The organism is Aliivibrio kagoshimensis, from assembly GCF_050337105.1.
Classification (GTDB): domain Bacteria; phylum Pseudomonadota; class Gammaproteobacteria; order Enterobacterales; family Vibrionaceae; genus Aliivibrio_A; species Aliivibrio_A kagoshimensis.
In genome coordinates, this window is record NZ_JAKJSQ010000031.1 from 1 (window position 1) to 45,300 (window position 45,300).

Annotated in this window: 36 protein-coding genes and 1 pseudogene; 17 read left to right on the forward strand and 20 right to left on the reverse strand. The window is 43.0% G+C overall.

What is annotated here, in order from left to right; all coding sequences use genetic code 11:
* The 4 genes from L4C32_RS11535 to L4C32_RS11550 all read left to right on the forward strand — a co-directional run.
* Positions 1 to 749: hypothetical protein (locus tag L4C32_RS11535; protein ID WP_428197033.1), on the forward strand; the 749-nt coding region annotated here is incomplete at its 5' end.
* Positions 750 to 764: 15 nt separating this feature from the next.
* Positions 765 to 1,907, forward strand: a complete 1,143-nt coding sequence (locus L4C32_RS11540; RefSeq protein WP_428197034.1) for a sugar diacid recognition domain-containing protein — start codon at positions 765 to 767, stop codon at positions 1,905 to 1,907.
* 159 nt (positions 1,908 to 2,066) lie between these two features.
* A complete protein-coding gene (locus L4C32_RS11545; protein ID WP_428197035.1) occupies positions 2,067 to 3,419 on the forward strand; it encodes a GntP family permease in 1,353 nt (450 codons plus the stop codon).
* Positions 3,420 to 3,432: 13 nt separating this feature from the next.
* Positions 3,433 to 4,569: a glycerate kinase gene (locus L4C32_RS11550; protein WP_428197036.1), complete on the forward strand. Its 1,137-nt coding sequence runs from the start codon at positions 3,433 to 3,435 to the stop codon at positions 4,567 to 4,569.
* A 67-nt stretch (positions 4,570 to 4,636) separates the two neighbouring features.
* On the opposite strand, the gene L4C32_RS11555 is transcribed toward L4C32_RS11550, so the two are convergent.
* A complete protein-coding gene (locus tag L4C32_RS11555; RefSeq protein ID WP_428197037.1) occupies positions 4,637 to 4,870 on the reverse strand; it encodes a hypothetical protein in 234 nt (77 codons plus the stop codon).
* A gap of 353 nt (positions 4,871 to 5,223) precedes the next feature.
* On the opposite strand from L4C32_RS11555, the gene L4C32_RS11560 reads away from it, so the two are divergent.
* Positions 5,224 to 7,059: a putative bifunctional diguanylate cyclase/phosphodiesterase gene (locus tag L4C32_RS11560; RefSeq protein WP_428197038.1), complete on the forward strand. Its 1,836-nt coding sequence runs from the start codon at positions 5,224 to 5,226 to the stop codon at positions 7,057 to 7,059.
* 16 nt (positions 7,060 to 7,075) lie between these two features.
* Here L4C32_RS11560 and L4C32_RS11565 read toward each other — a convergent pair whose 3' ends face one another.
* The 3 genes from L4C32_RS11565 to L4C32_RS11575 are packed head-to-tail and all read right to left on the reverse strand — an operon-like array spanning position 7,076 to position 9,927.
* Positions 7,076 to 7,735, reverse strand: a complete 660-nt coding sequence (locus L4C32_RS11565) for a LutC/YkgG family protein (RefSeq protein WP_428197039.1) — start codon at positions 7,733 to 7,735, stop codon at positions 7,076 to 7,078.
* Entirely contained in the window at positions 7,722 to 9,161 is a 1,440-nt protein-coding gene (locus L4C32_RS11570) for a LutB/LldF family L-lactate oxidation iron-sulfur protein (protein WP_428197040.1), read from the reverse strand. The genes L4C32_RS11565 and L4C32_RS11570 overlap by 14 nt, the downstream gene beginning before the upstream one ends.
* A gap of 1 nt (position 9,162) precedes the next feature.
* Positions 9,163 to 9,927, reverse strand: a complete 765-nt coding sequence (locus L4C32_RS11575; RefSeq protein ID WP_428197041.1) for a (Fe-S)-binding protein — start codon at positions 9,925 to 9,927, stop codon at positions 9,163 to 9,165.
* 156 nt (positions 9,928 to 10,083) lie between these two features.
* On the opposite strand from L4C32_RS11575, the gene L4C32_RS11580 reads away from it, so the two are divergent.
* From L4C32_RS11580 to L4C32_RS11615, 8 genes are all read left to right on the forward strand, one after another.
* On the forward strand, positions 10,084 to 10,986 hold the full coding sequence (locus L4C32_RS11580; protein ID WP_428197042.1) for a LysR family transcriptional regulator: 903 nt from the start codon (positions 10,084 to 10,086) through the stop codon (positions 10,984 to 10,986).
* A 173-nt stretch (positions 10,987 to 11,159) separates the two neighbouring features.
* Complete coding sequence (locus L4C32_RS11585; protein ID WP_428197043.1) at positions 11,160 to 13,538, forward strand: Lon protease family protein; 2,379 nt, start codon at positions 11,160 to 11,162, stop codon at positions 13,536 to 13,538.
* 171 nt (positions 13,539 to 13,709) lie between these two features.
* Positions 13,710 to 14,993 (forward strand): MATE family efflux transporter, encoded by a 1,284-nt coding sequence (locus L4C32_RS11590; RefSeq protein WP_428197067.1) that lies wholly within the window; start codon positions 13,710 to 13,712, stop codon positions 14,991 to 14,993.
* A 160-nt stretch (positions 14,994 to 15,153) separates the two neighbouring features.
* Positions 15,154 to 15,741: a PEP-CTERM sorting domain-containing protein gene (locus tag L4C32_RS11595; protein WP_428197044.1), complete on the forward strand. Its 588-nt coding sequence runs from the start codon at positions 15,154 to 15,156 to the stop codon at positions 15,739 to 15,741.
* A gap of 200 nt (positions 15,742 to 15,941) precedes the next feature.
* On the forward strand, positions 15,942 to 16,937 hold the full coding sequence (locus tag L4C32_RS11600; protein ID WP_428197045.1) for a BMP family lipoprotein: 996 nt from the start codon (positions 15,942 to 15,944) through the stop codon (positions 16,935 to 16,937).
* Positions 16,938 to 17,054: 117 nt separating this feature from the next.
* The gene (locus L4C32_RS11605) at positions 17,055 to 18,629 is read left to right on the forward strand and encodes an ABC transporter ATP-binding protein (RefSeq protein ID WP_428197046.1); all 1,575 of its coding nucleotides are present in this window, start codon (positions 17,055 to 17,057) and stop codon (positions 18,627 to 18,629) included.
* Positions 18,626 to 19,729 (forward strand): ABC transporter permease, encoded by a 1,104-nt coding sequence (locus tag L4C32_RS11610; RefSeq protein WP_428197047.1) that lies wholly within the window; start codon positions 18,626 to 18,628, stop codon positions 19,727 to 19,729. The genes L4C32_RS11605 and L4C32_RS11610 overlap by 4 nt, the downstream gene beginning before the upstream one ends.
* A 2-nt stretch (positions 19,730 to 19,731) precedes the next feature.
* The gene (locus tag L4C32_RS11615; protein ID WP_428197048.1) at positions 19,732 to 20,706 is read left to right on the forward strand and encodes an ABC transporter permease; all 975 of its coding nucleotides are present in this window, start codon (positions 19,732 to 19,734) and stop codon (positions 20,704 to 20,706) included.
* Positions 20,707 to 20,769: 63 nt separating this feature from the next.
* On the opposite strand, the gene L4C32_RS11620 is transcribed toward L4C32_RS11615, so the two are convergent.
* The gene (locus L4C32_RS11620; RefSeq protein ID WP_428197049.1) at positions 20,770 to 21,978 is read right to left on the reverse strand and encodes a multidrug effflux MFS transporter; all 1,209 of its coding nucleotides are present in this window, start codon (positions 21,976 to 21,978) and stop codon (positions 20,770 to 20,772) included.
* A gap of 88 nt (positions 21,979 to 22,066) precedes the next feature.
* On the opposite strand from L4C32_RS11620, the gene L4C32_RS11625 reads away from it, so the two are divergent.
* Positions 22,067 to 22,954 carry a LysR family transcriptional regulator gene (locus L4C32_RS11625; RefSeq protein WP_428197050.1) on the forward strand — a complete coding sequence of 296 codons (888 nt, stop codon included), beginning with the start codon at positions 22,067 to 22,069 and terminating at the stop codon, positions 22,952 to 22,954.
* A 33-nt stretch (positions 22,955 to 22,987) separates the two neighbouring features.
* Here L4C32_RS11625 and L4C32_RS11630 read toward each other — a convergent pair whose 3' ends face one another.
* Positions 22,988 to 24,838, reverse strand: a complete 1,851-nt coding sequence (locus tag L4C32_RS11630) for a M3 family metallopeptidase (RefSeq protein ID WP_428197051.1) — start codon at positions 24,836 to 24,838, stop codon at positions 22,988 to 22,990.
* Positions 24,839 to 24,984: 146 nt separating this feature from the next.
* Between L4C32_RS11630 and L4C32_RS11635 the strand changes: the two genes are divergently transcribed.
* Positions 24,985 to 26,121 carry a DUF3541 domain-containing protein gene (locus L4C32_RS11635; RefSeq protein ID WP_428197052.1) on the forward strand — a complete coding sequence of 379 codons (1,137 nt, stop codon included), beginning with the start codon at positions 24,985 to 24,987 and terminating at the stop codon, positions 26,119 to 26,121.
* 62 nt (positions 26,122 to 26,183) lie between these two features.
* Here the strand turns inward: L4C32_RS11635 and ygjK are convergent, their stop codons facing one another.
* The 3 genes from ygjK to L4C32_RS11650 form a co-directional block, all read right to left on the reverse strand.
* Positions 26,184 to 28,562 (reverse strand): alpha-glucosidase, encoded by a 2,379-nt coding sequence (gene ygjK, locus L4C32_RS11640; RefSeq protein WP_428197068.1) that lies wholly within the window; start codon positions 28,560 to 28,562, stop codon positions 26,184 to 26,186.
* 186 nt (positions 28,563 to 28,748) lie between these two features.
* Positions 28,749 to 29,345, reverse strand: a complete 597-nt coding sequence (locus L4C32_RS11645) for a Yip1 family protein (RefSeq protein WP_428197053.1) — start codon at positions 29,343 to 29,345, stop codon at positions 28,749 to 28,751.
* A 121-nt stretch (positions 29,346 to 29,466) separates the two neighbouring features.
* Positions 29,467 to 30,264 (reverse strand): ABC transporter permease, encoded by a 798-nt coding sequence (locus L4C32_RS11650; protein WP_428197054.1) that lies wholly within the window; start codon positions 30,262 to 30,264, stop codon positions 29,467 to 29,469.
* Between the two features lie 174 nt (positions 30,265 to 30,438).
* Here L4C32_RS11650 and L4C32_RS11655 point away from each other — a divergent pair, with 174 nt between their 5' ends.
* Positions 30,439 to 31,050 carry a TetR/AcrR family transcriptional regulator gene (locus L4C32_RS11655; protein WP_428197055.1) on the forward strand — a complete coding sequence of 204 codons (612 nt, stop codon included), beginning with the start codon at positions 30,439 to 30,441 and terminating at the stop codon, positions 31,048 to 31,050.
* 105 nt (positions 31,051 to 31,155) lie between these two features.
* Complete coding sequence (locus tag L4C32_RS11660) at positions 31,156 to 32,505, forward strand: sensor domain-containing diguanylate cyclase (RefSeq protein WP_428197056.1); 1,350 nt, start codon at positions 31,156 to 31,158, stop codon at positions 32,503 to 32,505.
* Between the two features lie 116 nt (positions 32,506 to 32,621).
* Here L4C32_RS11660 and L4C32_RS11665 read toward each other — a convergent pair whose 3' ends face one another.
* The 11 genes and pseudogenes from L4C32_RS11665 to uraH all read right to left on the reverse strand — a co-directional run bounded on the left by L4C32_RS11665 (position 32,622) and on the right by uraH (position 45,223).
* A complete protein-coding gene (locus L4C32_RS11665; RefSeq protein WP_428197057.1) occupies positions 32,622 to 34,016 on the reverse strand; it encodes an esterase-like activity of phytase family protein in 1,395 nt (464 codons plus the stop codon).
* A 461-nt stretch (positions 34,017 to 34,477) separates the two neighbouring features.
* Positions 34,478 to 35,494 carry a M48 family metalloprotease gene (locus L4C32_RS11670; protein WP_428197058.1) on the reverse strand — a complete coding sequence of 339 codons (1,017 nt, stop codon included), beginning with the start codon at positions 35,492 to 35,494 and terminating at the stop codon, positions 34,478 to 34,480.
* Positions 35,484 to 35,858, reverse strand: a complete 375-nt coding sequence (locus L4C32_RS11675) for a hypothetical protein (protein ID WP_428197059.1) — start codon at positions 35,856 to 35,858, stop codon at positions 35,484 to 35,486. Before L4C32_RS11675 ends, L4C32_RS11670 begins: the two co-directional genes overlap by 11 nt.
* Entirely contained in the window at positions 35,855 to 37,261 is a 1,407-nt protein-coding gene (locus L4C32_RS11680; RefSeq protein ID WP_428197060.1) for a CHASE2 domain-containing protein, read from the reverse strand. The genes L4C32_RS11675 and L4C32_RS11680 overlap by 4 nt, the downstream gene beginning before the upstream one ends.
* Before the next feature lie 152 nt (positions 37,262 to 37,413).
* Positions 37,414 to 38,948 (reverse strand): annotated as a pseudogene (locus L4C32_RS11685) (IS3 family transposase).
* A 51-nt stretch (positions 38,949 to 38,999) separates the two neighbouring features.
* Complete coding sequence (locus tag L4C32_RS11690; RefSeq protein WP_428197061.1) at positions 39,000 to 39,506, reverse strand: hypothetical protein; 507 nt, start codon at positions 39,504 to 39,506, stop codon at positions 39,000 to 39,002.
* A 277-nt stretch (positions 39,507 to 39,783) separates the two neighbouring features.
* Positions 39,784 to 39,912 (reverse strand): hypothetical protein, encoded by a 129-nt coding sequence (locus L4C32_RS11695; protein ID WP_428197062.1) that lies wholly within the window; start codon positions 39,910 to 39,912, stop codon positions 39,784 to 39,786.
* Positions 39,913 to 40,342: 430 nt separating this feature from the next.
* Entirely contained in the window at positions 40,343 to 41,707 is a 1,365-nt protein-coding gene (locus tag L4C32_RS11700; RefSeq protein ID WP_428197063.1) for an 8-oxoguanine deaminase, read from the reverse strand.
* A gap of 72 nt (positions 41,708 to 41,779) precedes the next feature.
* Positions 41,780 to 43,141: a nucleobase:cation symporter-2 family protein gene (locus L4C32_RS11705; RefSeq protein WP_428197064.1), complete on the reverse strand. Its 1,362-nt coding sequence runs from the start codon at positions 43,139 to 43,141 to the stop codon at positions 41,780 to 41,782.
* 176 nt (positions 43,142 to 43,317) lie between these two features.
* Complete coding sequence (locus L4C32_RS11710; RefSeq protein WP_428197065.1) at positions 43,318 to 44,664, reverse strand: NCS2 family permease; 1,347 nt, start codon at positions 44,662 to 44,664, stop codon at positions 43,318 to 43,320.
* A 205-nt stretch (positions 44,665 to 44,869) separates the two neighbouring features.
* Positions 44,870 to 45,223, reverse strand: a complete 354-nt coding sequence (gene uraH / locus L4C32_RS11715) for a hydroxyisourate hydrolase (protein WP_428197066.1) — start codon at positions 45,221 to 45,223, stop codon at positions 44,870 to 44,872.
* Between the last annotated feature and the right edge of the window lie 77 nt (positions 45,224 to 45,300).

Genomic DNA, 45,300 nt, shown 5'->3' on the forward strand with positions numbered 1-45,300 from the left:
GTAATAACCCACTGTTTTCTATTAAGTATCAGGAACCATTAATGAACGATTTACCGCACATGCTGATGAGCTCTCTCAGTTATTTTAAACGCCATTTCTTTAGAATTAGCTCAATCATTCTTCCTGTACTTATTTTTATCGGGCTATATCAAGAGCTTATGATGTCTGTCTTACAAGACAATAACAGCTTACAATCTCTGTTTATGATGGCTCTACTTCCTAACTTGATGCTTGTTCCGCTCTATCAAGGGGCGATTATCTTCTATATCGCCTACTCAATGGATGATCGTTATCTAAAGAGCAGCCAATACTACTTTCTGGTATTGAAGATGTTACTGCCATGCATTTTACTTATGTTAATTTCAAGTATTGCGATTGGTTTTGGTTTCTTGCTGTTAATTCTTCCCGGGCTGTACATCACAGTTCGGCTTTCATACAGCCAAATATACTGCTTTATTTATCAACAGAGTGCGACTAAAGCTTTCGTTAGCAGTTGGGAGGCAACACAAGATGATCACTGGCTGATTTTTAAAGGGTTATTAATCACTTTTGTTTGTTCTTTTATACTGTTCTTTAGTGTTGGGTTTGTATTAGAGGGCGCTGGACTTAATCAGTCGGTTAGTTCTTTTATCACAGGTATCGCGGCCTCACTGTTCTCTATTTTCTATCATGTCTTTATTTTTAGAGTGTTTACTGCCAATACGGAGCGCTTAGATGAAGTGTATACACAGATTGAACAACGCGGTTAAGCTCGGTTAAGCCCAATGTTTTTAATTGAGCACCAACTTGCCCAGCAGATCGTGGACCGAACCATGGCAATCATTGGTAATAATATCAATGTGATGAACCATGCTGGGGTGATCATTGGCAGTGGGGACAGCAGTCGAATTGGGCAATTGCATGATGGCGCACTGCTGGCTTTGAAACGTAAAACGACGGTAGAGGTCACTCAAGCAAGTTGCCATACCTTGCAAGGGGCTAAACCCGGTATTAATTTGGTATTGCAAATCTCTGATCAAGTGATTGGAGTCGTTGGAATTACCGGTGAACCTGACGAGAGTCGTAAATACGCCAATTTAGTAAAAATGACGGCGGAAATGATCGTCGAGCAAGCAGCGCTCAATGAACAGTTACAGTGGGACCGAAGGCACAGAGAAGAGTTTATCACTACCTGGATTAATAACCGTCAGCCGATGTATGAACTCTCTGATTGGGCCAATCGATTAGGTATTGATATTTACTCTCCCCGAGTTGCGGTGATGATTCGATTTCGAGATAGCAGCAACCCATTAAGCTTAAAAGGGATTAGGAAAGTGGTCGAACTGCTTGAGTACCCTAAGCGAGATAACTTAGTGGCGGTGGTATCGATGAATGAGATCGTTGTATTGAAACCCGCTACGTTTAAGAATGAAAAGTGGGATTGTGAGAATGAGAGTCAGCGTATTGATTTACTGCTAGACCGATTAAATCAACACAGCATTCGAGATATTGATATTGCCTTAGGCCACTACTTCGAAGGGGCTGAAAACGTCTCGCTCTCTTTTCAAAGTGCAAAGGTTACTTTAGAAGCGGGTATGAAACGAGGGAGTGCCATTCATAAACATCTTTATGATGAGTTACGTCTGCCCGTTCTGCTGTCTCCACTGAAAGCGAGTTGGCAAGGTGAACAGATGGGTTCGGCGTTTCGTCGGTTAGAGAGCATGGACGATAATGGACAATTGGTAAAAACATTGATTGCGTTGTTCACCTATCATAATGCGTTGAATGAGTGCGCTAAAGTTCTGTTTATTCATCGCAACACTCTAAGGTATCGTATCAAAAAAATCCACGAAATCACTCAGTTGAACCCTGAAACAGTCGAAGGGTTAATGGAGCTCTATCTTGGCTATCTATTAAATAAGAGCTAATTTATCAAATTGTGCAAATGCACAATATTCGCCCTAAAATAGACAACATATTTGTAACAATGCCTAAAGTAATTGGTCGTGATATTTTTCATAATAATGCTCTCCCACTATCTAGCTGTTATTGGGAATAGAGGAATTAATCCAATAAACGGAGTTATTATGAGTCTTATACTAATACTGGTAGGGGTGATTGCATTTATTGTCTTCACCACAACCAAACTTAAGTTACATCCCTTCTTAGCGTTAATTATGTCGGCATTTATTGCGGCGTTTGCTTACGGCCTACCTTCTGCAACGATAGCGAAAACAATCGCCGGCGGTTTCGGTGGCATTTTAGGTTACATCGGTCTGGTCATCGTTCTCGGTACCATTATTGGTGTGATATTAGAGAAAAGTGGCGCGGCGATTACTATGGCCGACTCGGTGATTAGCGTACTGGGAAATCGATTTCCAACCTTAACCATGACCATTATTGGCTATATTGTGTCGGTCCCAGTTTTTTGTGACTCGGGTTTCGTTATCTTGAACTCATTGAAAGAATCACTGGCTAAACGTATGCAGACATCCAGCGTGGCAATGAGTGTGGCATTAGCGACGGGTCTTTATGCAACACACACCTTTGTACCACCAACCCCGGGTCCGATAGCGGCAGCAGGTAACTTAGGGTTGGAGTCCAACCTAGGATTGGTCATTGGCGTGGGTGTTTTCGTTGCGGCAGTAGCAGCACTTGCGGGAACATTATGGGCGAGTCGTTTTAAAGACGTTGAACCAGATGGAGACGTACATGATGAGTCTGCGCAGGTGTCATGGACTGAGCTCAAAGCGGCTTATGGGGTTCTACCTTCGGCAACACAGGCATTTGCTCCAATTTTTGTTCCAATTTTTCTAATATGCCTAGGTTCCATTGCTAAATTCCCAAGTCATCCTATTGGAACTGGTGGAGTTTATGATGTATTGGTGTTTCTAGGTCAGCCTCTTACGGCACTATTAATCGGTCTGTTCTTGGCGATTGGTTTGCTTAAATCGGACAATAAAATTGAAGAGTTTAGTGAGCGTATAAGCCAAGGTATTCTTGCTGCAGCACCAATCCTGTTAATTACAGGGGCAGGTGGCGCATTTGGTGCGGTGCTAAAAGCGACACCGTTGGGTGAGTATTTAGGAACAACGCTATCAGCTTTAGGCGTGGGTATTTTTATGCCATTCATTGTCGCAGCGGCTCTGAAATCAGCCCAAGGCTCTTCTACAGTAGCCTTGGTAACCACCTCTGCCTTGGTGGCCCCTATGTTAGCTCAACTTGGTTTAGACTCAGAGATGGGCCGCGTATTAACGGTGATGGCAATTGGTGCTGGCGCGATGACAGTGTCACACGCCAATGACAGCTTCTTCTGGGTTGTGTCACAGTTCAGTCGTATGTCAGTCGGTTTGGCGTACCGCGCACAAACGATGGCGACTTTAGTACAAGGGATCACGGCCATCACTTTAGTGTATATTTTAAGTCTTATCTTGCTTTAACGTTGGAGTGAACATGAAAGTAGTTATCGCCCCAGACTCTTACAAAGAGAGTTTAACAGCAAAAGAAGTGTGTAACGCTATCGAAGCTGGGTTTAAACGCGTTTTTCCTGATGCTGAATATGTCTCTGTCCCTGTTGCAGATGGGGGAGAAGGGACGGTGCAGTCGTTGGTAGATGCCACCAATGGTCAGTTAATCGATGTTGAATTAACCGGGCCTTTGGGAGAGCCAGTAGCTGCTTTTTTCGGAGTGCTGGGGGATGGCTCAAATACCGCGGTGATTGAGATGGCTGCGGCGAGTGGCCTACATCATGTCCCGCCACTACAACGTGATCCTAAAATCACCACTAGCTTTGGCACTGGAGAGTTGATCTTATCTGCGCTAGAAACCGGAGCAAAGCGTCTTATCATCGGCCTTGGTGGCAGTGCTACTAATGACGGAGGTATTGGTATGATGGCGGCGCTCGGTGTTCAGTTTTTAGATGTACACGCTCAGCCAGTGCCATTAAATGCTCAAGGATTGCATCAAATAGAGTCGATAGACATTAGTAAGCTCGATCCTCGATTGAGTGAGTGCGAGTTATTGATTGCTTGCGATGTGGATAATCCGCTTTGTGGCAGCAAAGGGGCTTCGGCTATTTTTGGCCCGCAAAAAGGCGCTACGTCAGTCGATATCGAGTTCCTTGATAGTGGATTGCTGCATTACAGCAATAAAATTGAACAGTACTTACAGGTGAGGGTTGCTCAGATAAGTGGTGCAGGAGCCGCCGGGGGAATGGGGGCTGCGTTTATGGCGTTCACTCGAGCGATCATGAAACCGGGTATTTCTGTGGTTTTGGAGGCGGTGGATCTGGAGTCTAAAATGGACAATACCGATCTGGTTATCACCGGCGAGGGTCGAATTGACGAACAGACGATCCACGGGAAAACCCCAATGGGAGTGGCACAAGTTGCAAAGCGGTTTTCAATCCCCGTCATCGGTGTTGCAGGGTGTTTAGGCAGCAATCATCAAGTGGCTTATGAGTGTGGGATTGATGCGGTGTTCGCAGCGACTCCTCGAGCACTCTCCCTTGCTGAAGCATTAGAGAATGCCAGTGAAAATGTGACTAATTTAGCTGAAAATGTGGCTAATTTGTGGCGATTGCAATATTAATTTTCCTTTGGCAGGCCGCGTAAAGTGCTGTAGTTTGCGCCGGTTCTGCTTTTTTTAACTCGATCGATTAGTCGTTAACTTGATCATTACTCAGCTGTTGCAGTGAGCGCTGCATCTCATGATTTACACTGTAAAGCTCACTCAATAATTGAACCATATCTTCCCCTTCAAAATCCATTTGCTCTTGATGGCACTGCCAGTCTTGATCATGAAAATCGAACACTTCTCTTTTTAATGCCCCCATTGGTTCGGCACATCCTTGATTGCTCACTTTTAATAACTGGTTCAGCTCTGTATTCATTATGATTGCCTCCGTCATTGACCTATGAATGACAGTAAACAGGCAATATGACCGTTGGGTGACAGGGGGGTGAAGCTTTTAATTCGGCATTATCCTTATGCAACCGATCCAACGTTGAGCCTTGATGGGATGGGAAGGAGATACAGATAAATAAAGGGCAATAAAAGAGAGGAAAATCTTACTATTAGACAATGAACCTCAGCCTGATGTTGGAAGTATTTAACGTATTTATAACGATGCTAAATTGACAAATTGGAGCGCTCTATTAGCCTTATTTGTGTGATGCTTATCATAAAAAATCACTATTCCGAACTGTTATTACATTCAATCTGAGATATCTAATAAGGCTTTACATGTCATTTCATCTAATGGAAAAACTGTTCAGCGAAGTCGTTCGCTTTGTTGAAAAACGGTGTAAAAAAAGAGAATACCTCAGTATGTCCGTCAGTGATAGGCTAAGTTTAGGATCAGAATTGATTGGAGAACATTCGATTTTTGAGCATATTTTAGAACCGATCGTGATCACCAATGAACGCAATGAGATACTGGTTGCCAACCGCGCTTTTGGTGTCGTGACGAAAACAAGAACAGCCAAACTTATTGGTTGTAACTTGATCAAAAGTTTCATGGGACCAGCACAAGAGAGTATGTTAGATGAGATTTCAATGCGTATTGAAAATGAAGGGAGCTGGGAAGGTGAAATTTATGCATTGAAATCAGATGGCGCCCCCTTTTTGATCAAATTGAGCATCTCAGTGCTGAGAAATCAACAGCGAAGGATTACTCACTATATCCATGCGTTTATTGACCTAACGGAACAACAACATACGGAACAAAAGCTGATTAGGCTGTCATGTTTTGATCAGTTAACTGACTTGCCTAATCGAGTCGTCATGAAAAACAGATTGGATAATGCGCTTATTCAGGCGGAAAAAAATGAAGAGAAAATGGCGGTTATCTATATCGATATTGACGACTTTAAACAGTTGAATGATTCATTAAGCCATGAGGTTGGTGATCAGGTTCTGGTGATTCTTGCTTCTCGTTTAAAACTGTTTGATCGATTAACCCATACGATTGCTCGTATGGGGGGGGATGAGTTTGCGGTCATTACGTATGGTATTCATTCGATAAACGATATCTCACAATTAGTGAACAAAGTATTAGAGGAACTTACTGAGCCTGTTTTCATCAATAATCAACCGATCCATTGTACGGCCAGTGCCGGAATCACCCTTTTCCCCGATGATGGAATTACGTCATCTGAATTAGGAAAGAATGCCGATATAGCTATGTATCGAGCCAAACATAATGGTGGAAATCGGTTGGAATTCTTTAATGCAAAAATGAGAGTGCAGGCTGAGTTATTTATGCATTTTAAACAGGAATTAAAAGCCGCGATTACAGAGAATCAATTCGAACTCTTCTACCAGCCGAAAATCGCTGTCAATCAATCTAGACCATTGAAAATGGAGGCTCTGGTTCGTTGGAATCACCCTACGAAAGGGTTACTGTCGCCTAATGGATTTATTAAGGAGATGGAATTCAATGGGTTAATTATTCCATTGAGTTGCTGGATTATAAATGAATCATGCCGGCAAGCTCGTGAGTGGATGGACAATGGTTACGATGTGCAAATTGCGATTAATCTATCTGCGGTTCAGTTTGAGGATGATAACTTAATCACTTTTATTGGCGAGACCCTGTTGGCACACAACGTTCAACCTCGCAATATTGAATTTGAAATAACCGAAAGTGCAATCATGAGTAATGTGAGTAATCATGAGTCCATTCTGAATAAAATTAGGCAGATGGGTTTTAGTGTTGCGTTGGATGATTTTGGTACGGGCTACTCGTCACTCTCGTATTTAAAACGGTTTCCTGTGTCAGTATTGAAAATTGATCGTAGTTTTATTTTTGAGTTGAAAAGGGACTCTAAAGATGCACAAATTGTCGCTATGATTGTCGCGCTGGCAAAAGTGTTAGGCCTTGAAGTCGTTGCCGAAGGGGTTGAAACAAAAGAGCAAGCCGAGATGTTGATAGAGATGAACTGCGACTATTTACAGGGGTACTATTTCAGTAAACCTATCTCTGCATCCCAATACTCCACGCTCTTAGAGCAAGTCGCGGAGTGTGACGAGGGGGAAATAGCGGCTCACAACATGGAATCATTTGTCTATACCATGTAGCGGTGTTGAGCATCCCTTACCTATTTTCAATTAATACGATGATCAATTTACTCGGTCCATGCGCACCATAGGCTAGCGTTTGTTGAATATCAGCCGTCTTAGAGGGCCCTGAAATAAGCAGTGAGTTGGTTGGCATGTTACGATGCCATTGCTGGGTCTGCATTAATTGAGTGAAATTGCTGACGATGGTGGATTGCTTAATAAGCGCAATATGAATTGGAGGGACCAGAGAGAGTGTTCGAGGCTCACTGACACTTGGCCATAGCACTAAGGTGCCGGTATCTGCAATTCCAGCCAAGCTGTGCGTTATCCCTGCATCAACCTCATTAAACAGTTCTGATTTTACATGCTCTATCTCAGTATCAAACAACTGAACTTCTCGCTGTTTACCTGCTTGAATAATGGATTGGTGAAACGCACCATTGGTGCCGACAGCAAGACGGTGAATGTTGTGTGATTGATAGATCTTCTCTAATGCGGCTTGAATAGTCTCACTCTTTACATTGATGACTTCAGCGTGGTTAGCGGTCAGTTTTAATTGAAAGCGTTCCACGCGTTCGTTCTCACAGTCACTGTGCCATTGTGAATAGCTCGCAGGGTGAGTAGGAAGAGCTTGAGCTCCTGCTTTTCTAAGGCGAGTGAGAATGCTCTGTTTGCTTGAATTATGCTTCTCCATGACCCGCTCCTTTACGCTCTTTGAGTAGTTGTGACACGCTCTTTTTAGCGAGTTGTGGTGAGGTGCGGCATTGAGTCCAAGCACCGAGTTTGTTTGGCATTAAGAAATGAAAGGTTTTGGCGAACCAAACACCAGAGCGATAAAACGCGGGGTGGGTCGCGGCGAATGAGAACGTTGAGATGAGAAAACGTTCAAGACGACTGGACGCCACGTTCTGCCCTTTTAAGGGGAGATGATAGGGTTGCTCTGGGTTTTTTGCCTCTGTACGAAGCCGTTGTAACATGTCAGAGATGGGGATATTTACCGGGCAGACTTCGGCACAAGCCCCACACATCGACGAGGCGGTAATCAGATCTTGAGTGTCGTCTAATCCCATTAAGTGTGGGGAGATAATTTTGCCGATGGGACCTGGATAAACGGTACCGTAGGCGTGACCACCAATGCGAGTGTAAACCGGACAGTGGTTCATACAAGCGCCGCAGCGAATGCACTGCAGTGTCTTGCGCAGCTCTTCGTCTTGATAAGCTTGACTGCGGCCATTATCGAGTAGAACCAAATGAACCTCTTCGGGGCCATCAAGTTCACCCGATTTTCGCGGTGAGGTGATCATATTAAAATAGGTGGTTATCTCTTGTCCGGTTGCCGAACGGGTTAACGCACTAAATAACGGGGGGATATCGGATAAAAACTCCACCACTTTTTCAATCCCCGTAATCGCAATATGAACCTTAGGTATGGTGGTGCACATACGCCCGTTGCCTTCGTTTTCGACCAAACAAAGTGTTCCGGTTTCAGCTACGGCAAAGTTCACACCAGAAAGCCCAATATCAGCATCATAAAATTTTTGGCGTAATTTTCTGCGACCCGTTTGAATCAACTCATCAACATCTAAAGTCGGTGTAAAGTCTTCTAAATTCTCTTCAAATGTATCGCTGACCTCTTGAATGTTTTTGTGAATTGCCGGCATGATGATATGAGATGGTTTGTCGCCATCTAACTGAACAATGTACTCGCCCATGTCACTCTCTAGACAATCAATACCTAGCTTTGCCATTTCATGATTGAGCTCAACCTCTTCACTGACCATCGATTTACCCTTGATGATGTTGGTTGCATGATGGCGATTAGCAATGTTTGCGATTAATTGATTGGCTTCTATGGCGTCTTGGGCCCAGTGGACCTTAATTCCGTTAGCAATACATTGCTCTTCTAGCTGTTCAAGCAGTTCGGGTAACTTACTTAAACAGCGTTGACGTATTGCTTCAGCAGCCGTTCTAACGCTTTTCTCTTCATCCGCATCAACAAAAGCACTTTTGCGTTTCTCTTTTAGGTAATCCATCGCGCCACGAAAATTGTCGCGAAGCTGCTGATCCGCTAGCGCATTTTTTGCCTGGTTGTGAAACTGCTTTGGGGAGGGAGCGCTCATGTTATTTACCCTCAGTATTTGGCGTTGTTCTTTCTAATAAAAAACTGGCAAGGTGACTTCCACGCATGGGTGTACCTTGATACTCCATCGATCCGTTTATATTTAACAAGCACCCCCAATCTGCGCTGAGCAACTTGGCGGCGTGGGTTTTAGAGAGGTGTTTCGTTTTGTCTTCTACCATCGCTTGGCTAATGTCTGGATGACGCACTGAAAAAGTACCCCCAAACCCACAACATTCAGTCTCATATTGCTGTTGACGGAGAATCACATTCTCAAGTTGGTTGAGTAGCTGTATTGACGTGGTATGAACGTTCATCTCTCGGCGAGCAGCGCAAGAGGTGTGGAGAACGACGCTGGTGGAACTCCCTTGGTCAATCAAGTTGACACGGCAAACATTCACTAAAAACTCAGTAAGCTCGAAGACTCGTTCACAAAAAACCTCAACGTTATCGAGCTGTGGCGCTTCTGCAAAAAGGCGAGGGTAGTGATGATGCATCATGCCGCCACACGACCCGGAAAGGACAACAATGGGCCAAGGTTCAGAGAATAGCGCCATTTGAGATATCGCAATGTCTTGCGCTTCTTTATCGTAACCAGAGGTATATGCAGGTTGACCACAACAGCTCTGTTTCTCTTGAAAGATGACCTCAATACCCTGCTGCTCAAGCAGCGTAATCGCATCGACCCCGGCTTTGGGATCAAACATATCGACCAGGCAGGTAGCGTACAGATAGACTTTTTGGGGTTTACTTGGATAGATACGCATGTCTGACCTCTCTTGAGTAACTAGGTGTTCTATTAATAATAGTCACTAACCAACTCTTTTTATGACATTTATAATTAACGATTCGTTAACATAACCCTTTCTTTTTCTGTGATAAATAAAGATAATGAAAAAGATTGTTTCCAAAAGTTGATGAATATGACGAAAACTGATGATCTGATCTTATTTGCACAGGTGGTGGAGTTTGGTTCGTTTAGCAAAGTGGCTGAACGAAATAACCTTTCAAACTCTGTGGTGAGTAAACGAATTGCCCGTTTAGAAGAGGATCTTGCGGTTCAGCTTTTGTATCGTACGACACGAAAGTTGACGCTTACCGAAGCAGGAAAAGTGCTTTATCAAGGTGCGAGAAATGTGAAGTCGGCGGCGACTGAAGCCGTTAACGCGGTCTCGGGATATGGCGTAAGTATTGCTGGGCATATAAAAATGTCTGTGCCGACTATTTCAGGAGATCTGTTATTGGCTGATGCGGTGTCTGAATTTTGCAGTTTACACCCTGGGATGAGTGTAGATATGTCTCTTGAAAATCGTTTTGTTGATCTGATTGCTGAAGGTTACGATCTGGTTATTCGAACTGGATATCTCGATGATTCTTCGCTTATTTCTCGACACTTTTTAGACTCTCATTGGGTGGTCTGTACCACCAAAACGGTAATGTCTCGTTTACCGTCAAACTTCTCTCCCAGTGATCTGCTGGAGCACAACTGTTTGCTCTATACCTATCAAACCAATGGCTCAAGAGACTGGGGCTTTTTAGACAATGGAAAAGAGTACACGGTGAAAGTGTCAGGTAACTTCGCAACGGATAATGCCAGTGCGTTGAGAAAAGCGGCGATGGCCGGGCGCGGGTTTATTTATGTCCCAAGGTGTTTGGTCTACTTGGATCTGCTCAATGGTGATCTGGTGGACGTCTTTCCAAATCAGGTCTCCAAAAAATTAGGGGTTTACGCTATTTACCCCTTTACCCGCCAGCAGCCGATGAAAATAAAGCTGCTTATTGAGCATATTCGACAGCGTTACTTGGACATGAAAGTTTACTTTTAATCGATTTTATCAAGGGTTTTTAAGTTCATTACGCAAACTGTGATAATAATGTTCGATTTATTTTTAATTATTTCATATAGTTAAATTGTAACTTTTGCAGTGAGCTATATGACAAAAATAGAATTAATGATAGCTAATACACTGATGTGTACTTTTCAATTAAGGGGTGCCTTATGTCTACTAAACCTCTAACAAGTAGCAGTCTATACCGATCTTCTCTACTCGATCATCCCGAGTGTAAATCCACAAAATACATTGAACCGATAGATGAAATCGTAGGACAAGAGCGCGCTCAACATGCGGTTGAATTTGCGATGTCCATTAAAGAGAAAGGCTATAACATCTACGCCATAGGTCAGAACGGCCTTGGTAAACGCACCATGATCTTAAGGTATCTAAATCGACATGAGCCCAATGGACACGGGGTGTATGACTGGTGTTATGTTGCTAACTTCGATGATAATCGTGTTCCAAAAGTATTAAAGCTTCCTGCTGGAATGGGAACAGGGCTGAAAAAAGACATTGAAAAAATGATGTCTAAATTAGTCAAAGCTTTCCCATTGGCGTTTGATAATGAGATCTATTTCTCACGTGCTGATAGCTTAAAAAATCAAATGGTAAAGAAACAAGAAAGCGGATTGGCTGCTTTGACCAAAGAGGCCAAAGAGAACGGTGTCAGCTTAGCGCTTACCACTGATGGCGATTATCAATTCATTGCGATGGCTGGAGAGGAACTGCATACCGAAGAGACCTTCGCAGAGCTGAGTAACAAAGAGAAAGAGCAGTTTGAAACCGCCATTGACGGGCTAGAAATAAAATTAAGAAAAATGGTGCGGGCCTTAACCACTCATGAAGAGAAATTTTCCGAAAAAATCAAAAAGCTGAATGATCAAACGGCGCTAGATGTGATCTCACACTTTATTGAAGCGCTAAAAGAGAAGTATTCGGAGCATGCAGATGTCAAACGTTACCTTGCTGATATGCAAGATGACATGATTGAAAATGTGGATATTTTTCTTCAAGAGGGTGAAGAGCAGCTTGAGTTATCGTACGCCTCTCTTGAGAAAAAAATGCCACGTCGATATCAAATCAATGTGTTGGTTAATCGCTGTCTGGAACAGGAACAACAGTTCCCAATTGTGGTGGAAGAGAGCCCTAACTATCACACCATTTTCGGTTATGTAGAAAATGCGACTTTTAAAGGCACGGTATTTACTGACTACTCTCTGATCCGTGCGGGCAGTTTGCACAAAGCCAATGGCGGCGTACTGCTCATGGATGCGGCTAAGGTACTGGAACGACCTCACGTGTGGGATGGTTTGAAGAAAGCATTGCGCTCTCAGAGTTTGAATATGAGCTCTCTAGAACGTGAATTGACCCTTTCTGGTGCGATCTCCCTTGAACCTGAAGCGATCCCACTGGATGTGAAGATCATTCTGTTTGGTGATTATCAAACGTATCAATTGCTACAACACTATGATGCTGAGTTTAGCGAGTTGTTCAGAGTGACTGCTGATTTTGAAGATGAAATGGAACGTACCCGTGACTCTGAGTATCAATATGCACGATTTATTTCCAGCATTGTTGAGTCAAATAAGATGCTGCATTGTGACCGAAAAGCGATCGCACGTATTATTGAGTACAGCTCACGTCAAGCGGGTGACCAAGCCAAGCTGTCGCTACATTCAGTCGATATTGCCAACTTATTGAGAGAGTCCAACTATGCGGCGCGTTCGGCTAAGTCGAATATGATTCGTGTGGGTCATGTTGAACACGCTTTATTACATAAAGAACTGCGAGTGAGTCGCTTAAAAGACAGCGTCATGCAGAGCTTTGTCAATGGCACCACCTTGATTCAAACGGAAGGGAAAGTGGTGGGACAAGTTAATGCGTTGTCGGTTATCTCTACCTCAGATTTTCAATTTGGAGCCCCGAATCGTATCTCAGCCACTACCGCTTACGGGGAAGGAGAAATTTTTGATATTGAGAGAAAAGTTGAGTTAGGAGGCAGTATTCACTCTAAAGGGGTGTTTATCTTGTCTGCTTATTTGGCGTCGGTGTTTGCTCAAACAGCAAAAATTCCGCTCTCTACGCACATCACGTTTGAGCAAAATTATGGAGGCGTTGATGGCGACAGCGCCACAATGGCAGAGCTGTGTGCGATTATTTCATCCTACTCAAAGATTCCCCTTAGACAGGATGTGTCGATTACTGGTTCAATGAATCAGTTTGGTGAGGCGCAACCTATTGGTGGGGTGAACGAGAAAATTGAGGGCTTCTTTGATGTCTGTATGATTAAAGGACGTCATTCGAATCAAGGCGTAATCATTCCTCAATCTAATGTACACAACCTGATGTTGCGTAAAGATATTGTTGAAGCAGTTAAAAAGGGTACTTTTACCATCTGGCCAATCAGTCATGTCACTGAAGCGATTGAGATATTGACGGGCGTGGACTCAGGTTTTAACGCCAGTGAAAGCGAGTACTCAACCGAATCAGTGTTTGGCCAAGTTACATTGAGGTTATCTCAATTGTCAGAGCCTAAGAAGTAGCCTTGGGTGAGCGCTGCTCTTTTAATAGAGCAGCGCATAAGGTTTCTCAGCTTCATTTTTGTATTAAAAAGCGTACACTACTGATCGTATCAAACCCTACACAACCTCAACTGGTGTCTCGTGGCTGCTCTCCCTACTGACTATAAAAAACTCCCTTCTCAACTTTTCAAAATGACATGGCCAATGATGTTTGGCATCTTATCTTTGATGAGTTTCCAGCTGGTCGATAGTGCTTTTATTGGCCAACTTGGTGTCCTACCTCTGGCAGCGCAAGGATTCACCATGCCAATTCAGATGGTGATCATCGGTTTGCAAGTTGGATTAGGCATTGCCACTACCTCAGTGATCTCTCGGGTGATCGGTGCCAATCAACTGACCCGTGCTAAACAGTTAGGTGGTTTAGTGATTGCTGTGGGGGCTACGGGGGTCATTCTGACCTGTTTGCTTATTTGGTTGAGTCGAGGGATGATTTTGACCTTGTTAGGCGCCCCTGAAAATGTTTTTCCCGTCATTGATGGGTATTGGCCTTCATGGCTGGTGAGTGCATGGACAGGGGCAATGCTCTATTTTGCCTACAGTTTATGTCGTTCAAACGGTAATACTATGTTGCCGGGAATCATGATGGTGGCAACGAGCATCATGAACATGGTGCTCGATCCTATTTTTATTTTTACTTTTGATCTTGGTTTACCTGGAGCTGCTTGGGCAACAGTGGTCTCTTTCTCTATCGGGTTATTCATTGTTTACCCTAAGGTGTATCAACGAGACTGGATGAGTTTTGATTGGCATGATCTTGATGTGAAGCGGTCTGTTAAAGAGCTGACAGGTGTCATGGCGCCTGCAATGATGAGCCAGCTATTGCCACCAGTCTCGTCGATGTTTGCGACGAAATTGATCGCATCATTTGGTGCAACGGCCATTGCTGGTTGGGCACTGGCGTCACGTATTGAGTTCTTTTCAATTGTGACGGTATTAGCCTTAACCATGTCAATGCCGCCAATGATAGGCCGTATGTTAGGAGCAAAAGAGTGTGACAAAATTCAAGCGTTAGTGAATATTGCCGTGAAATTTGTATTAGTTCTGCAACTCTCTATTGCCATTATCCTCTTTGTTAGTTCAGGCGTGATCTCTGATCTGATGAGCAGTGATGCACAAGTGAGTGAAGTGCTTGCCATGTATCTTGTATGGGGGCCAATCAGTTTAGGCTCATTAGGGGTGTGTATGTTAATGGTCTCTATTTGTAACGCCTTAGGAATGCCAATGCGCGCACTGTTTATCTCCTCTTTGAGACTGTTCGTTTGTTTTTTGCCTATGCTCTGGTTGGGCGCCACATTCGCTGGAATTGAAGGGTTATTTATCGGGGCGATGATCGGTAATTTAGCTGCTGGAATAATGGCTTGGGTGATGTATCGACAAGCGATAGAGAGAACGAATCGATCCCTAGCGTCACAATAAAAGACGGATAATAATGTCAGTTTTTTTTACACTTAATATTGAGACAAGTGATCCGTAATGTAAAAAAGTGTTCAAAAACAATACTATCAATAGTTGGTTTGCTTCTTGCTTATATAAATATCATTAAGGTGCTATTTACCTTATAAAAAGGGGATGCAAAATGAAAACGATTTTATTTTTACTATTGAGCTTAAGTGTTGGCGTGGCGAATGCGACAATAATAACAACAGGTAGCGTGACTAATACGGGCTCAACCTACACCATTTCAAATGGTAGTAGCGCAGTAAATGACAGCACTATTGAACTCTTTGGTAGTTTAGCTGCAGGAAGTCTCGACGGTATATCGACGGGAAATGCCACAGAAGGGGCTGCAATTACTGCCACTTTTGATCTGTTTGACAGTGATACGCTTAGTTTTGATTGGATTTGGAACAGTGCAGAAGGTAACAATCAAGGTACATTCAATGATTTTTCTTTCGTTAGTTTTTCGCTGTTAGGAAGTGAGAGTCCCGAGTTGTTAGCAGATACATTTACTGCTGATGGTACGCAGGATACGTATTCATGGTTAGTGGACACCTCAGGTACCTATGTACTAACGATTGGTGTATTGGATGTAAGTGATACCATTATGAACTCTACGTTAGGTGTGAGTAATATTGCGATTGATGTTCCTGAACCAGCGTCATTAGCGTTACTAGGATTTGGCTTGATTGGACTGGGTTTATCACGCCGAAGAAAAACACATTAATCGACCCGATTTTTGATAAAAAAGCCTCGAATTATTCGAGGCTTTTTTTATGTCTAGATCACTGTAACTGAGTGAAATTTTGTTAATAGCAAGAGCTGGATCAAGTTTAGAAATAACAGTGGTCAATAAGACATGTCCTACCTATCAAACAGTGCTATTTTTGTACATCAACGGACATTAAAATTATGAAGAGGGAACAAATGAAGCTATTCAATTCACTAGCGATTGGTGTTGCAATTGGAATGATGTCAACAGCTGCAGCTGCAGCTTACAAGCCGTCAGTTATATTTGATATGGGCGGCAAATTTGATAAATCTTTCAACCAAGCAGCGTATACCGGCGCGGAAGCATTTAAAGCGGAAACAGGAATAAAATACGCAGAGTTTGAGATCACCAATGAAGCACAAAGAGAACAAGCAATGCTTCGTATGGCTCAACGTGGATACAGCCCAATTATTGCGGTTGGTTTTCAGCAAGCACCTATTGTTGAAAAAATTGCAAAACAGTTCCCTAAAGTTAACTTTGTATTGATTGATGCCGTGGTTGATCTGCCTAACGTCAGCTCAGTGGTATTTAAAGAACACGAAGGCTCATTCTTAGTGGGTGCATTAGCAGCACTAAAGAGTGAAACTAAAACGGTTAGCTTTGTTGGTGGTATGGACATCCCTCTGATTCGTAAGTTTGCTTGTGGTTATGAGCAAGGTGCAAAATACATCAGTAAAGATACGACAGTAATTCAGAATATGACAGGTTCAACGCCATCGGCTTGGAATAACCCAACCAAAGGTGCTGAGCTGGCTAAATCACAGTTTGATAAAGGCGCAGACGTTGTATTCGCCGCCGCTGGTGGTACAGGCTCTGGGGTTTACCAAGCCGCAGTTGATAGCAAAAAATTTGCAATCGGTGTTGATTCAAACCAAAACTACATCCACCCAGGTGTTATGTTGACGTCTATGGTTAAGCGTGTTGATGTCGCGGTTAAAGAAGCTTTCATGGATGGTAAAGAGGGTAAATTCACCCCAGGTCTTCAAGCGCTAGGTCTTAAAGAGCAAGGTGTTGCTTGGGCGATGGATGAATATAACCGCGATCTTGTTTCTGCCGAGATGGAACAGAAAGTGGAAGCACTACGTAAAGATATTATTGATGGAAAAATTAAAGTACATGACTACTTCTCAACCAGTTCTTGTGTTTATTAATAAACACTTTAGTTAGAAAAGTAGTATCAATGTAGCACTTGCAACATTGTGTATAGAGAAACAGTGGCCTGATTATCAAACGATATTCAGGCCAATCTTTTCAAGAGTATTTTGATTATGACTAGTCCTGCCATCCAACTTCAAAAAGTTAACAAACGATTTGGCCCTGTGTGGGCAAATAAAGAGATCGATCTCTGTATAGAGTCGGGCACCATTCACGGCATTGTTGGTGAAAATGGCGCCGGGAAATCCACTTTAATGTCGATCTTATATGGTTTTTATCAAGCAGATTCTGGTGAGATCATTGTTGATGGAGAGGGGGTTAAAATTCAAAACTCTCAACACGCCATCGACTTAGGTATTGGCATGGTCCATCAGCACTTTATGCTGGTTGAAACCTTTACCGTTTTAGAGAATGTAATGCTGGGTGCAGAGGGTAATGCCCTTTTGAATCAGTCTATGCATAGCGCAGAGAAAGCACTAAAAGAGATAGAAGATAAATATGGCCTGCATGTAAATTCTCACACTTTGATATCAGACATGCCGGTTGGATTACAACAACGCGTTGAAATTTTAAAGGCGCTCTACCGTGGTGCTCGTATCTTAATCCTTGATGAGCCTACTGGTGTATTAACTCCGCAAGAGGCGGAACAGCTGTTCGATATTTTGAATACGTTAAAATCTCAAGGGGTAACTATCATTTTGATTACCCACAAATTAAAAGAGATCATGGCAATCACTGATAGCGTATCAGTGATGCGACAAGGTGAAATGGTCGCTGAGCGCAAAACATCTGAAACCAATCCGCAAGAACTGGCTGAGTTGATGGTTGGACGTAAGGTGTTATTGAATGTGGATAAAGGTCCCGCTCAACCCACAGACTCTCGTCTAAAAGTTGAAGATGTAAGCTATTTTGACTCTCGAGGTGTGAAGCGTCTAAAAAACATTAATTTCGAGTTGAAAGCGGGCGAGATATTAGGTGTGGCAGGTGTTTCTGGCAATGGCCAATCTGAACTGCTGCAAGTGTTAGCGGGGACCTTGATACCTCAAGAAGGGGAATTTGTTATTCATACCCCTGGGCATCAGCAAGCATTTAGTGCAAAAACCGCCAGAGATGCAGGTGTGATGCGTCATATTGGTATTGGACATATCCCAGAAGATCGAATTAAACAGGGTATTGTTAAGACTATGCCGGCGTCAGAGAACGCTATTTTAGGGTTTCACGATGATATAGCCTATGGCGAACGCCTGTTTGATTTAACGGCCGTTAATAATGCCACTCTCGATATGATGGAGCAATACGATGTTAGACCTGCCCATCCAGACATGAAAACCGCCAACTTCTCGGGAGGTAATCAACAAAAATTGATCGTGGCTCGAGAGATGCTTCGTCATCCCGATATTATGCTCGTTGGCCAACCGACACGTGGGGTCGATATTGGTGCCATTGAGTTTATTCATCGCAATATTATTGCCGCGAGAGATGCAGGGGCCGCCGTGCTACTCGTCTCGACAGAGCTGGATGAAATCATGTCATTGTCAGACCGCATCATCGTGTTGGTTGATGGGGAGATTTCAGGAGAAGTGAATGCGGGTGAAACGGATGAGAAAGGATTAGGTCTATTAATGGCTAACGCATCCGATACCGTTCCAACTCAACCAGTGATCTCTAAGGAAGGGGAAGAGATATGAAAGAAACGCCAAAATGGGTAAGTATTGCGCTGGTCCCTTTTTTACAATTGTTTACCGCATTAGCCATATCAAGCCTAGTGGTATTGTTGGTTGGTGAAAGCCCGGCAGAAGCCTTCTCCGTCATGATCAAAGGGGCAACTAACCTTGAATACGGTGGATTAAATAATACCTTCTACTTTGCCACTAACTTTATTTTCACTGGACTTGCCGTGTCAGTGGCTTTCCATGCCGGGCTGTTCAATATCGGTGGTGAAGGTCAAGCGTATATTGCAGGCTTAGGTGTTGGTATTCTGATGCTACTGCTTGATGATGTATTGTCAGTTTGGTTGATGGCACCATTAGCCATTATTGTGGCCGCCGCATTTGGTGCATTGTGGGGAGCCATTCCAGGTTATCTACAGGCAAAGCGTGGGTCGCATATTGTAGTAACAACCATCATGTTTAACTTTATCGCTTTCTCTGTGATGGGGTACGCTCTGGTTGAACATATTGCTAAGTATGGTGGTAACTCAACCGATTCTCGATACTTTAACCCTGAAGCGGTATTCCCGAAGTTGCACGAATTAGCTGCTAGCTTTGGTATAGAGATCCCATTCTCCCTCCTTAATCCTTCAATCCTAGTTGCTCTGGTTGTGGCCTGGTTGGTGTGGTTGCTGCTGTTTCGTACTCGTTTAGGTTATTCGATCCGAGTGGTAGGACAAAACGCGACGGCTGCTGAGTATGCCGGGATTAATGCCAAAAGAATTATTATCATTGCGATGACGATTTCAGGGGCGCTAGCAGGAATGATGGCGGTTAATGAAGTTTTTGGTGCCCATAACCGTTTGATCATTAACTTTACCGGTGGCTTTGGGTTTATTGGTATCGCAGTGGCATTAATGGGAAGAAATCACCCGGTTGGCATTATATTGTCAGCGCTACTATTTGGTGCTCTGTATCAAGGCGGTACTGAAATGCAGTTTGAGATGCCATCCCTTAACCCTGAATTGATCTTGATTATTCAAGGTTTAGTGATCTTCTTTACTGGGGCAATGGATAGATTGATCCGAAATCCCGTAGAGCGACTATTTACCCGTAACAATAAAGCTGTGGAGGCATAGAAATGGATATTTTTAGTTGGTTTATCTCCACATTTGATTCGACAATTCGTCTCTCTATTCCGCTGATTTTTGCAGCAATGGCTGGGATATTTTCTGAGCGTTCAGGGGTTGTTGATATCGGGCTTGAAGGCAAAATGTTGTTTGCCGCCTTTACCGCTGCCAGTGTTTCCTATGCATTAGGTAACCCTTGGTTAGGCTTGTTTGCTGCGGTATTGGCGTCGGTAATGCTTGCGCTAGTCCACGGTTTTGCCTGTATCACTCAACGTGGTGATCACATCATCTCGGGGTTGGCGATTAACTTCTTCGCTTCCGGTATGACCATCACACTTGGACATGCGTGGTTCTCTCGAGGCGGACAGACACCAAGCTTGGGCCCTGAACAACGCTTTTTACCGATTGATTTGCCGGGTGCACAGTGGCTAGGTGAAAACGTGCCAGTTATTGGTACTATCTATAAAGAGCTGATATCAGGACATAATATTCTTGTTTATCTCGCCTTTATTGCCGTAGGTTTAAGTTGGTGGGTATTGTTCAGAACGCGTTTCGGTTTACGTGTGAGAGCGGTCGGTGAAGAGCCTAATGCCGTTGATAGTGCAGGTATCTCCGTTGTGTGGCTTCGTTATCGCGCGGTCATCGTTGCTGGTATTTTATGTGGTTTCGCTGGGGCGTATTTGTCTACGGCGCAAAACGCAGCCTTTGGTAAAGAGATGACAGCAGGGCAGGGTTACATCGCGTTAGCCGCCGTTATTTTTGGTAAATGGAAGCCAAGGAATGCCTTTTTAGCGTGTCTACTGTTCGGTTTCTTAACGGCACTTGAGACCAGAATGCAAGGTGTTGAAGTACCGTTTGTCGGTATTCTACCCACGCAGGTTTTCTCTGCATTGCCATACGTTTTAACCGTGGTACTGCTTGCTGGATTTATTGGTAAAGCGGTCGCACCAAAAGCGGTAGGGCAACCTTACTCGAAAGAGCGTTAACCCAGAGTGTGTATACAGTTATTGTGAAATAGAAAGGCGACAGAGATGTCGCCTTTTTTATGCTTACTGACTGGTGACAGCTTGGTTGAAGCTCTGATGTTTGTGGTTAAACATCAATATCAACGCCATACAGAAGGCAGAAAGAACATAAAATAGACCTAAGCTCAGTTGATGGGTAATAAACTCTTGTACTAAGAATCCACCTAATAACCCAGCAAAACACATTTGAATTGAGCCCGACAGTGCAGAGATAGCTCCGACGTTCTTAGTGTGTGGAGAGAGCAGTAAAGTGACAGACAGAGGAAACGAGATCCCTTGGCTGACGGTTAAAAGGGTGAACGCCCCAATCAGAGAGAAGAGCGATGTTGGTGTAGTGATTAAAATCAATCCAGCAACCGCTGATAGGGTGAATGCCCCAGAGAGCATCTGAGCGGAAGAGAAGCGTTGATTCAATCGATTCAACATCACGCTGCCAACTAATAACCCAGCGGAAGGTATAATCATAACCTCACCATATTCGGCAGTGGTTAATCCTAGTCCATCTTGCAGTAAGAAAGGCATGAGTGAGATCGACACTACCGTAGAGAGGTAGGATAGCCAGTTATAACTCGCACTGGTAATGATCTGTCGATTTCGAATTAGGCGAGAGTAGGTGCTTAGCACTGACATCACTTTGAACGGCTGAGGCTTATAGGGAAGTGTTTCTGGCAATATGGCTAATCCCAACGTGAAGATGGCACTAATGTAGATCAATACAAAACCAAAAATCCACTGCCAGCTTAAATGCCAAGCGATCCATCCCCCTATAACAGGCCCTAAAATAGGCAGAATGGAAGCCATAATAGACATATAGGAGAGGGCTTTGGTCAGAGTGAAGCCATTGTAACTGTCCCGGAGTACACTTCTCCCTAACACAGAGGCACTTCCGGCTCCTAATCCTTGTAATAATCGACCCAGTGCTAACGCGGTGAAACTGTCTACCATCAGCACGCAGATCACCGTACCAAGTAGATAGATACCTTGCCCAAGGATAAAAATAGGTCGTCGCCCCATCGCATCCGAAGCTGGGCCATAAAACAGTTGAGACAGTCCAAATCCGACCAGAAACAGAGTAACTAACAGCTGCACTTGATCTTGACCCACCATCAAATCCCGGCTTATAGCAGGAAGTGCTGGGAGATAGACACTCACACCAACTTGTCCCGTTGCCAGTATCATCATGGCAAGCAGTAGTGGGGTGCGATTAAAACGTTCTTGAGAATTTATTTGCATTCAATTAGTCTACATTCAAGACTAAATAATGATAATAAACCACATAGGAAAATAATTAAGTCCTTACGGGACTTAATCGGAGAGGGCGATGGACTGGTTAGACTGCGTGCAGAGTTATGTAAAAGTGGTGGATGAAGGCAGCTTTAGTGCCGCAGCCCGACAGATGAATACCAGCAGTTCTGCCTTAAGTAAGCGTCTGCACTGGCTTGAGGGGAGACTTGGGGTTCAATTGCTAAAACGTACCACGCGTTCGTTGTCACAAACGGAGGCGGGATTGCACTTTTATCAGCGAGCAAAGCAGCAGTTGGATGATTGGCAATCCTTGGTTGATGAGACGCGCTCAGTCAATCAAAGCCCGACTGGAGTGTTAAAAATTGGAGCAACCATCGCAGTAGGTTCTAAGCTATTAGTACGATATTTTGATGGTTTTTTGGCGCTCTATCCCAATATTAAAATTCAACTAATTACCACCATTCCCGGTCAGCTTCCTGAGCTGAGTCTGGATATTTTCATCAGTCGAGAATTGGACCGTTTAAATTCGTTAAGCTTTAAAGCAACGCCGTTGTTTAAACACAAAGCGGAGTTTTTTGTCTCACCGAAATACGTTAAAAAATATGGTGTGCCACAAAGTGTAGAAGAACTGGATGGTCACAACGTATTGGTTTGGGGCGAGTACAGCCGGCGAGAAGTCACACTATCAAATGGGCAACATATTACGATGAATGGGAACTTTGCCACTACCAATCCTGAAGCTCTGTTTCACAGTGCAAAACGTGGCATGGGGATTCTACTGACTGGTCGAAGTATGATTCGTGAAGAGATTGAGAGTGGAGAGTTAAACCATATTTTGAAAGGATTAAGTGGTGATGAGACAATGGTGCACGCCTATTATCCTAAATTAGATAATGAACACACTCGAACTCAACTATTTATTCGTTATCTCAAAGAAGAGATCGCAAAAGAGCGTGAGAAGTAACCGACTTCCCACGCTTCATTTTAATCTCGACGATTATCGTCCATAGGTAGAGACAATATACGCTTCGAATTGGCTGCACATATCGGCATCCGATTGATCGTTGTTGGCAAGCTCTTTACTGCCATCAACCACTCGAATCTTCGCATTTAAGCTCACTAGGTCCGCTTGGGTTCGGTTGGCCAATGATGAGATTTTAGCTTGTTGCGCTGCCCACGCTTCATCAACGGTTAAGTTACATGAATCGGCAAGGTATTTTGCATTAAACCCTTCACCTGTAAGGTTCTCAATGGTGCCATTGTGGTTGACGCTATTACCACCATTCCAGTAGTGCTTTTCAAGCAATGGGCCAATCTCAGGGTTATCCGTCAAATAACCGAACTTCTCCATAAAATAGGCTCGAGTTTGATAAACCGCCATATGCGCAAGAAGATAACCTTGATAAGAACAAGCCGCTTCATCTGACAGTAGATGAGGAATTGCCATTAGTGGTCGTGGGCTGGCGTCTAAACCGAGGATTTTCTTCTCCATATCACGAGCAAGCTGAGTTAAGTTTTCTGCAGTAAGTTCTTCATCACTTAATGCGTAGACCGCGCGCTCAAAATAGGGAACAACAAGAATACTTCTCTCTTCATAGGCTTTAAACGGCTGTTTGTTATCGACCATCGCTTTAATAATATCGTCAGGAACGGCATTTCCTTCGTCATCTTTTGCGTAACTCTTTAACCAATCCGCATCATTCAATAAGCTGTCACAGAACATCGACTGAGTCTCTGCGTAAGCCATTGAGGTTGGCGCAAACTCTTGTGAGAAACAGGGCGCGTTCATTTTTACATTGGCAAAGTGAGCGGCGTGACCCCCTTCATGGAATAGAGTATTCATACCATCAAAGCCACTGCCGACTTGGTCTGGTTTGGCATTACTGGTGAAATTGACCTTACTGGCAATCCACTCTCTATCGTTATAAAAAGCAGGAATAGGGCCGTGACAGAAACCATTTTGATATTTGCCTTTACGGTCAAGTAAATCAAGGGTTAACTCTGCCCCTGAATAGTGAATATTCAAACGAGAAAAAGACTCAACCCAGCGACGTAGTGACTTCGAAAAAGGAACGTATGGGTCAAGGTTACGCATGACGTCGCCTGCGAATGAGAAGACAAAGTTATGCGCGTTAACAGATTGGACGCCTTTCTCTGCCACTAATCCATCTAAACTCGCTTGGTGACTATCACGCGTTCGCTCTTCAAAATCATCCAAGATAGAGAACAGTTGAGCGGTGGTCATCTGTTCAGTTTTAACAATGGAATAGTCAAAAAAGTTATCGTAACCCAGTGCTTTAGCAAATTTGTTACGCAGCTTAACCAGTTCGATATACCCATTTCCTAGTAACCACTGCTCCAGATCCAGTAGGGCTTTGTGCGCGCTAGCTCTCACTTCTTCTTTGTCATTAGTACGGATTGTAGAGGATAAAACAGGCAGTGAGCCTTCAACCGTCTCGCCATCTTCATTGACAAACATCATGCTGTGTTTCTGTTTTTTAGCGAAAAGCGAGGCTTCAAATTTGATCAGTTCTGCTTTTAATTCCTGTGCCTCTTTTGACTCAATCGCGTGTGCATTAAACGTCGCTAACCAACCTGTTAAACCTGTAATGGTATTTTTTTTCTCATCAGAATCGGGTTGCTGCTCAGCAAGTTCAATCTGCACTTTTATCTCTTTGATGCGATCTGCATTACTCAGAAAAGAGACCCACTGAGTTTCCGCAGCGGCAGAGCCCGCATGGTCATCACTCATGCCCATGTAGGTGTCCCAGAAGAAGTTCTCTTTGTTTAAGTGAACCGATAGATAGTCACTGTTTAAGGTATTGAGATACTGTTTTGCTATGGTCATCGTCTATCCTTAGTCGTTTAGAGAATTGTTTGGTGCTGTTAGATACTGCTAGTGCTAAAAAATCACACAACGTTGACATTGGCACATTTGATTTTGCTATAGCCTATCATGTCGATATTTTCTAAATCCAATAATAACGGAAATTTATGTCTCATTTATCTAATATTTGTTTAGTTTGTTGTTTTGTTTTGTTGCCATTTACCTGTGCCCAAGCAGAATCGTCGCATTCAGTGGTTAAACAACTCGAAATTAATCATCAGGTATTAAGTTTTGAAAGGGATGCTGATGAAATAAAGCAGACATATGAGCCTCAACTTTATACCTTCTCAGCCTTTAAACGGGGACACTATGGTCTTCGTATGTATAGGCAGACGCAAGAGCTAAAATACAAAGGCGCGGTATGGTCTGATCTTGCTCGAGTGGCGAGCCGACTGAACGAAATCACTACTGAGTTGTATGAACCCGAAGCGATCAAGGCATACTCTGAGAAGAGAATTGAGGGCTATGAAAATAGTGATGCGGTAAGACGACAGCTACGTTATGAAGCGACAGTTGAACAGCCTGAATATCTATTTCTTGGCATTGATCTTCTGGGGTCGATGGCCAGAGCCGACGAGTATGGTCTAAAGCACAGAGAGGACGACAAACTCAGAGCAATAATAAGACGTTATGATTTTTCCAAGTATGCTACCGACCCTGAAATGATTGAAGCTTGGGCAGCCCAGTTGGCAAATCAAGTCTACTGGTTGAAGCAGCTGGGTGAGCAAGATGTGACTGAGGAATTTATTGAAGCGTTTCGAAAAACTTACCCAGATGGTAAAGATGATACGTTAACTGATCAGCAGTATATGAATAAGTTGTATGGATTAACCCACATTATTATTGCAGCCAGTGGTTACTATCAGCATGAGATTAAACAAGCGGAATATCAGTGGATATTTGACTACTATCGCAACAATATGGACTCAATTATGCGCCGCTCTAAAGAGGATGTGATTGCTGAAATTGGCATCAATTTCCTATTAGCTGGAGAGTATGATGATCCTATCGTCACCCGGACCAAACAGCACATTCAAGCATCAATCGATCGGGAGCATATGATGGTACCTTCCGTAAATGGCAGTGTGGATCTAGACGATGGCGAGCATCGAAATGTGTTGGCAGTGATGCTGTTAAATTGGCATAAGCCTCAAGCGGTGCCAACGATTCAAAAACAACCGGCGATGTTTTCTGCGATGCCTTTTGGTCTAGTGAATAAGAACCCATTAGCGACGAAAAAATAGAACATCAAAAAGGGGAGCACCCGTTCGGTGATCCCCTTTTTTCATGATGACATTATTCTAGGTTACTCTTTACCAGTCACGAATTCGTTGTATAGCATATAGAGGTGAGCGGCACTCCAAGAAAAATTAGGGGCTCCTTGCTGAGCACCCGTTTCCGGGTTGTAGTTCTCACGAATTGGACCATCTGCAACTAAGCCATCGGCGTTAGCAAAGAATTTATCCACTAATTGTACGGCTTCCGTGCGATAACCATATTGTTCCATGCCTCTTACGCCAAAGTAGAACTGATCAACCCACACTCGTCCGCGCCAATAGATATCAGGCCCGTAAGCTGGGTTGGTTTGTGATGCGGTACCCAGTGGTACCAAAGTGTTGAACTCTTTTTCATCGAGCATCACTGCCACCACATCATCAGCATTTTTTTGGGTTGCAGCGCCATTGAACAGGGGAGACCAGCCTTCAGGTCCTCGACCGCGCTCAACAATAGGTTTTCCGGCACAGCCATTTGCTAGTGGTTTATCTTCGATACGAATGTCATAAAAGTAACCGGATGTTTGATCAAACATGCATTGATTGATGTAGGCGGCGAGCTTCTCCGATTTTTCGCGGAACTCAATGGCATCGGCTTCATGACCTAAAAGGTCGGCCATCTGGGCGAGATATTTGTTATCACTGTACATATAACTGGCTTGGTCGACGGACTCTTGCAACAGGGAGTAACCGAGCAGGTTTCCGTTTTTATCCCGGTTTTCGGCGAACTTCACTTCCCAATCCTTACGTGAGCCGCCGTTTTCAATGTAACGGACAAGTTGCTCTTCACTGATAAAACCAAACACAGCAGCGTCATCTCGACCGGACTCCCAAGAGGCGGCTGTTTGGGCTGGTATCTCAATATTGTCATACTCACCGGAATCGAGCAGAGCATTATATTTGCTAATGCCATGCATCTCACGCTCCTCCCCGTTAATAGTGGCGGTGAACAACATCTCTCCTTCTGGCGTATTGTGAGCTTTGTCCACGGTAGCACCATATTCAGCAATGCCATTCTTATTGTGATCGCGGTTGTTTAACCACCAGAAGTGATACGCTTTGAGTTTCGGGTACATCTCCTCTAACCAAGTTTTGTCTTGGGTCGTGTTATATATCTCCATCACTGACCAAGCAGCCAGACTCGGTTTGGTATTTCGCTCATTCCAGTTGCCACCGTCACCGTTACGTTCTGGGCTTTTGTTGTAGGCCAAGAGATCGGGAATATACCCGACATCTTGTGGGCGAACTGCGTCACTAGCTTCAATCTGGTAAGCGAACATGGCACGAATATTATCTTTGGCAACACTCGGGTTAAAGTGGGCCATCGCGTACGCTTGTTTCCATGTATCCCATGGCCAAGTTTGATTGCCTGAGAACCAACGGGCTGTTACTGACGGCGTTACAGAGTCGAATGTCATTGCACCCGCCGCGCCTCGCCAATTAGCATTGAGAGTCTCTATTGCTTTCACGGCTACACGAGTCTGTTGAACACTGGCGTTAGGGTTGCTTAACCCCATATCTAGGTAGTTTTTCCAGCGCTGCTCTGACTGTTCAAGGTAATCCTCAGGAGAGCGTAAGATATCCTTAATCAACGTTTTCTCTTGCTGCTTCTCAGTGGTGGTCAACAAGTGTGAGTAGGTGGTGTAGATAGTGGTATCACCTGATACGGTCGCTTCAGAACGGAAGGTTAGCCCATCGACTTTAGTATCACTTTTGATAGATTTATGGACTTGATATTCAGATTGACCAGAGGTGAGCAGTGACCACGTAGATCGCACTTTGCCAAAGCTAACCGTTAAGCCATCAGAGGTTGGGTGAATCTTACGTTGGTAGTCTGGGTAGGCTTGGCTGACCGTTAGATCCGACTTGGGTACGCCCTCTTTGGCGTAGTTATTTTCAATCAGCTCGCCGTCCCACACAAGCGTTAGCTTACTGTCAGATTCAATATCCGTTTCTAGCAGAGAAGTACGATTAGTGACAAAGCGTAGCGTGAGACGGACTTTTACGTCACTCCCTTTAGAGGTTAGCTCTTGTATTAACGCTCCTGGAATGCTGTAGGCTTTCATCTGGAATGCGACTTTCTGGCCCTCTTTATATACCGATAAGCGGTCAAAATCGGTAGCCATGAAGTTAATGTACTCTTCGGTTAATAGAGCCGGACCAGGAAAACCGCCCATATTACTCTCAACCTCGGGCAGTAGGTGACCATGCCATGAACCGTTATCAAACATCGGGTTGAATCTCTGATGGTTGTAAGCGTCGTAATCTCGCATATATTGAGGGGAGCCAGTGCGATTAATGACGTTTTTGAATTCTGATACATGGTGCTCATTGTCGTTGGTCATTGAGCATCCAGATAGAGTAACAGCAGTAGCAATAGACATAGCACAGAGTGATTTACGTAAGTTCATAATTAAGGTCTCTGGAAAAGGAATCGCAGAGAGTGTGGTAGACATTCAAAGAACAATAAATTGATTCTATGAGCAAATGTGACTTGGCTGCATAAAAATCAGTAAAACTTTACTAAATGAATACATAATTTACAATGCAGACAAAAACAGCGACCTAAGCCGCTGTTTTATTGATACTAAGGTTAGTTATTGAATCACGGGACCAAAACCATGGCTCCATAAAATAATGCTGGCTGCCATTAAGCTGACTAACAGTACTAACCCGGCAGTGACCACAGAGCTTGAATACATAAAACCTTTGTCTTCAGGGATGTTCATCATAATCGGCAGACCAGAATAGAGCAGATAAACGGAGTAAGCGATACCACATAATCCAGCAACCATCATGAACCACAGTGTAGGGAAGAGCGCCGCTAAACCAACCATGAACATCGGAGTCGCAGTGTATACCACCAATTCAAGTGCAATAGAGTAGCTTGGTGCGGTGTCGAAGGTTTTTGCCATCCAATAAGCGATATAGGCTAGGGCAAAGACCCCACCAATCAATCCTGCATAAAGTCCAAAAGACATCATTAATGCACTTTTTGGAGTAAGAAGCAGTGTTTTAGATATTCCAAGATCCCAACCCATATAGACGTTTGCTATGTAGGCGCATACCGCAGGGATTAACGCAATAAAAAGCAGATGGGTTAAACTGCTAGCTAGAGACTCTTTGTGCTGCCCAATCTCTTTCCACTCTTGTCTAGGGTGAACATACAATCCCATGATGTGATTCAATACCATTTTAAAACCCCTTTTGTTAACGATATGTTAAGTAATTGGTCATAAAATAAGCATAGTCAAGTTTCGTTCACTTTGTTTGAATAATTAATTGCGCGAACTCTCACAATTGATTATTTTTTAATCAGTTGGGCTGTTTTTTAAGAGAGGCTCGGACCAAACCAGAGGGGGTAATGGTGGTATGGATTGCAAGGATTAAAGTAGTAGTAACGGAGACACTCAACATTACAAAAATAGCCACCAGAATGATCAATTGATATTTGATCGCAACCATAGGGTCAACCCCACCAAGGATCTGTCCTGTCATCATGCCTGGCAAAGTGACCAATCCCGTGGTGGCCATTGAGGCGATAATAGGGGCGAAAGATTGCTGCAGTGCACTGCGCACAAATGGGGACGCGGCAAAAGGTGGCTTAGCCCCTAAGGCTAATGCACCTTCATACTCGTGTTTTTTCTCGTTAAACGCAGTGAACAGCCGTTGAAGTGCAATAATATTGCCACTCAAGCTGTTGCCTAATAACATACCAGCAAGGGGGATTAAATATTGGCCGCTGTAGAGAGGCGTTGGTTTAAGTAAAACGAGAAGCAGTATGCTAAGCATTGGAACTAAACCGAATAACAGGCCAATAAAAACGGGAAGATAGAGTGTTTTTTTAGGTAGGCCTGAGTTATCAATAATGGCACTTGCCCCCACACATAACATCACAGCAAGCCAAATAATATTAAGGAGTGCACTGTTAAGATCAAACAGGAATTGCAGATAAAGGCCCACTAACGCCAGTTGAGCCGTCATTCTCACCACCGAGGTGGATATCTTTTTACCAAGCTCAAGTTGGAAATGATGATTGATAAAAAAAGGGATGATCAGAACGGTCATGAAAAGGCCAAGTTCAAACCAAGAGATATCAATAGATGACTGCATAACAAGACCAAGAAAAGATTAACTGTCTACAGAGTAAAATCCGCCAATATAAAAGTCTAGAAATAAAAGGGTAGATGTTTGATTTAACATAATTGATCGTGAGAATTTCTTTAACCAAGTGCTGATATCTATTACAGTAAGAAATTGAATTAAACAGTGAAACAGGCAGGAAAAATGTCACGGATCAGACAGAAGAATCAAGAGCTAATTATTGACGTTGCCTGCCACTTGTTTGCCGAGCAAGGCTACGCTGCCACTAAGATGGCCGATATTGCCAAACAAGCTGATATTCCTAAGCCGAACGTTTACTACTATTTTAGTACCAAAGACAACCTATACCGAGCGGTACTAAATACCGTTGTTCAACCTTTATTAGAGGCCTCTAAGCCGATTGAGCTGTTAGATGACCCAGCTGAAGCACTCACTGAATACATTAAAACCAAACTGCGCATCTCTCGCGATCACCCTGATGCCTCCAAAGTGTTTGCCAACGAAGTGATGTCAGGAGCAAAATCGCTACCCACAGATATTGCAGATGAACTGCTGGTACAGTCAAAAATGATGGTCAGTAAGTTTGAAAGCTGGAGTGAGCAGGGGTTGATGGCCAAGTTATCCCCGCAACACTTGATGTTTACCATCTGGGCGGCCACTCAAACCTATGCGGATTTTAGTTGGCAGATCTGTAACGTGATGGACAAACCCAAACTTGATGATAATGACTTTATTGAAGCATCAAACTTTTTGACCCAATTTGTGATTAATGGGTGCCAGATAAAATCAATCTAAATTCACCACTTCATCTATAGATGTATCAATAAGTCAATATTCGTCTATGCTAATATTGTACAAGATCTTCTCTGATACATTACTATAAGATAATCTTCTGGTGATATGAAAAAACTAACAACGCGGACCTTTGTTCCTGCAAAGTCATTAACATACGTAGTAACTTGGCTCTTGATTGCCATGGTAATTGCTGTGGCTGGTTGCCTTCTGTTTTTTTTGAACTCATTAGATAGAATCGCTGCTGATGAGTTAGCCCAGCGGATCAGTTTGGCACGAAATCTTGAAACTAAGCATGGGCAAGATATTCTTGAAGAGTATACTTATTGGGATGACGCTTACATCAAAGTAGCGATCGAGCATGATACTGACTGGGTTGAAGGAAATTCAGGGTATTACTTGATGAATAAAGGTGATTTTGACTTTAGTGTTGGTATTATTGAAGGAGAGCAAGAAGCTTATTTGGTAAAAAGTACTGACTCTCAGGCTCTACGTTTTACTGAGATACAGAAGCCTCTTTTTAATTTAATGACGCTATCTGACAAACTCGAAACTGAGAGCCGATTGGTTAACGGTTTTTTTCTATTGGGCTCAGATATTTATCATATTATGGGGGGGCCTTTTATTGATGAAGAGTTAATCACTCCGAGAAAAGGAACCTTTTTAGCTGTGGGAAAACGGGTTGATCCTGACTATCTGAGTAAATTAGAGAGCCGTTATCAATTATTTGGTCTTAGGGTAACCCCAAGCCCTGAAAATATGAAAAACTTCATAGCCATAAAGTCTCCATTAGGCGATACCATTGGCTATTTATCATGGAACCCTCGTGCTCTTAGTCGGGATATTATTCCAGCAATTATAATTATAACTATCTTATTTTCTTTCATCATTACGGCCGTAATGAAGATCATTCTAAACAAAGAACAGACGAGTAGAGAAGAATATGAAGAAAAGTTATTCATAGAAGCCACTACAGACTCCCTCACCGAAGTGAATAATCGCCGTTATTTCATGGAGGTAGGCGCCAGAGAACTGAAAATATATCAACATCTAGAGGATAGGCAATTTACTATTTTAGTTCTTGATATTGATCACTTTAAGGCTGTCAATGACCAGCACGGACATAGTGTAGGTGATAAAGCATTGACGCACTTTGTTCAACTATGCCTGCTAGAGATCAGAGATTCTGACATTTTTGGAAGACTTGGCGGAGAAGAATTTGCCATCGCTTTACCGAATACTAACCTTGATAAGGCCATTGAAGTCGCGAATCGAATTAGAATTTCAGTTGCTGAAACCCCTTTTATTTCAAAGGATAAACCTATTTATTTGACCGTTAGTATTGGAGCCGCATTACTGGGTAAACAAGATCAATTAGAGGTATTAATTGATAAAGCGGATAAAGCGTTATATGCGGCAAAGCATGAAGGAAGGAATCGAGTGATTATTTTCAATTGAATAATGATTATTAAATAGCAGGAGGGCATACACTTTATCACTTCTCTAAACAGAGGCTAACCTTGTAGCCTCTGTGAATTGAACTGTCGCCGCTTCGTTAGAGGCTGCGCTTATCGCTATTTTAGATTTAAATCGTTGAAAATATAGAGTGTGTTGTTGTCGATTCTGGTTTTCTCTTTATTTAGGTATTTTTGTTCAAGCTTGCCTTTACTCGCCCATGTTGCAAAGTCATCGTCGTTGATGACACCTAACGTTCTTGAGTCGATTAACCACATACCTTCCAACTTATCATGTGGGTACTTGATCTCTTTCACTAAATCGACAACTAAGGATTTTGTTACCGGCTTGATATTATACTTTTCTAACACATCCCACCCGTGAGCGTTAACTGCTTGCTCAAGCGTTTGACCATTTATCATCAGGCCGAGTTTATCATCTTGAATCAAATCAGTACTGTTTGGAATGCCTTCAAGGTTAGTCGCATTCGCTAAGTCTATTCGGTAGATGTGCTTCATCGCTTGAGGATTATCTCGATAGAACGCACCATCACGCTCGATGATGACAAACTCGTTTTGAGAAATTGCGGCAATGCCTGAATTAGAGTTTTGGGCTTTTTCCTGTTTGTAAAGATATTGACCGGTTTTGCCTGTTTCTAAGTTGATAGTCACAATTCTCGCTAGATCTAAGGCTTTTACTTTCTTGTCAGGGTTGTACATGGTGGACTGCATGGTACCGACTAAGGTTGTTTCATCGGGTGTGATAGCCAGTCCTTCCATTCCACGGTTTGGTCGGCGATTAGCGTACTCGGCAGGTAAATTGAATTTGGCGCGTGTATCGTGCGTAAAAGCATTTATTCGATCCATCTCAATACCATCTTGGTCAAAGTGCACGATGTGTGGCCCGTATTCATCGCTAACCCAGAAAGTACCATCTTGCATAGCGACTAACCCTTCACCATCTAAACCATAATCATCAAGCTTCAATGGGTTGTTCGAGGGATCAAATGCCTTACTCGGGTGTTGAGTAATGGGATTGCCTTTGGTGTCATAAGGTGTTTCGCCTGTCCCGCCTATATCAGAGCTGTTTGGTAAGCCTGATATAGGCGAACCATCAGGCTTTTTAAGCAGGATTACTTTTATCAGCTCTACATTGCCATATTCATTTACTTCGAAAAGTCCGATTCGAGGGGTATAGTTTGGGGTAGGAAAAATTTTCCCTTTTCCATGGTGACCTTTTTTATAAGTAGCGTTTGGACCTCTGTCAGTCAGAGCGTAAAATTGATTCTCATGACTCGGATGAGCGGTCATATCTGAGCCAAATCCACCATTTCTGACCTCTATCTTATTGCCAGGCTTTGCATGGTCAATAAGGTCATTTCGCAGAATTTGATAGGGTAAGGCTGCACCAGATAACGTATCAATTGCGGTAATATTTTCAGTTGCAGCTATAGAGGTAGAGCTTACAGCGAGCAGTACGGAAAGTGATAGAGCGTTGAATCCATTCTTTTTCATTATTGTTTCCTTAAGCACCATTTCGGCAAGTGATTGGTATCGACGAGATAAGCTAGCAAGGAGATATATATTTTTGATGAATAAAATGTGAACGAAATGCTTCACTTCTTTCATTTTTAGCAGGTTAGACCGTGTTTTATTTTAGAATATGACTAAGAGTTGAGGCAGAAATCAGCTAGCTGAACTCTGCTAAGCGCTTGGCGGCATTGCGGTGTTTATACAGCAACCTTTCCAGATCCAGCAAAGTGAGGAACCCAAAGGAGAATAAGGTTTGATCACTTTCAAACTCGTGTTTGGACATAAACGAATTAGGTTCAATTACTTTTAATTCGACAAACTATAATTAGTAGGCGTAAAAAAAACAACAAAGGAAAAATGCTTGACCCTACTAGGATTCTCTGTACTCATTCATTTTAATGTTTTGGCAATGCTATTCATCGGCTAAAAACCATCACACTCACTTAAAAACTACTCAAGGGCGTCATTATTAAACGTCTCTCCGTTGAATAATTAGCCTTAATGTATGTTGAAACTGTTTTTTCTCTCCAAGGTGGTGTTAGATGGGTCTGGGAAAGAAGAGGACCTATTACTTCGAAATAGTCTTCCATACTCTTATTCTTACTTTCATTAAACTTCTTTGCTGAATCTTGCATTTGGGCAAATTGTTTATTTAAGTCACCATCATGAAATCCTAAGCAGCTTGACGTTCGTTCTAACACATAACGTATCGCCTGTGGACTGTACCCAGCCTTAACCATAATATCAACAGCAAGAATGTCAGCAATTACTTCATTAGAAATCATTAAGTTATTGGACATATTCATAGCGTGATGTCTTTTATAATTATCGGTAAAGGTAGTCGCCTCTTCTTCCAAAGTAATTGCGATAAGGTAATCGTGGATATCTCTCGCAGCTCTATTAGTCTCGCGAGTCTTTTTAGAACGAAGTAGGGTGATCTGCTGATTGTGAACTAGTACATGATGTACCATTTCATGTGCGATGACAAAAACGATTTCATCAATATATTGAGACTCAGAAARTAGTCCTGAAGTTAATACAATTTTGTTTTTTCTAACTAATGCACCGTACATTTCTGATTCTGTAATTTCATATTGAACAGCAATGTCACATCCAAACACTCCATTAATACGATGAGCAATGTGTCTCACAATTTCTTCATTTTTTTCACGATTAGAATTATTGGTTATTTTGACGTCATTACCTGCAAATTTTTCACATACATGAGCAATGTTCAATGTGTCGAACGGAAGCGTTTTATATTTAATAGCTGGTAACTCAATGTCCTCTAAGTTGACATATTCTCTGTCAAACTCAAGTTCAAAGTCTTTCACCTCATCCAAATTCGCTATATTGTCCTTAAATTTTCCGTCAATGTGGTCTCCAAACGTTAACTTTTCGCTACTTGTGGAACAACCTAAAAGAAAAATAACAACAACGAAGAGGAGATTATTTTTCATCGCATTTATCCATAATTCCATGGGTAGAATAGGTATTTTTATCCGCCCTTGAGTTAAACTCTTTGTCTATACAAGGTTCGCTAACTGTTACTCTCGTACTGAACTTTAAATCCATTTGATGAATGTACTTTATTTTTCCATTAATGTTTAACTTCACCATACCCTGCTGAGTGAGTTCTAACACTTTAATAGTCACCGTTTCTGGGTCTGGCAGTCTGGATATCTTAACGTAATCACAGGTATCAGCATCTGTTGGGCTTGTGCAGACTTCGACCTCCCTTGAATTAAACTTAATCACCGTACTATCCACTGCACAAGTTGGATAGGATAAAAACAAAAGAAACATCAAATATACTAACTTCATTTTCTAACCATCACTTTAAATCTTAAAATCAACAACTTACCAATATTTTTGCTTTTAAGATTTATTAGTGCCCATTGATGAATATTAATAACCACTGGCTTAATTAGCATGCTTGCACTAATTATCAATATGCTTGTTAAGGTTATCCAATTCGCTGGCCCTGCAATGTCTTGAAAGACAACTATTGAAAATACAACAATGGTAGTCACAACAAGAAATAATACTGAATAGGTCAGTAATTTTTTCGTGTTTTCGTCACTATAAAGTACATAAGATTTTTTTAAATAGAGCGAAAAACCAAGAACCACAGCATAAAGTAATATTTGAATCAAATCGTAATACGAGAAATTGCAATCCCCTACAACTGGACACTCCCCAATAACATTAGGCGATCGCCAGTACTCGGTATCCATAGATACCAAGTTTACAAATGCCATGGCATGGTAGAACACTCCCGGTAATTGATTATGAACCGGAGACACAACTAAGTCAGAAGATCCCAATAAGTCATAGCCGATAAACACCGCTCTGTTTTCTATCACTTTTCGCAAGTCTTGATTGCCCTTCGAATTTTGAGCCAAAAAATCATTCGCACTCAGGGTTAAAATCGGCGGACATTTCACTCTATGTTCATCTATCGCTTTTTTGCTTTGAAAACCATAGGTAACGTGTCTACTAATTGCTTGACGCATACTACGTTGCTGAAACTCACACCCGTCGGCCACTTTTAAAAATGCAGTTTGTTCATTACTATTTTTATTGCTCCATCGAACCACCATTGATTCATCATAATTTTCTGAGCTTTGAAACAGTTGACAATTCACGCTTTCGCAATATCGTTCGTACATTAACAAAGCTGCTGTTTTATGATTCTGACCATTATGGCTGACCATTAGTGGATAGCGATTTGAAGGGCCGCGCCATGATACAGGAGCCAGAGTGGTGTTTTGGCTTAGCTTATATCTAATGTTCTCTTTGTTATTCAGTCGCCACTGTTTATCAAATTCTAAATCTTGTGCTAGATAAATGGGGTGATGTTCACTTGACTTTTTTAAATGCTTAAGCCAGTAATCTAACTCTTTTGAATGCTGGTAGTTTTGAAGAACGTCGATAAAGACAGAGTTGGGATTGTGGCTACTAATCGATCGTAGAATCCTTGATAGATTTTTATAATCTACTGGGTAGTTAAGGTCATACTTTTCCATAGTATATTCATCGATCAACACTACTACAGCTGATTCTAACTTAGCATCAAAGCTTGATGCTGTAGTATCGAGATACAACATTTCACTCTGTTCCTGACTCGTATTTTTAAGGCCCAATGGGTTAAACAGAATAAAAATCGAAATCACTAGAGCCTGTAAACAAGATACTAAAATTAGCTTAACTTTATGCTTACTCACAATTTATATTTATTCCCTAAACACAAAAATCAATTAAATATAAATTACCATTAAAATACCTATTAAACTAATAGCATTATCCTAATTTCGATCTTACTCAACATCGTTCTAACCGGTGTTTTTCAAGGTAGTTGTCACTACTTGCCTAGTAATTAGGCAGCTTCTTTCTCTGGGTTCAGCTGAACCCTACCGATCGGTTTGCAGTTCCTGATTTTCCCCGACCAGCGCTCTGGGCGCTTGCTTCTATGTTTCATCAACACCTCGGCGCGTTGCCTTAATATTTGAGCATCTTTTCCATTATGGCGCTCTGAAGGCGTCACATAGTTTAAGCGGCTGTGCTTATGTTCGGTGTTATACCAGCTAACGAATGCCTCAACCCAAGTTCGGCAAGCTTCTATATTTTTAAAACCTTTTGACGGCCAGCTTGGGACATATTTTAACGTACGGAACAACGACTCGACATAGGGGTTATCGTCGCTCACGCGTGGACGGCTATAGGAAGATATAATGCCCAGCTCTTCCATTTTTGCTTTGAACGTCAACGACTTCATCGGCGCGCCGTTATCTGAGTGCAGCACCAACGTTTGATTAAAGCATTGCTCACGCAGTAATGTGCGTTGCAATAGACCGCTTGCTAACTCACCACATTCGCGGTCGTAGACCTCATAACCGACGACTTTGCGACTGTAAATGTCTTCTATCAGATAAAGATAATAATGCTGACCGCGCACATCTGATGGCATGTAGGTGATGTCCCAAGTATAGACTTGGTTTGGCCCAGTTGCGGTGTAGCTTGTTGGTTTTGCATTCTTTTTCCTCGTGCGTTGTCGACCACGACGACTAAGTTGACCTGCGGCCTTCAGAACCCGATAGAAGCTCGCTTCTGACGCAATATACTACCCCTTGTCGAGCAAGGTCGGCACTATCTGGCTTGGTGGCAAGCTCTTGAACTCGGGCGCATTGCTAATGTCGATAATCGACTTTCGCTCTTCGTCACTGAGCTTATTAGTCGGCTCAGGGCGCACCGATGTTGGTCGTTTATCTTCAAGCACATTCCCTTGCTGATACCAACGGCGATAAGTACGTAAATCGACGAGTGCCTCATTACAGGCATTCTCTAATCGGCTACCATTTTTATGAGCCTCTTGAATGAGTTCAATTAGGCATTGCCTTTCAACGGTTGAGGTTAGTCGTCCTCGGGCTCTTCCCCGTAAAAGGCTCTCAGCTTTTTTCTTAGCACCAATAAGGCGGCGGTTTCGGCTAAGGCTTTCTCTTTATAACGCAGCTCTTTCTTTAACGCTTTGATTTCGTGTTTGTCTTCTTTCGCTTGTCGTTTGGCTTGGACCTAACGCTCTTTTGAAGACATAAATCCATGTATGCACTCGCTGCGCCATTGCTGGACTTCTTCTGGGTATAGCCCTTTTTGTCGACAATACTGACTGAGTTCGTTTTCTGTCATGGAAAAGGTTTCCGCAACAATGGCAAGTTTGGTTTGCGCTGACCACTGCTCTGAAGATGTATTACTGTTAGGCACAACCGCTCCTGATTCTCTAAGTTGTTTGCGCCAATAATACAGAGTTGCGTCGCTGATGCCTTCTTCTTTTGCCACTTCCGCTACAGAGCGTGAATGTGGGGGGAGTAACTTTATTAATATTGCTTCTCTTCTTTCCTGTGAGTAACGAGCCATATGTTTATTCTCTGTTACCGCCCTAAACTGGTTAAATTTTAACAGTGACAACTATCCTGCCAGATAGGGATACCTTAAAGCCCAATTATCAGCATAGATAGCAAAAAAATCAGTTGCAGACCTTAAAGACCATCGACGACCTACTTTTGAACCTTCCAATTGAACTAAAGGCTTCTTCGTTGTTAGTTGTTGATTGTCATCAAGAATTACACCGATAGTTCCTTTATAATATGTTGGAGTGGTATATACATATAAGTCTCCAGATTCTCCATCGTTATATTTATATGTACCAGACCATACTTGATCTTGTGGAAAATCACGGCCTGTTGGAGCTTTGACAATTACAGCGTTACTCTTACCAATCGTTTTCCGATTAATAACAAATAACTCTTCTCCTATAGTTGCAGATAAGATTTCATCGTTTGGATTAGTATTTTTTAATAAAATATAGCTACTAATATTTTCCCGTTGCACAGGCTCATTGAGCTTAGTTGTATATGAATTATATACACAACCTTGAATTAGCATTATAGGAAGAAGTAAAACCAACTTTTTCATGTTTATACCCATATAAAAACAATAGGATACCATACTTCTAGGTTAAAAATAAAAGGCCACCGCTCGAGGTTATTTGACCTCTGCGTGGAATATGTAGCGAAGCAAAGTACACAAAAAATACGGAGCGTTGCGGGTCAAATTGACTGACTTGTTAACTACTATTCGTCACATGAACAAATGTATGGCGAACTGTCATGCACAAAATATGAATGAGTAGAATCTCTAACAAGGAATGGGGCAGAAGCAAGTCAGACCTTTGCACTCGCTCAGTCCATTTCTAGTTACCTAAACGTTGAAGGTATTCAGTAAACTCGGTGAAATCTCCTCTATCCGCCTTTCTTAGGCTGGAGATATAGGAAGAACGCTCTTCAGTCATGCTTTTAAGTTTGGCGTGTGCCCATTTCATCGGCTTCTCTCCGAGTAGATACACTCGAACAATATCAGTGAAGACGCGTGAGTGACGGCCATTACCGTTAACGAATGGGTGGAGTTGCGCCCTCGGGGTTTTCGAGTAATGTCGTCATAGCTACGCTACTCCTTAGTGTTATTCCAAAGAGCACGTCCGCCAGACTCAATAACCTGTTCTTTGATCTGATTAAGAAGCCGCTTTTGAGCCTCTTCATCAATAGACTGTGCCTCTAAAAACATGTTCTGAGAATTGGCATCTAGGCTTCTAGAAGCGATCTCTGTTGCCCTGTCATCAATTAAGGATACAAAGTGGAATTTGTGTATTGAATTATAGATACATAATAGAGGGGATTCAGTGAGGTTAATGACATTGTCTGTAGGGGTATTTTAAGGCAGAAACCCATTAGCGGATTTCTGCCTCATCGGTATTAACGCAGCGCTGCCGCTTTTTCTGCTAAGCGCTTGGCGGCGTTACGGTGTTTATACAGCAACCTTTCTAGATCTAGACCGATTACTTGGCCATCGCTGACTCGCCATTGACCTGCAACCATCACCTTGTCGGCTTGTTGAGCACCACACAGTAGTAGAGCGGCCAGTGGGTCATGAGCGCCTGAGAAGCGAATCTCATCGAGTTTGAACATGGCAATATCAGCTTGTTTGCCGACACTTAATTCACCAATATCGCTTCTTCCCATCGCTTTGGCAGAGCCTGACGTTGCCCATCGCAGTGCATCAGTATGACTGACATTCGCCGAGCCATATCGTAAACGCTGCAGATACATCGCCATCCTAACTTCGGCAATCATGTTGGATCCGTCATTAGAGGCTGAACCATCCACGCCTAGACCAACATTGACCCCTGCCGCTTCCAGTTCATTGTTACGACAGATGCCTGATGCCAACATCATATTTGAGGTAGGACAGTGACTGATCCCGATGTTCGCTTTGCCTAAACGTGCGATCTCTTCATCGTTGAAGTGTATAGCATGAGCAAGCCAAGTGCGGTTATTCAACCAACCAACATCTTCGAGGTAATCAACTGGACGCAGACCAAACTGCTTAAGACAGAAATCCTCTTCATCAATGGTTTCGCAAAGATGAGTATGCACCATGACTTGCTGCTGCTTGGCAATGCGAGCCGTCTCTTTCATCAAGTCGGTAGTGACCGAGAAGGGTGAACATGGAGCAAGCGCAATTTGAATCATCGCGCCATCTTCACGTTGGTGATATTGATCAATCAGTCTCAAACTATCATCAATAATGACCTGCTCTGTCTGAATGGTATGTCGTGGTGGCAGTCCACCTTCATCTTCGCCCAAGCTCATTGAACCGCGAGTTAAGATCGCACGAATACCCAGTTTATTGGCGACATCAACTTGCAGATCAATCGCATTTTCTAAACCCGTTGGGATCAAGTAATGGTGATCAGAAGCGGTGGTACAGCCGGACATTAACATCTCAACCAGAGCCACTTCAGTGGCTAGACTCATCATTTCTGAATCTAAACCCGCCCATACTGGGTAGAGGGTCTTTAACCAGTTAAACAGCTCTTTATTGAGCGCAGCTGGATAGGCTCGTGTGAGAGTTTGGTAGAAGTGATGGTGGGCATTAATAAGGCCCGGGGTGATAACATGTTGACTGGCGTCAGTGACCTGATCAATCTGGGTTTGAGGTTGAGCGCCCAAAGGTACTAACTCAACAATTTTATTGCCTTGGACAACAACACCGCCTTGTGCGTCGTGCGTTGTACCTGTGTATATTGCGAGTGGGTTTTTAAGCCATGTGGTAGTCATTCATAGTTTTCCTTAGCCCTCTCAGCCATTGCAGGGAAGAGGGACTTTACTCATTTTTAGATAAAAAATAGATTATTCGTTTACCTGTTCTGACAACAGGGGCTTGGTACTTTCTGCTTCGATCTCATCCTCAATATCACTCTCCTCCTCCGCAGAAGATTTCGGTAAAATTTGGTGCAGTAAAACCGTTACTAAGGTACCTGTACTGATCCCTGAGTGGAAAAAGTTAGCGATATCATGGGGCAAATGCTGAATCAAGCGTGGTTCAAAAGTAACTGCAAGCCCTGATGCTAATCCTACACAAATTACTAATGCATTTCGCTTAGTATCTGCGGCTTTTATCAACATTCTGATACCAGCATACGCAATCATGCCAAACATCACAAAACCGACACCACCTAACACTGGTTTTGGAATGGTTACTGCTAATGCAGCTAATTTTGGAAACAGACCACCAAGAATTAATAGGCCACCTGTTGCAGCAACCACAAAACGACTAGCGACCCCTGTGATGCCTACGATACCGACATTTTGGCTAAAAGAGGCCAGTGGCATAGCGGTTAATAGTGCGGCTAGCGTACTGCCCAAACCATCACCCAGAAGACCACGTTTTAGATCTTTACCTGTGAGTTTCACATTACAGTTGCTGCCAAGCGCCATGAAGTCTCCGGTTGCTTCTGCAATCACAACCAAGTAGACCAAACTCATACTCACAATGGCACCGATAGAGAAACTGAAACCATATTTAAATGGTTCAGGACCACCAAACCAGCTTGCTGTTGTGATCTGCTCTAAATTCACCATGCCCATGGATAGAGCAACAAGATAGCCACCACCTAAACCAATCACAATCGCAGAGGCAGCAATGGCACCTTTGCAATAGACAGAGACCGCCACCACGATTCCTAGCGACACAATGGCTAAAAACAGTTTTGGTAAAGTAGCAAATTCTGGACTCATTGCTGGCGCATCACCCACCCAGTTCATTGCGACAGGTAAAATAGTTAACCCAATCAGTGTTACTACGACACCACTTACTACGGTAGGGAAGAGTTTTCGGATTTTTTCCATAAAGAAACTGGCAAAAATCACAACAAATGAACCAACCAGAGCAGCTCCCATAATACTGGCAACCCCGCCTTCTTTACCGATGCCAATCGCGACACCAAGAAAGGCAAAGCTTGATCCCATGACTACGGGGAGGCGAATACCCACTGGGCCGAAACCAATACATTGAACGATGGTAACAATGCCAGAAGCAAAGAGTGCGGCGTTGATTAGCGTGACGATCTCATCGCTAGGTAAACCGATCGATGAACCGACAATGAGAGGAACGGCGATGATGCCGCCAATAGAGGCGAGCATATGCTGTAGAGCGAGTAGGAATGTAATGCCGTTAGGCGGACGTTGATTGATTGTATAAAGAAGTTTCATTGCATTTTCCTTTGCCTGATCCATTTAAAAATAGAGGGACGGGTTATGAACAAAGAATGACTTTTACAAACTGCGTAGGGTCATGAGTAATCCGTTGTCGGCACACGTTCCCGAGCAGAGAGCTCTCTTTGCAAGGTAGTGAGTACCGACGATATGGTTGTTATTGGAACCTGTGGTTAGATGTAGACTAATTTAGCCACAAAAATGGCGGTTAAAATGTACATGCTGATAGAGACTTGATTGGTTTTACCCGTCGCTACTTTCAGTACGGTATAGGTGATAAACCCTAGAGCAATACCATTCGCAATCGAGAAGGTAAAAGGCATCATTAGCGCCGTGATTGCTGCAGGCGCTGAGTCCGTAAAATCATTCCAGTTCACATTTTTCATGCTGCCCATCATGACAAAAGCGACGTAGATCAATGCGCCTGCCGTGGCATACGAAGGGATCATTGCAGCCAATGGAGATAAGAAAATAGCGGCAACAAACAGCAGTGAAATGAACACGGCGGATAGACCAGTACGTCCGCCAGCAGCAACACCAGCGGCACTTTCTACATAGCTAGTTACTGGTGGGCAACCAATACATGCGCCTGCAACACTGGCGACACTGTCCGCTTTTAATGCTTTGCTTAGTCCTTCAATACGGCCTGTATCTTTATTCACAAGATTGGCGTGCTCGGCAACACCCATTAATGTTCCAGCAGTATCGAACATGTTTACAAACAAAAAGGCTAAGATCACACTGACCATTGAGATCTGCATGGCGCCGGCAATATCCATCGCTAAAAAGGTTGGTGCGATACTTGGTGGTGCAGCGAAGAGTCCATTGTACTCAACAAGACCTAACATCATGCCCACAATAGTGACACTAATTATGCCGATTAAAACAGCGCCGAAGATTTTTCGTTCACTCAGTACTGCAATGATCAAGAAACAGATTGCTGCAAGTAGGGCATTAGGTTCAGCAAAGTTGCCTAATGAGACCAGTGTCGCTGGGTTCTCAACGACGATACCGGCTGTTTTAAGACCGATTAAGCCTAAAAAGAGTCCGACACCTGCTGTCATGGAGCAGCGAAGGCTGGTAGGAATACTCTCTATGATCCACTCTCGGACTTTATAAAAACTCATACCGACAAATAGAATACCGGAAAGAAAGACCGCCCCCAGAGCGACTTCCCAGCTATAACCCATTTCACCAACGACGGTGAATGAGAAAAACGCATTTAACCCCATGCCTGGTGCTAGACCGACTGGCCAGTTAGCAAATAGCCCCATTAATAGAGTGCCAATGGCAGCCCCTACACAAGTCGCCACAAAAACAGCCCCTGGATCCATACCAGAAGCAGCCATAATACTTGGGTTCACAAAGATGATATACGCCATCGTCGCAAACGTCGTTACTCCGCCGAGTAGCTCATTTTTTACGTTGGTACCGTGCTCTTTTAGTTTAAAGAAGCGTTCAAGAAAAGATGAGCTTTCCTTAATTGGGTCGTTCAATGCATCAGTATTGGTATTATTCATGACGAACTTTCCTCTTAGTGTGCCATTGTCGATATGCATCTTAGTGATGAGATCGAGATGAAAAATGCTCGTTACTACTGAGCAAATCTTTGTAGAATTGTTGTTGATGTTGTTATTCGATGTATACAGATAACGCGCATGTACCTGCGCTTATCCCGACTGATTATCGTGGTATCTGTTGTTGCGGCTTAACCTTGGCAGTTAATTAACTGCCACGATAGGTTGAAAAACTGTAAGGAGAAACAAGAAGGGGCACATGGTAGTGCTGATCTTCATTATCGATACCAAAACGTATTACAACATCATCTAAAAATGGGATGGCTGACAGTTCAACGCCCTCCCTTTTAAAGTAAGGAGCGGTGTGGAAAACAAGCTGATATTTACCGGTAGAAAATTCAGTACCCTCTAGAATGGCGGAATCGGTACGGCCATCCGCATTGGTAAAAACAGTATTAATCAATTGTGTAGATTCGCCTTCAATACGAAAAAGTTCTACTTTAATCTCTGACCCAGGCATTCCCTTTGCAGTATCGAGGATATGTGTGGTTAATCTTCCCATCTGTCTACAGCGCGGTGCGCTCTCCTAATTTATCTGATTCAATTGGTACTCTATTACAATCTTCATTATGATTAAAT

Coding starts and splice junctions, on each gene's coding strand:
- L4C32_RS11635 (WP_428197052.1), top strand. CDS start 24,985: ATGTCTCATTTATCTAATATTTGTTTAGTTTGTTGTTTTGTTTTGTTG.
- L4C32_RS11595 (WP_428197044.1), top strand. CDS start 15,154: ATGAAAACGATTTTATTTTTACTATTGAGCTTAAGTGTTGGCGTGGCG.
- L4C32_RS11570 (WP_428197040.1), bottom strand. CDS start 9,161: ATGAGCGCTCCCTCCCCAAAGCAGTTTCACAACCAGGCAAAAAATGCG.
- L4C32_RS11575 (WP_428197041.1), bottom strand. CDS start 9,927: ATGCGTATCTATCCAAGTAAACCCCAAAAAGTCTATCTGTACGCTACC.
- L4C32_RS11690 (WP_428197061.1), bottom strand. CDS start 39,506: ATGAAAAAGTTGGTTTTACTTCTTCCTATAATGCTAATTCAAGGTTGT.
- L4C32_RS11625 (WP_428197050.1), top strand. CDS start 22,067: ATGGACTGGTTAGACTGCGTGCAGAGTTATGTAAAAGTGGTGGATGAA.
- L4C32_RS11700 (WP_428197063.1), bottom strand. CDS start 41,707: ATGACTACCACATGGCTTAAAAACCCACTCGCAATATACACAGGTACA.
- L4C32_RS11630 (WP_428197051.1), bottom strand. CDS start 24,838: ATGACCATAGCAAAACAGTATCTCAATACCTTAAACAGTGACTATCTA.
- L4C32_RS11705 (WP_428197064.1), bottom strand. CDS start 43,141: ATGAAACTTCTTTATACAATCAATCAACGTCCGCCTAACGGCATTACA.
- L4C32_RS11620 (WP_428197049.1), bottom strand. CDS start 21,978: ATGCAAATAAATTCTCAAGAACGTTTTAATCGCACCCCACTACTGCTT.
- L4C32_RS11580 (WP_428197042.1), top strand. CDS start 10,084: ATGACGAAAACTGATGATCTGATCTTATTTGCACAGGTGGTGGAGTTT.
- L4C32_RS11585 (WP_428197043.1), top strand. CDS start 11,160: ATGTCTACTAAACCTCTAACAAGTAGCAGTCTATACCGATCTTCTCTA.
- L4C32_RS11655 (WP_428197055.1), top strand. CDS start 30,439: ATGTCACGGATCAGACAGAAGAATCAAGAGCTAATTATTGACGTTGCC.
- L4C32_RS11565 (WP_428197039.1), bottom strand. CDS start 7,735: ATGGAGAAGCATAATTCAAGCAAACAGAGCATTCTCACTCGCCTTAGA.
- L4C32_RS11675 (WP_428197059.1), bottom strand. CDS start 35,858: ATGAAGTTAGTATATTTGATGTTTCTTTTGTTTTTATCCTATCCAACT.
- L4C32_RS11560 (WP_428197038.1), top strand. CDS start 5,224: ATGTCATTTCATCTAATGGAAAAACTGTTCAGCGAAGTCGTTCGCTTT.
- L4C32_RS11650 (WP_428197054.1), bottom strand. CDS start 30,264: ATGCAGTCATCTATTGATATCTCTTGGTTTGAACTTGGCCTTTTCATG.
- L4C32_RS11600 (WP_428197045.1), top strand. CDS start 15,942: ATGAAGCTATTCAATTCACTAGCGATTGGTGTTGCAATTGGAATGATG.
- L4C32_RS11695 (WP_428197062.1), bottom strand. CDS start 39,912: ATGAAATGGGCACACGCCAAACTTAAAAGCATGACTGAAGAGCGTTCT.
- L4C32_RS11645 (WP_428197053.1), bottom strand. CDS start 29,345: ATGGTATTGAATCACATCATGGGATTGTATGTTCACCCTAGACAAGAG.
- L4C32_RS11660 (WP_428197056.1), top strand. CDS start 31,156: ATGAAAAAACTAACAACGCGGACCTTTGTTCCTGCAAAGTCATTAACA.
- L4C32_RS11545 (WP_428197035.1), top strand. CDS start 2,067: ATGAGTCTTATACTAATACTGGTAGGGGTGATTGCATTTATTGTCTTC.
- L4C32_RS11550 (WP_428197036.1), top strand. CDS start 3,433: ATGAAAGTAGTTATCGCCCCAGACTCTTACAAAGAGAGTTTAACAGCA.
- L4C32_RS11710 (WP_428197065.1), bottom strand. CDS start 44,664: ATGAATAATACCAATACTGATGCATTGAACGACCCAATTAAGGAAAGC.
- L4C32_RS11610 (WP_428197047.1), top strand. CDS start 18,626: ATGAAAGAAACGCCAAAATGGGTAAGTATTGCGCTGGTCCCTTTTTTA.
- L4C32_RS11540 (WP_428197034.1), top strand. CDS start 765: ATGTTTTTAATTGAGCACCAACTTGCCCAGCAGATCGTGGACCGAACC.
- uraH (WP_428197066.1), bottom strand. CDS start 45,223: ATGGGAAGATTAACCACACATATCCTCGATACTGCAAAGGGAATGCCT.
- L4C32_RS11605 (WP_428197046.1), top strand. CDS start 17,055: ATGACTAGTCCTGCCATCCAACTTCAAAAAGTTAACAAACGATTTGGC.
- L4C32_RS11590 (WP_428197067.1), top strand. CDS start 13,710: ATGACATGGCCAATGATGTTTGGCATCTTATCTTTGATGAGTTTCCAG.
- L4C32_RS11665 (WP_428197057.1), bottom strand. CDS start 34,016: ATGAAAAAGAATGGATTCAACGCTCTATCACTTTCCGTACTGCTCGCT.
- L4C32_RS11615 (WP_428197048.1), top strand. CDS start 19,732: ATGGATATTTTTAGTTGGTTTATCTCCACATTTGATTCGACAATTCGT.
- L4C32_RS11555 (WP_428197037.1), bottom strand. CDS start 4,870: ATGAATACAGAGCTGAACCAGTTATTAAAAGTGAGCAATCAAGGATGT.
- ygjK (WP_428197068.1), bottom strand. CDS start 28,562: ATGAACTTACGTAAATCACTCTGTGCTATGTCTATTGCTACTGCTGTT.